Annotated in this window: 45 protein-coding genes, 1 tRNA gene, 2 pseudogenes and 1 other annotated feature; of the genes and pseudogenes, 34 read left to right on the top strand and 14 right to left on the bottom strand. The window is 46.8% G+C overall.

Going from position 1 to position 57,671, the window contains the following annotated elements; genetic code table 11:
* Positions 1-186: 186 nt before the first annotated feature.
* Positions 187-705 (top strand): acetolactate synthase small subunit, encoded by a 519-nt coding sequence (gene ilvN, locus QUA00_RS10895; RefSeq protein WP_333138820.1) that lies wholly within the window; start codon positions 187-189, stop codon positions 703-705.
* 316 nt (positions 706-1,021) lie between these two features.
* On the opposite strand, the gene QUA00_RS10890 is transcribed toward ilvN, so the two are convergent.
* Together QUA00_RS10890 and QUA00_RS10885 are read right to left on the bottom strand one after the other, a co-directional pair.
* Positions 1,022-4,567 carry an EAL domain-containing protein gene (locus QUA00_RS10890; RefSeq protein ID WP_333409604.1) on the bottom strand — a complete coding sequence of 1,182 codons (3,546 nt, stop codon included), beginning with the start codon at positions 4,565-4,567 and terminating at the stop codon, positions 1,022-1,024.
* A 155-nt stretch (positions 4,568-4,722) separates the two neighbouring features.
* Positions 4,723-5,976: a transposase gene (locus QUA00_RS10885; RefSeq protein WP_333409603.1), complete on the bottom strand. Its 1,254-nt coding sequence runs from the start codon at positions 5,974-5,976 to the stop codon at positions 4,723-4,725.
* A gap of 91 nt (positions 5,977-6,067) precedes the next feature.
* Here QUA00_RS10885 and QUA00_RS10880 point away from each other — a divergent pair, with 91 nt between their 5' ends.
* Positions 6,068-7,072, top strand: coding sequence for a zinc-dependent alcohol dehydrogenase family protein (locus QUA00_RS10880; protein ID WP_333409621.1), 1,005 nt, complete (start codon positions 6,068-6,070; stop codon positions 7,070-7,072).
* A gap of 250 nt (positions 7,073-7,322) precedes the next feature.
* Here QUA00_RS10880 and QUA00_RS10875 read toward each other — a convergent pair whose 3' ends face one another.
* The 4 genes from QUA00_RS10875 to QUA00_RS10860 all read right to left on the bottom strand — a co-directional run bounded on the left by QUA00_RS10875 (position 7,323) and on the right by QUA00_RS10860 (position 12,248).
* Positions 7,323-7,469 carry a hypothetical protein gene (locus QUA00_RS10875; protein WP_333409602.1) on the bottom strand — a complete coding sequence of 49 codons (147 nt, stop codon included), beginning with the start codon at positions 7,467-7,469 and terminating at the stop codon, positions 7,323-7,325.
* Between the two features lie 198 nt (positions 7,470-7,667).
* Complete coding sequence (locus tag QUA00_RS10870; protein WP_333409601.1) at positions 7,668-9,341, bottom strand: asparagine synthase-related protein; 1,674 nt, start codon at positions 9,339-9,341, stop codon at positions 7,668-7,670.
* A 317-nt stretch (positions 9,342-9,658) separates the two neighbouring features.
* A complete protein-coding gene (locus QUA00_RS10865) occupies positions 9,659-11,104 on the bottom strand; it encodes a serine/threonine-protein kinase (protein WP_333409600.1) in 1,446 nt (481 codons plus the stop codon).
* A 139-nt stretch (positions 11,105-11,243) separates the two neighbouring features.
* Positions 11,244-12,248 carry a LysR family transcriptional regulator gene (locus tag QUA00_RS10860; protein WP_333054398.1) on the bottom strand — a complete coding sequence of 335 codons (1,005 nt, stop codon included), beginning with the start codon at positions 12,246-12,248 and terminating at the stop codon, positions 11,244-11,246.
* A 229-nt stretch (positions 12,249-12,477) separates the two neighbouring features.
* Here QUA00_RS10860 and QUA00_RS10855 point away from each other — a divergent pair, with 229 nt between their 5' ends.
* From QUA00_RS10855 to QUA00_RS10805, 11 genes are all read left to right on the top strand, one after another.
* Positions 12,478-13,191 carry an NnrU family protein gene (locus QUA00_RS10855; RefSeq protein ID WP_333205681.1) on the top strand — a complete coding sequence of 238 codons (714 nt, stop codon included), beginning with the start codon at positions 12,478-12,480 and terminating at the stop codon, positions 13,189-13,191.
* 44 nt (positions 13,192-13,235) lie between these two features.
* A complete protein-coding gene (locus QUA00_RS10850) occupies positions 13,236-13,613 on the top strand; it encodes a thioredoxin family protein (RefSeq protein ID WP_333409599.1) in 378 nt (125 codons plus the stop codon).
* Positions 13,614-13,974: 361 nt separating this feature from the next.
* Complete coding sequence (locus tag QUA00_RS10845) at positions 13,975-16,020, top strand: NAD(P)H-quinone oxidoreductase subunit 5 (protein ID WP_333138842.1); 2,046 nt, start codon at positions 13,975-13,977, stop codon at positions 16,018-16,020.
* 521 nt (positions 16,021-16,541) lie between these two features.
* Positions 16,542-18,128 (top strand): photosynthetic/respiratory NAD(P)H-quinone oxidoreductase subunit D1, encoded by a 1,587-nt coding sequence (gene ndhD1, locus QUA00_RS10840; RefSeq protein ID WP_333409598.1) that lies wholly within the window; start codon positions 16,542-16,544, stop codon positions 18,126-18,128.
* 274 nt (positions 18,129-18,402) lie between these two features.
* A complete protein-coding gene (locus QUA00_RS10835) occupies positions 18,403-19,218 on the top strand; it encodes a DMP19 family protein (protein ID WP_333409597.1) in 816 nt (271 codons plus the stop codon).
* Positions 19,219-19,353: 135 nt separating this feature from the next.
* The gene (locus QUA00_RS10830) at positions 19,354-19,572 is read left to right on the top strand and encodes a hypothetical protein (RefSeq protein ID WP_194067340.1); all 219 of its coding nucleotides are present in this window, start codon (positions 19,354-19,356) and stop codon (positions 19,570-19,572) included.
* Positions 19,569-19,838, top strand: coding sequence for a ParE family toxin-like protein (locus QUA00_RS10825; protein WP_333409596.1), 270 nt, complete (start codon positions 19,569-19,571; stop codon positions 19,836-19,838). Before QUA00_RS10830 ends, QUA00_RS10825 begins: the two co-directional genes overlap by 4 nt.
* Positions 19,839-19,939: 101 nt before the next feature.
* Entirely contained in the window at positions 19,940-20,176 is a 237-nt protein-coding gene (locus tag QUA00_RS10820) for a type II toxin-antitoxin system Phd/YefM family antitoxin (RefSeq protein WP_333409595.1), read from the top strand.
* On the top strand, positions 20,173-20,484 hold the full coding sequence (locus tag QUA00_RS10815; protein WP_333409594.1) for a type II toxin-antitoxin system VapC family toxin: 312 nt from the start codon (positions 20,173-20,175) through the stop codon (positions 20,482-20,484). Before QUA00_RS10820 ends, QUA00_RS10815 begins: the two co-directional genes overlap by 4 nt.
* Before the next feature lie 132 nt (positions 20,485-20,616).
* Entirely contained in the window at positions 20,617-20,889 is a 273-nt protein-coding gene (locus QUA00_RS10810; RefSeq protein WP_333128278.1) for a hypothetical protein, read from the top strand.
* Positions 20,890-20,928: 39 nt separating this feature from the next.
* Complete coding sequence (locus QUA00_RS10805) at positions 20,929-21,252, top strand: clan AA aspartic protease (RefSeq protein ID WP_223300761.1); 324 nt, start codon at positions 20,929-20,931, stop codon at positions 21,250-21,252.
* A gap of 121 nt (positions 21,253-21,373) precedes the next feature.
* On the opposite strand, the gene QUA00_RS10800 is transcribed toward QUA00_RS10805, so the two are convergent.
* The gene (locus QUA00_RS10800) at positions 21,374-22,126 is read right to left on the bottom strand and encodes a LuxR C-terminal-related transcriptional regulator (RefSeq protein WP_333409593.1); all 753 of its coding nucleotides are present in this window, start codon (positions 22,124-22,126) and stop codon (positions 21,374-21,376) included.
* A 171-nt stretch (positions 22,127-22,297) separates the two neighbouring features.
* Here QUA00_RS10800 and QUA00_RS10795 point away from each other — a divergent pair, with 171 nt between their 5' ends.
* Complete coding sequence (locus QUA00_RS10795; RefSeq protein ID WP_333409592.1) at positions 22,298-22,726, top strand: DUF6220 domain-containing protein; 429 nt, start codon at positions 22,298-22,300, stop codon at positions 22,724-22,726.
* A gap of 9 nt (positions 22,727-22,735) precedes the next feature.
* The gene (locus tag QUA00_RS10790; protein WP_333409591.1) at positions 22,736-23,170 is read left to right on the top strand and encodes an MAPEG family protein; all 435 of its coding nucleotides are present in this window, start codon (positions 22,736-22,738) and stop codon (positions 23,168-23,170) included.
* Positions 23,171-23,185: 15 nt separating this feature from the next.
* On the opposite strand, the gene QUA00_RS10785 is transcribed toward QUA00_RS10790, so the two are convergent.
* Positions 23,186-23,386, bottom strand: coding sequence for a hypothetical protein (locus QUA00_RS10785; protein WP_333409590.1), 201 nt, complete (start codon positions 23,384-23,386; stop codon positions 23,186-23,188).
* Between the two features lie 355 nt (positions 23,387-23,741).
* Between QUA00_RS10785 and QUA00_RS10780 the strand changes: the two genes are divergently transcribed.
* From QUA00_RS10780 to QUA00_RS10765, 4 genes are all read left to right on the top strand, one after another.
* Positions 23,742-24,065: a hypothetical protein gene (locus QUA00_RS10780; protein WP_333305651.1), complete on the top strand. Its 324-nt coding sequence runs from the start codon at positions 23,742-23,744 to the stop codon at positions 24,063-24,065.
* 236 nt (positions 24,066-24,301) lie between these two features.
* On the top strand, positions 24,302-25,711 hold the full coding sequence (locus tag QUA00_RS10775; RefSeq protein ID WP_333138864.1) for a hypothetical protein: 1,410 nt from the start codon (positions 24,302-24,304) through the stop codon (positions 25,709-25,711).
* A complete protein-coding gene (locus tag QUA00_RS10770) occupies positions 25,711-25,863 on the top strand; it encodes a hypothetical protein (protein WP_333138866.1) in 153 nt (50 codons plus the stop codon). The genes QUA00_RS10775 and QUA00_RS10770 overlap by 1 nt, the downstream gene beginning before the upstream one ends.
* Before the next feature lie 1,146 nt (positions 25,864-27,009).
* Positions 27,010-29,004 (top strand): bifunctional serine/threonine-protein kinase/formylglycine-generating enzyme family protein, encoded by a 1,995-nt coding sequence (locus tag QUA00_RS10765; protein ID WP_333409589.1) that lies wholly within the window; start codon positions 27,010-27,012, stop codon positions 29,002-29,004.
* A gap of 163 nt (positions 29,005-29,167) precedes the next feature.
* Here QUA00_RS10765 and QUA00_RS10760 read toward each other — a convergent pair whose 3' ends face one another.
* A complete protein-coding gene (locus QUA00_RS10760) occupies positions 29,168-30,943 on the bottom strand; it encodes an EamA family transporter (RefSeq protein ID WP_333138870.1) in 1,776 nt (591 codons plus the stop codon).
* A gap of 632 nt (positions 30,944-31,575) precedes the next feature.
* On the opposite strand from QUA00_RS10760, the gene QUA00_RS10755 reads away from it, so the two are divergent.
* Positions 31,576-31,785, top strand: a complete 210-nt coding sequence (locus tag QUA00_RS10755; RefSeq protein WP_333409588.1) for a hypothetical protein — start codon at positions 31,576-31,578, stop codon at positions 31,783-31,785.
* On the top strand, positions 31,755-35,090 hold the full coding sequence (locus tag QUA00_RS10750) for an amino acid adenylation domain-containing protein (protein WP_333409587.1): 3,336 nt from the start codon (positions 31,755-31,757) through the stop codon (positions 35,088-35,090). The genes QUA00_RS10755 and QUA00_RS10750 overlap by 31 nt, the downstream gene beginning before the upstream one ends.
* Positions 35,091-35,370: 280 nt before the next feature.
* On the opposite strand, the gene QUA00_RS10745 is transcribed toward QUA00_RS10750, so the two are convergent.
* Positions 35,371-36,480, bottom strand: a complete 1,110-nt coding sequence (locus QUA00_RS10745; protein WP_333409586.1) for an alpha/beta hydrolase — start codon at positions 36,478-36,480, stop codon at positions 35,371-35,373.
* 154 nt (positions 36,481-36,634) lie between these two features.
* Here QUA00_RS10745 and QUA00_RS10740 point away from each other — a divergent pair, with 154 nt between their 5' ends.
* From QUA00_RS10740 to QUA00_RS10720, 5 genes are all read left to right on the top strand, one after another.
* The gene (locus QUA00_RS10740) at positions 36,635-42,043 is read left to right on the top strand and encodes an amino acid adenylation domain-containing protein (RefSeq protein ID WP_333409585.1); all 5,409 of its coding nucleotides are present in this window, start codon (positions 36,635-36,637) and stop codon (positions 42,041-42,043) included.
* A gap of 31 nt (positions 42,044-42,074) precedes the next feature.
* Complete coding sequence (locus tag QUA00_RS10735; RefSeq protein ID WP_333409584.1) at positions 42,075-43,109, top strand: ParA family protein; 1,035 nt, start codon at positions 42,075-42,077, stop codon at positions 43,107-43,109.
* A gap of 9 nt (positions 43,110-43,118) precedes the next feature.
* A complete protein-coding gene (locus tag QUA00_RS10730; protein WP_333409583.1) occupies positions 43,119-43,721 on the top strand; it encodes a HEPN domain-containing protein in 603 nt (200 codons plus the stop codon).
* 92 nt (positions 43,722-43,813) lie between these two features.
* The gene (locus tag QUA00_RS10725; protein ID WP_333409582.1) at positions 43,814-47,917 is read left to right on the top strand and encodes an amino acid adenylation domain-containing protein; all 4,104 of its coding nucleotides are present in this window, start codon (positions 43,814-43,816) and stop codon (positions 47,915-47,917) included.
* Between the two features lie 369 nt (positions 47,918-48,286).
* Positions 48,287-48,547, top strand: coding sequence for a hypothetical protein (locus tag QUA00_RS10720; protein WP_333409581.1), 261 nt, complete (start codon positions 48,287-48,289; stop codon positions 48,545-48,547).
* 73 nt (positions 48,548-48,620) lie between these two features.
* On the opposite strand, the gene QUA00_RS10715 is transcribed toward QUA00_RS10720, so the two are convergent.
* Entirely contained in the window at positions 48,621-50,057 is a 1,437-nt protein-coding gene (locus QUA00_RS10715) for an inorganic phosphate transporter (RefSeq protein WP_445305733.1), read from the bottom strand.
* A gap of 414 nt (positions 50,058-50,471) precedes the next feature.
* On the opposite strand from QUA00_RS10715, the gene rplS reads away from it, so the two are divergent.
* Complete coding sequence (gene rplS / locus QUA00_RS10710) at positions 50,472-50,855, top strand: 50S ribosomal protein L19 (protein WP_333054363.1); 384 nt, start codon at positions 50,472-50,474, stop codon at positions 50,853-50,855.
* Positions 50,856-50,988: 133 nt separating this feature from the next.
* A tRNA-Trp gene (locus tag QUA00_RS10705) sits at positions 50,989-51,061 on the top strand.
* A gap of 58 nt (positions 51,062-51,119) precedes the next feature.
* Here QUA00_RS10705 and QUA00_RS10700 read toward each other — a convergent pair.
* Positions 51,120-51,314, bottom strand: a complete 195-nt coding sequence (locus QUA00_RS10700) for a hypothetical protein (protein ID WP_333106669.1) — start codon at positions 51,312-51,314, stop codon at positions 51,120-51,122.
* Positions 51,315-51,392: 78 nt separating this feature from the next.
* Between QUA00_RS10700 and secE the strand changes: the two genes are divergently transcribed.
* The 6 genes and pseudogenes from secE to rplL all read left to right on the top strand — a co-directional run bounded on the left by secE (position 51,393) and on the right by rplL (position 55,159).
* A complete protein-coding gene (secE, locus tag QUA00_RS10695; RefSeq protein WP_333409579.1) occupies positions 51,393-51,626 on the top strand; it encodes a preprotein translocase subunit SecE in 234 nt (77 codons plus the stop codon).
* Complete coding sequence (gene nusG / locus QUA00_RS10690; RefSeq protein WP_242721257.1) at positions 51,623-52,261, top strand: transcription termination/antitermination protein NusG; 639 nt, start codon at positions 51,623-51,625, stop codon at positions 52,259-52,261. Before secE ends, nusG begins: the two co-directional genes overlap by 4 nt.
* A gap of 3 nt (positions 52,262-52,264) precedes the next feature.
* Positions 52,265-52,690, top strand: a complete 426-nt coding sequence (rplK, locus tag QUA00_RS10685; protein WP_006635588.1) for a 50S ribosomal protein L11 — start codon at positions 52,265-52,267, stop codon at positions 52,688-52,690.
* 219 nt (positions 52,691-52,909) lie between these two features.
* Positions 52,910-53,623 (top strand): 50S ribosomal protein L1, encoded by a 714-nt coding sequence (gene rplA, locus QUA00_RS10680; RefSeq protein ID WP_190663916.1) that lies wholly within the window; start codon positions 52,910-52,912, stop codon positions 53,621-53,623.
* A gap of 108 nt (positions 53,624-53,731) precedes the next feature.
* Positions 53,732-53,904, top strand: a sequence feature (ribosomal protein L10 leader region).
* A 29-nt stretch (positions 53,905-53,933) separates the two neighbouring features.
* Positions 53,934-54,464, top strand: a pseudogene (gene rplJ / locus QUA00_RS10675) (50S ribosomal protein L10); the annotation flags it as partial.
* Positions 54,465-54,769: 305 nt separating this feature from the next.
* Positions 54,770-55,159 carry a 50S ribosomal protein L7/L12 gene (rplL, locus tag QUA00_RS10670; protein ID WP_333106664.1) on the top strand — a complete coding sequence of 130 codons (390 nt, stop codon included), beginning with the start codon at positions 54,770-54,772 and terminating at the stop codon, positions 55,157-55,159.
* A 200-nt stretch (positions 55,160-55,359) separates the two neighbouring features.
* On the opposite strand, the gene QUA00_RS10665 is transcribed toward rplL, so the two are convergent.
* Together QUA00_RS10665 and QUA00_RS10660 are read right to left on the bottom strand one after the other, a co-directional pair.
* Complete coding sequence (locus tag QUA00_RS10665; RefSeq protein WP_333409620.1) at positions 55,360-56,988, bottom strand: FAD-dependent oxidoreductase; 1,629 nt, start codon at positions 56,986-56,988, stop codon at positions 55,360-55,362.
* A gap of 180 nt (positions 56,989-57,168) precedes the next feature.
* A pseudogene (locus QUA00_RS10660) lies at positions 57,169-57,671 on the bottom strand (CopG family transcriptional regulator); the annotation flags it as partial.

Here is a 57,671-nt window from a genome sequence, read left to right as displayed (position 1 = left end):
TCTATGACTGATATTGTCGATCGGGCGTGACTCTGGCCCCGACAGCTTAAATATATTGTTTTTTCCCGCAGATGAACGGCCAATAACTCGCGATAAAATGTCTAATGCAGGTTCAATGGGCGTGCACTTCTGCTAAAAGGCGAATTGGCGAAAGTAGAATTGCACGAAATGCGTCTTTTTGGATAAATGAAACACACTCTTTCGGTTTTAGTTGAAGATGAAGCGGGTGTCCTCACTCGAATTGCTGGTTTGTTTGCCCGTCGGGGTTTTAATATTGAAAGTCTGGCCGTTGGCCCGGCGGAACAAGGGGGAGTGTCTCGGATTACGATGGTTGTACCCGGAGATGACCAGATTATCGAGCAGTTGACAAAGCAACTGTACAAGTTGATTAACGTGCTTAAAGTTCAGGATATAACGGAAATTCCCTGTGTGGAACGGGAGTTGATGTTGCTGAAAGTTAATGCTGTTAGCGGAACGCGATCGGAGATAATTGAGTTAGCTCAAATTTTTAGAGCGCGAGTGGTGGATATTGGTGATGATACGCTGACATTGGAAGTTGTCGGAGATCCCGGTAAAATGGTGGCGATCGTCCAGGTTCTGAATAGATTTGGGATTAAGGAAATTGCTCGTACTGGGAAAATTGCCCTGACGCGGGAGTCGGGGGTAAATACTGAGTTTCTCAAGTCTTTGGAAGCGAAAGTTTAAGTCAGGAGTCAGGAGTCATTAGTCATTAGTCATTAGTCATTAGTCATCAGGGCTGTTTCATTCTCACCAAAAACATGAATTTTGTAGGGGTAGTGCCCCCGTGCCTACCCCCGACCTAGACGATTCGATCGGCTGATCAGACCAAGAGGGCCGGCACGGGGAGTAGGGGTAGCACGGCCCCTAGGTCGAATGAAACAGCCCTGTTAGTCATTAGTCAGAAAGAATGTTTTAACTTTTAACTTTCGACTTCTTATTGCCAATTATCAATTACCAATGACTGATGACTAATGACTAATGACTAATGACTCCTGACTCATTACCATTTGGGTTGACTTTCTATCAAAAGTGTGGCTGCAATGCTGTCTATCGGCTTTGAGAAAAAGTATCCTTGTCCGTATTCGCATTGCAGCGCTCGGAGTAAATTAAGCTGTTCGATGGTTTCGATGCCTTCAGCAATTACATCCATGCCTAAATGACTGGCTAAAATTAAAATAGTCTGTACAATCGCTTCGTTGCCTTCATCTTCAGTCATGCGACTGACAAAAGCTCGATCGATTTTTAAAGCATCAGTTGGAAAAGTGTGCAGGCGGCTCAAAGAAGAATAGCCAGTGCCGAAATCGTCAATATATAATTGAATTTCTAAATTTTTTAATTCCGCGAGGATAGCGACTGCTGATTCGGCATTCTCCATGATGACGCCTTCAGTAATTTCTACCTTTAAAGTGCGGGGGTCAAGCTGAGTTTCTTGTAAAATTTCACGAATGCGATCGATTAAATCCGGTTGTTTAAATTGTTGGTTAGAAAGGTTGACGCTGACAGTCAACGGCGGATTTGCTGGGAATTTTTGATGCCACTCGTGGATCTGATGACAAGCCGATCGCATCATCCACCAGCCCATAGGTATAATCAATCTAGTTTCTTCAGCTACTAAAATAAACTCGCCAGGAGATACGACACCCCGCTGCGGGTGATACCACCGTATCAGCGCTTCAAAACCGCTGATTCTACCAGTAACTAGAGAGACGATGGGCTGATAGTAAAGCTGAAATTCCTGGGAGTCTAAAGCGCGTCGCAGGTCGTTTTCCAGTTGCAAAAGGGCGACGGCGCGAGTGTGCATACTTAAGTCAAAAACTTCGTGGCGAGCTTTGCCCAATCCCTTAGCATGATACATGGCAGCATCTGCATCTCGGAGCAGTTCTTCAGGCCGATCGTACAATATGGACAACGGGGCATTGGGAACAGGAGAGTCAGAAGATAAGCAAGACAAAGAACTTTCCCGATCGATATTTCCGAGATTTTCGGGACTCGACAGTTTGCTGGTTTCCCTTTGATACGGAGGAAAACCAGAACAAACAATCCCAATGCTAGCACTGGTAAAAACTTGATATTCGTTAAGGTAAAAAGGCTCTGCCAGTTCCGCTTGCACTCGTTCGGCAATCTGGATCGCATCCTCGGTGCTTTTGATATTTTCCAGCAAAATAGCGAATTCGTCGCCGCCGAGACGGGCAACGGTATCTCCAGCGCGCAAACAGATTCCCAGGCGCTGCGCGATCGCGATCAGCAAGCGATCGCCCACTAAATGCCCCAAACTGTCGTTAACAACCTTAAAGCGATCGAGATCGATAAACAGCACCGCAAACAAAATCTCGGGGCGGCGTTTTGAAAGATCGATCGCGTGTCCCAAGCGATCCATAAATAAAGATCGGTTGGGCAAACCGGTTAGCATATCGTGCAAAGCATCGTGTACTAACTTATCTTCTGCTATTTTGCGGAGGGTAATATCTTCGACAGTGCCTTCGTAGTAAAGTAAATTTCCGTCAGGATCGCGAACTGCGCGGCCGTTCTCGGAAACCCAGATAGTAGTGCCGTCAGCGCGGTAAACTTGGGACTCGAACTCAGACACAAAACCCTGTTTTTCGATCGCGCGCAAAAACTCGACGCGGCGGATGGGATCGAGGTAAAGTTGGCGGTCTATGTCTTGGATATTCGCGATCAATTCCGCGGCCGACTCGTAGCCGTAAATTCTCGCCAAAGCAGGGTTAGCGCTGAGGTAGCGTCCGTCGGGCGTTGTCTGGAAAATGCCTTCGATCGCATTTTCAAAGATGCTGCGGTATTTCTCTTCCGCCTGTTGCAGCGCGAATTCTGCCTGCTTGCGATCGGTGATATCGGTCAACGTGCCGAGATAGCCTAGAACTTCCCCGCCTTGGGTAATTTCTGGCACTGCTTGCCAAAATACCCAGGTTGTGAAGTCACCGTTGCAAAAGCGGTACTCTAACTTACAGGGCAACTTGTCTGTGACAGCGCGATACCACTGGCTCAAAACACGCTCCCGGTCTTCGGGATGCAAACTTTGGGCCCAACCTTCGCCTAGTGCCTTTGGCGCAGTCAGTCCCGCCATCTCCAAAAATCGCTCATTGACGTACAAGCAATCTCCAGCAGCGTCGGCGCGGAAAATCCCGACAGGCAGTATTTTTGCCAAGGTGTAATAGCGGTATTCACTTTCTAGCAGCGCGCTGGCAGCTACTTTAGTCTCTGTGATATCAAACATTGCGCCTTGAAGGATGACAGACTTGCTTGCTTCATCGCGAACTGCGGTCGCTTGATCGCGGAACCAGACGACTCGGCCGTTGCGGGCGATCGCGCGGTATTCTGAAACCAGCGACCCCTCGCAGAAGATATCTTCTCCATCGCTGAATTTCTGTGTGGCGTTTTCCACTAACACGCGGTCACGGTCTTCTGGGTGAACGAGTTTCAGCCACAGGTCGGGATCGGCTCTCCATTCAGCTACAGAATAACCTAGAAAAGTCTCGATTTGCGGGCTGATGTAAAGTTTGGCAGCCTTGCGGTTGAGGGGAGAAATGTAGGTGACAGCGGGCATTTGTTCTACCAGGGCGCAGTATTTCGCTTCTACAGTAGACAGTGCGGCTTCTAGGCGCTGCCGCTCTAATTCGGCGGCTGCCCGTCCGGCAAAGATATTGAGAATTAATCGGAATTTGGCAAGATGTGCTTCCACCAGGGGTCGATCGTGGAAAATACAAATAATGCCTAAAGGTTCGCCGTAAGAGTTTTTCAGCAAGACTCCCAGGAAACTGCGCGCACCTGTAACTACCGGTCTGCGGTCTTCTGGAAAGGTTTCGCAGAGGTTGTCTGGACAGGAATACATTCCCTCCTCCAGCACCCGCGCTTCGGGAGTATTGGCGGTGTCCCACTCAAAGTTTGGCTGCTGCTGTCCGTCGCTCCAAAAACTGATAAGTTGCAATCTATCAGCACCAGCATCGGTGCGAGCCTTCGACTTAATCGATTTGGCAGCGACGGCTGTGCGAACTCCGAGTGCTGAGGCTAAGTGGCAAACTAAGGCATCAAAGAATTCTGCTCCCCCCGGCGAATCAGTACCTGCTAGGATTTCGCCCAGCAAATCTTCCTCTAATTGGGCGAAAGTAGTAACTTTGGGAGGATTCTCGGCATTCGGGCGATCGGGATTTTCCCCCATCGAACCCGAAATGCTCAGACTTAGGGTTTTGCTGGTTCCAGGCCCCACAATAGGCGAAGAATTGACACTTAGGCGCTGTTGCTTGGCAAAGAATACAGCGGGGCCCATACCTAAAACTTTACCCAAGAAGCTGTCAGTTGCCGGCAACCGATTTGAGTTGGGAAAAATCACAAAGTTTTTCCGAATTTTCAATCCGGCAGATAAATCATCTGGCTTTAATTCTGCCAACTGCCGTTGCTCTTGGGCTAGCGGTAGACTAGAAGGCCTTCGCTGCCACTTGAGATAAATCGCGGACACCACGGCTAAAGTCGCCGATAATCCCAGAAGATATGCAAGAATCTCAAAGTAAAAAAATAAATCTAGATCGAACATCGATTAGCACCGCTCGACAATTATTGTAGTTATCTGAAGCCAATCTATTTAAAAATAACTAAGTATCGTCACGGATGGGTAACGAATACAAGCTCAGCTCGCCGTGAATGCGACAAGAGAGTTAACAGTTCACAAAAAACGGGCAATACTTGACCTTACCGAACTTTTTGTGGTTCTTTTTGTACAGGAGCAACCCGTACAGGTGAAACTGCAAACACATCTCTAGGGTTGTGGCACTCCTCTAAGGGTGAGTTGACCTTTACTTTTATAATCATATTTAACGCTGCATTCACATCAGCATTAATCCGACTTTCATTCAAAGACCGAAACCACCCACGTTTACCTCTCTTACCCTGGTAAGACTCTTGCTTACCGAGCCGCTCTAAATCCAAAAATCTGCACTTATTTGTATAAGATGCTTGTGTAACTATTACCTTGATACCGACTAACTCAGCTTTGTAAGTAATAAATTTTAGGATAGGGATATGAGTAATTACTACAAAAATCTGATCCTTTTTTTTGTCTAATTTGATATTTTGTTTACCCCTCACATTCGTGCCAATAATTAACTGAATTATTTTCTCATCCACCAACCGCTTGACAATCAAACTGCTGGTTTGATGAAGGTAGTTTTCTAATCGCTTGTTTCGATTAAAGGTGATTGGCTGGATTTGGCGCGTGGTATATTTTGCCGGGTCAAGTTTTGACAGTAAAAATGCTCGGCGCTGATTGAAACTTTGATGGATTGATTTGAGATGTTTTTTATCATAGATAGTTGGAATAAATGTTGGCTTATTAGATGCCAAAGCAACGAGGTGATCGATTTCTAAATCTCTACCTGCTATGAGGTGAGAATTTAAATCCACCAACGTTACAAGCTTTTGATGGACAGCCTCAACAAAGTAGAGCGCTGTTTCAAGCTCTCTCCTTGCCTTGAGTATCTTTTGGGATTTTGTAGAAATTATTATGTCACTTTGAGATAAATGAAGTAGTCCATTATTTTTGTCCCCTCCCCTTTTTTCTATCGATTGGTTATCCTGACTTAACAAGTTACGTCGCCAGATTTTATGTTTGTATTGGGGGATGCTGCGGAGGAATAAAAATCGAGGTGTATCTCGGTCATAAGCTATTCTTGACTTTGGGCAATCCTCCCAATTGTGAACAAGTTGTTTGAGAATTTGCTTGCTAATTTTAGCCGATAATGATTTAGAGTCGTCGGTAGGTTTTAAGATGGCAGATAACAGTCTGATAATTCTGGTATCACCAACTTTAGAGCCAGAAGTAAAAAAGTGTTTCCTCATATAATATTTACCATGAGCCGATAGATTTCGGGACAGAAACGATAAGTCATCAAACTGTTTATAAAACTGATGCTGCCGATCTATGTAATGCCTTTCAACAACCCTCATAATTTTGGGGATAAACGAAAACTTTTTTGTTGCTTTGCTAAGCAATATACAATAAAGTCTAGGGATTATCTGATCTAGTGTAACACCCATGATGAAAGCGATCGTTTTTGAAACCCCCGGAAGCCCGTCCGTATTGAAAGTGCAAGATATCCCCGCCCCTACTATACAAACAGAAACAGATGTTTTGGTGCGGTTGCGAGCGGCGGGTATCAATCCGATAGATACTAAGTTGCGATCGCGCGGCACTTTTTACCCCGAGAAAACTCCTCACGTTTTGGGGTGCGACGGTGCCGGAGTCGTAGAGGCTGTCGGTGCTGGTGTGCAAAGTTTCCAAGTGGGAGACGAGGTTTTTTTCTGCAATGGCGGTTTGGGCGGGTCGATCGGTACTTATGCCGAGTTTGCCGTTGTAGACGAACGTTTTCTCGCCCTCAAGCCTGCTGCTTTAAGTTTTGCTGAGGCGGCGGCGGCACCGTTAGTTTTAATTACAGCTTGGGAATCGCTGTACGATCGAGGGCGCTTGCAAGCCGGTCAAAAAGTCCTGGTTCAAGCTGGTGCCGGCGGTGTCGGCCACGTCGCGGTACAGTTGGCGAAGTTGCAGGGTGCAGAGGTTTGCACGACTGTTAGTTTTGAGGAAAAAGCCAATTTTGTCAAGCACCTAGGTGCAGATTCAGTTATTTTATACAAAAATACCAATGTTGTCGATGAGGTTTTGACTTGGACTCAAGGACAAGGAGTTGATTTGGCTTTCGATACAGTCGGGGGAGAAACTTTTTACCAAACTATTCCGACTGTGAAAATTTATGGAGATTTGGTAACAATTTTGGAACCCGATCCGGCTTTGGGCAATTTGAAAACAGCGAGAATGCGGAATCTGCGAATTAGTCTGGAATTAATGTTAACACCAATGCTAGAAGGATTGGTGGAGGAACAGGAACAGCAGGCTCAGATTTTGCAGAAGTGTGCTCGTTTGTGCGATCGCAACTTGCTAAAAATTCACGTCAGCAAAACTTTCCCTCTCGAAGAAGCGCAAGCCGCTCACGAACTGTTAGAAACAGGCTCAGTAACCGGTAAAATAGTGCTGGAAATTGGGGATTAAAAATGCGGATGGTTAAAATTGCGGCTTGAAGAATTGCGCGCGATTTCAAGAGACTGTTGGCGAATTTAAAAAGGGTGAAACCAAACATCCCATAATCATCCCAGGAAAGCTATAGCAATCCTTGCAGGAGCCGTAAATTTTTTACCCCACCCCAACCCTCCCCGAACCCAAGGGGAGGGAGCAAGAAATTTACAAATGATGCGAGGATTTGATATACAGCGTATTCCAGGTTTATGAAATACACTGTCTATCAAATCCGTTGGCATCGGAATGATTCATCTGTCTCTTCCGTTTCTCTGTATCCTCTGCGCCCTCTGCGGTTTAATTCGGTTCTATAAACAAGAGCGAAAACCGCATAGGGAAAATGCCACTGTCGATCGACAAATTTGGGGGTCATTCGATTTTAGATTTTAGATTTTAGATTTTAGATTTTATACCAATTTTAAAAAAGAATGCAACAGTATTCTTTTTTAAAATTGGTATAAATAACTTCCACTCTTGAAAGTGGGATGGGCGTCCCGCCCGTCTTTTTGGGACGGGCGGGACGCCCATCCCACAATAACAATTTTAATTGTAAGTTATTTAATTCGCCATCCTAACGGCGATTCAATTGTAACCAAATTTCCAGCGTCACCAGCAGCCACAGCTTCAACCCATAGCGGGGAAAAACTTCGCCACGATAGTTTAGCCACTCGCGGATTAGTGTTCGATCGAGGTAAGGCGCGATCGCCGCATGACGATTCAGCAACAACGATCGCGCTTGCCGCTGCCAATCCCTCAAAAACCACTGCTGCATCGACATCACCATGCCACTTTTCGGACGGTTGACAATAACATCGGGCAGCAAATCCGCCACAGCAGCCTTGAGAACCGCTTTTTCCTGCGCGCCCGAAAGCTTATATTCTGGAGGGATTTGCAAACTCAGTGCCACCATCCGCGCATCAAACAAAGGCGATCGAGCTTTTAGTCCCGCCGCAGCCGTGAGATTATTCACCTTGGTCAAAATGTAATCGGCTCCTTTAAACTCAATGTTGAGCCGCATCAGCCGATTCAAAAACGTCGTTTCTGTCTGTTGCAATTCCTCAGCAAAGACGGAAGGCGCATTCTTCACCTTTTCCCAAACCTCCGGCTTCAGCAAACGTGGCAAATCCACATAGCATTTTTGAAACGAAGTCAAGAAAGCTGCGATCGGATCTGGTTTACCCTGAATCGAACCATACAAACTGTTGAGTAACATCGGCTTATTTTTCGGCCCGCCAAAGCACGGATCGCCGCCTTCGCCATTGAGTACCACGTCTGCGAATTGCTTTGCCGATCGCCCCAGCAGCAAATTTGGCACTGTCAAGCCTTCCCCCACCGGATCATCCATCGCCGCCAGCGTTTCCGGCAGCAACTCCCAAATTTGCTGCGGCGAAACTTCCAAAACGTGGTGCTCAGTGCCACAATGTGCCGCAACGATGTTGGCAAATTCAATCTCGCTGGGATATTGGGCGCCAAAGTGCATCGAAAAAGTGTGCACCGGACGATCGTGCAGCCTTGTGGCGATCGCGGCGACGCAACTTGAATCAATACCACCCGAAAGATATGCTGCGACTGGTTCTCCCGCTGGTAGCGCTTCCTGCACCAGTTGTTCCAAAAGCGATCGCACTTGTTGACTATGCCATTCCAAAGGGCGATCGGCGTTAGTAATTTGCTCCTGTGGCTGCCAGTATCTCTGCGCCTCAATATCCGGTAAGTACAGGTAGCTACCGGGCCGCAACTCTCGCACCGCTTCCCACAGCGTTTGTGCTCCGGGTACAAACGCACAGCACAAGTAGTCGCGCAAAGCAACTAAATCAAGTTCTCGATCGTGATACGGATTGAGCGATCGCAGTCGAGGCGCGATCCAGCGAGTCGTTCCTGCACGGGTGTAATAGAGGGTTTTGGCTCCAACGCGATCGCGCCCCAGACACAAGGTTTGCTCGTCTCTATCCCACACAGCAAGGGCAAATTGTCCTGACAGCAAGCTCAGTGTTTTAGTACCGTACTGTTCCCATAGCCGCCCGACGATCGCCAAATCGGTCAATCCATCTGTGTCAATCTGTTGTTTGAGCATTGGGGTGCGATCGAAGCTGCAGTCACCTACCAGCACAAATCGCCGATTGGGGCTGAAGGTGGGTTGAGTTCCGATTATGGCAAAACCGGAAGTTTCCCAAGTTGCAGGGTGCGATCGGGCTTCTGGGCCCCAAGCAATGACCCAATTCGGGTTAATCAACTTCTGATTTTCCATTGATTTATTAACCTTTTTATGGACGGGCAGGATGCCCATCCCACAATAAATTCACTCTTTGTGGAACAGGCCGAAAAGCCTGTTGCGGGCAGGATGCCCATCCCACAATAAATTCACTCTTTGTGGAACAGGCCGAAAAGCCTGTTGCTGACGCCAGTAATCGGAGAATTGGGATAAATCGCAAGTGCCGCCGTCTGTAAAACCGGGAAAAACAATTGATTTATTAAGCTTTTTATGGACGGGCAGGATGCCCATCCCACAATAAATTCACTCTTTGTGGAACAGGCCGAAAAGCCTGTTGCTGACAGTGGTGCAAGTTAAAAAATGTTTGAAAGCAGCTTATAAATCAAGCGAAAAATAGCAGTGCCAGCGATCGCACCCAAAGCACCCAACCATCCCACAAACAACACGCCAGTGATCGGAGAATTCGGAAAAATCGCAGGTGCCGCCGTCTGTAAAACCGGGAAAAACCACAGCAAAGCCACAGTACCTGCGCCAATAATCAACATCTCAGTTTGTTCGATCGCCCTGCGGTACTGCCCGTAAATCAAACCCGCCACAATCATCCCCAACAATCCGATACTCAAGCCAGGAGACGGCAGCAAACTCGTCAGGGCGATCGCCAGCACCCCCGCCTCAAAACCCGTAAACGCCGCCCCCGACAAAACCTCCCAAATCGAAAAAGTCGATCTCTGCGAAGGTTGCAGCCCTCCGGGAGGTGTTGCAGGAACCCGTACAGGAGGTGGCAGAGTCGGTTGAATAGGTATCGGAGGCGGCGCCACCACGACTGTAGGTGGTTGAGAAGGTTGTTGAGGCCCAGACATCAGAGCCGCTTCCACCTCACTCGCAGATTGAAAACGCTGGCTGGGAGCTGATAATAACATTCGATCGAGAACGTGAGCCAAACGCGAACTTACCTGCACGCGCGACTGCCAATTCCACTCATTTCTGTAACTATCAAAAAGCTCCGTCGGCTGCAAACCGCTCAGCAAAGTAATACAAGTCACAGCCAAAGCATACAAATCCGTTGCCGGATAAACTTCTTGCCCGCTCATCTGTTCTGGCGGCGCGTAACCCAAAGAATAAATACCAGTCGAAGCTTTTGCACTCCCAACACTTTGTGTTACTTGTTTAACAGCCCCAAAATCTAATAAATAAAGCCGACCGTTTTTACCCCGCATAATATTAGCAGGTTTAATATCCCGGTGAATCGAACCGCGAGAGTGCACAAAATCGAGAACCTTCAAAATTTCCCGCAGCACCTCCACCGTTTCCGCCTCCGAAAACCTGCCTTTAACAGCTAGTTCATCCTCCAAATTTTCACCGTCAATAAATTCTTGAACCAGATAGAAAAACTGATCGTTTTTTCCCGGCTGCAAACTCGTAACAGTCAGCTCAAAAAAAGCCAGCAAACTCGGAATTTGGGAATGTTCGTTTCCCAGTTCTTCCAGCACCGCCGCTTCCCGTTCAAACAGAGTTTGAGCGATTTTTAGCTGGGGCGGAGTCAGACTTACCGACGGCTGCAAAAGTTTAGCAACGCACTGCCGCATCGCGGGAGTATAGCGGTCTCTGGCCAAAAATGCCGCCCCAAAACCGCCTTGACCCAACAACCTTACGGGTAAATAGCGCCCGCTCAAAATCATGGGCATCCCGCAAGCGGTGCAAAACTTTTGCTGCACGGTTTTCAGCCGCGAACTGTCATCGAGGTCGGGAAAATAGTTTTGAGGGCGCGGGCAGCCCGGTCGGGTGCAGTAAACTTCCATTTTTGTTTGGTAAGAAGAAGGAAGAGGGAAGAAGGAAGAGGGAAAAAGGAAGAGGGAAGAGGGAAGAAAAAGTGATTGTTAAATCAGATTTCGATTTCTCAACTAACCGCGAACTGCTAACTGCCAGCGACCTAAGAGATTAACTTCCCGCCGAGTTGGGGGTTCCTATTTCTATGAATCCCAAATCGAGCGCCGGGGGTTCTTTCTTCTCCAGGATGGTCGAATAAGTAGCAAACTGGGGCAAAATTTCATTGCTGAAAGCCTCTGCTGCTTTAGAACGGTAGCGGTTGGGGTTGTAAATCAGCGACAAAATGCGAGTTACCAAAACTTCGTCCATTTGAGATTTGTGCAAGACGCCCATAAGCAACTCTTTTTCGATCGCCGAAACCGAGACAAAAGCAGCTCCCAGCCCCGACTGAACGGCATTTTTAATGGCTTCGATCGAATTTAGTTCCATCTCTATTTTCAAGCGGCGCGTGTCTATGCCACAGCGAGTCAGTACCTGATCGATTACTTTGCGGATCGTAGACTGCGAATCGAGGGAAATAAACTGCAATTTGTAAAGGTCTTCTTTTTGGATAGTTTCTTGTTGTACCATCGGGTGAGATGGAGGGAGAATCAGAGCCAGTTCGTCCTCAGCGTAAGGAACAATTTCTAAAGCTTCTACAAGTTCGGTAGGAATTTCTCCGCCAACAATTGCCAAATCGATTTGCCCGTTGGCCACACTCCACGCCGTGCGGCGAGTCGAGTGAACGTGAAGCTGTACTGCTACATCCGGGTACTTTTGGCGAAACATCCCAATCATCCGGGGCAGCAAATAGGTTCCCGTTGTTTGAGAAGCGCCGACGATCAAAGTACCGCCTTGGAGATTTTGCAAGTCTTCCAGAGCTCGACAAGTTTCCTGGCAAAGCGATAAAATTTTCTCGCCGTAACTCAGCAGCAGGTGTCCGGCTTCGGTCAGTTGCGCCCGCCGCCCCCCCCGGTCAAACAGCGGCACGTCCAATTGTCTCTCTAAGTTTTGCACTTGCAAGCTAACTGCGGGCTGGGATACATAGAGGCTGTCCGCGGCGCGTTTGAAGCTTCCTTCAGAGGCGATCGCCTTGAGAATGCGTAACTGGTCTAAAGTGAAAGGAAGGTCAGACATATATCTAAATTGTCAGTTGTCAGTTGTCAGTTGTCAGTTGACGGTTGACGGTTGACTGTAGGCAGCGAACAGCAAACAGCGAACAGTCAACAGCGAACAGTCAACAGCGAACAGCGAACAGTCAACAGCGAACAGTGAACAGTTAACTGACTGATAACCGCTGAATGCTCCCATAGATACTTTGTGACACAATTTGGCCGAGAATCAATAACTTTTCTTAATATTTGCAATGACGATCGACTTGGCGCTCGACTCCCACTTAGTTATTCTGGGCTTATTACTGGTTTTTGCGATCGCCCACAGCGGTTTAGCAGCCCTCCGGCCCAAAGGTGAAAAGCTGATCGGGCCGAGACTTTACCGGGTTTTGTTTGCCCTTGTCAGTTTGCCGCTAGCCGTCATTCTGATTGTCTACTTTTTCAACCACCGCTACGACGGCGTACAGCTTTGGCAAGTACAGGGCGTCCCCGGAGTTAAACCCGCAGTTTGGATACTTTCGGCAATTTCCTTTCTGTTTCTGTACCCAGCAACTTTCAACCTCCTAGAAATTGCCGCCGTCCAAAAGCCCCAAGTTCACCTCTACGAAACTGGCATCATTCGCATCACCCGTCACCCGCAAATGGTGGGACAAGTGATTTGGTGCGTGGCCCACACCCTGTGGATTGGCACTAGCTTTACCCTCGTCACTTCCATCGGTTTGGTACTTCACCACCTGTTCGGAGTGTGGCACGGCGACAGGCGGCTTCAGGCTCGTTTTGGAGAATCCTTTGAAACCATCAAATCTCGAACCTCAATCATGCCTTTTTTGGCAATCCTACAAAAGCGTCAAACCCTTGATTTGCTTGAGTTTCTGCGCCCTTCCTATCTAGGTGTAGTCATTTTTACGGGCCTGCTGTGGGAAATTCATCCTTTTTTAATGCGTGTAACTAGGAACATATACTGGTAGCATGATCCCTAGGATAGAAAAAAATTATTAAATTTTGAGGGCTCATGGTGTTGTCGGTTAGCGAACGCACTTTTGCACAAGAGGTGTTTCAAGCCTCTACCCCCGTTTTAGTTCACTTTTCCGCCCCCTGGTGCGGTTTGTGCCGCGCGATCGACCCCACGCTTAAGAGTTTTGAGGCACAGTGGGCAGAAAAAGTCAAGCTCGTAGGGGTGAATGCCGATCAATGTTTCAAGTTGGCTCACACTTATCGGCTGACAAGTCTGCCCACGCTGATTTTGTTTGAGGGCGATAAAGTTCGATTTAGATTTGAAGACTACCAAGGACGCGAGGAACTGCGGCGGACTCTGGATTCCTGGATGCTGGCGGCTCACGTAGTTTCCCCATCTCAACGGCTGCAACTTCAGGAAGTAGCCAACAGGTAACGGTTCCAAGGCATTCGGCTCTTGTTGAGAAGGTCTTCGGCTTTTATGTCGGAAGCAGAAGGCTTTCCCCATTTTTCCATCAACTATCCCACAGCAAAATAAATGTCCCCGTCTTGAAGGTACAGAACTGTGAGATTTGTCGTAGAGTTTTAGTTTGCACCTGAATAATTTTCGGCGTTTATTGCGATCGTCTCGCTTGCGATGAAAAAAGTAGTGCGATCGTCTTGCTCGCGATGGCACTCGGCTATAGCAATACTTAGAGAATTGGATCGAGTATTTTGGCCTAGTCGCGCAGGCGTGTGCCACAATTTGTAAAGAATTGTGGCACTATCTAGTAGAAACTTTAAACTACCTATCAGTCATGGAACTGCTCTATCAATACGCTTGGCTGATCCCAGTCCTGCCACTGGCAGGCGCAATGCTAGTAGGTCTAGGCTTAATCACCTTTAACCAGGCAACCAACAAACTCCGACAAGCGAATGCGATATTAATCGTCTCCACACTCGGAGGGTCAATGGTACTCTCCTTCGCATTGCTGTGGAGTCAACTACAGGGCCACGCACCCTACACCCGCAGTATTCAGTGGGCTTCTGCTGGCGACTTCTCGCTGAATATGGGCTATATCATTGACCCCCTGACGGCGGTGATGCTGGCGATCGTCACTACGGTCGCCTTTTTGGTGATGATTTACACCGACGGCTACATGGCTCACGATGATGGGTACGTGCGCTTTTACGCCTACCTGAGCATCTTCAGCGCGTCGATGTTGGGTCTCGTAGTCAGCCCGAACATCGTTCAGATTTACATTTTTTGGGAACTGGTAGGTATGTGTTCGTACCTGCTAGTCGGATTTTGGTACGATCGCAAACCCGCTGCTGACGCTTGCCAAAAAGCTTTTGTCACCAACCGCGTCGGCGACTTCGGCCTACTGCTGGGCATCCTCGGCATTTACTGGGCCACCGGCAGCTTTGAATTTGAGGTGATGGGCGAACGCCTGCACTCCTTAGTTGAATCCGGTGCTCTTTCGGCGACTCTGGCGACAATCTTCGGCGTCCTCATATTTTTGGGCCCAGCAGCCAAATCCGCTCAATTCCCCCTCCACGTCTGGCTACCAGACGCAATGGAAGGCCCGACACCGATTTCGGCCTTAATCCACGCCGCGACAATGGTAGCCGCCGGCGTATTCCTGATCGCTCGGATGTACCCGGTGTTTGAAGGGCTGCCGGCAGTCATGAATTTGATCGCCTGCACCGGCTGTTTTACGGCATTTATGGGCGCTTCGATCGCGATTACCCAAAATGACATCAAAAAAGGCTTAGCCTACTCCACCATCTCCCAACTCGGCTACATGGTGATGGCAATGGGCGTCGGCGCTTACAGTGCCGGACTTTTCCACTTGATGACTCACGCTTACTTCAAAGCAATGCTGTTCCTGTGTTCAGGTTCAGTGATTCACGGGATGGAAGCAGTTGTAGGCCACAACCCCGCACTCGCTCAAGATATGCGAGTTATGGGCGGCTTGCGGAAATATATGCCGATTACCGCTAGTTGCTTTTTAATCGGAAATTTGGCAATCTGCGGAATTCCGCCGTTTGCTGGTTTTTGGTCAAAAGACGAAATCCTCGCCAGCGCCTTCGCAGCAAATCCCGCTCTGTGGGCTGTTAGCTGGCTGACTGCCGGGATGACCGCGTTTTATATGTTCCGAATGTATTTCAGCACCTTTGAGGGCGAATTCCGGGGCAATGACAGCGCCATCAAGCAGCAACTCCTGCAACCCGGTCTTGTTTTTGGCCCCGGAGCGATGAACGTTAAGGAATTGGCATCAACTGGGGACAGTCACGATGAGCACGACCATTTGCCTCACGAATCTCCTCTGACAATGGCTCTGCCGTTAGTGTTGCTGGCAGTACCTTCTGTGTTTATCGGTTTTCTCGGTACGCCGTTTGCCAATTATTTCGAGCAGTTTGTTCGCGCGCCCGGCGAGTCTCTCGAAGAAGTTTTGGAACACGCTGCTGAGTTCAATTTGACGGAATTTTTGATTATGGGCGGAAGCTCGGTAGGTATTGCTTTGCTGGGCATTACTTTGGCTTCTCTGATGTATTTGAGCCGTAAAATTGACGCAAGTGCGATCGCCCAAAAAATCAAACCGCTTTACGAGTTCTCCCTCAACAAGTGGTATCTCGACGATATCAACGATTTTCTTTTTGTCAAAGGCAGCCGCCGTTTAGCGCGACAAGTCATGGAAGTGGATTTGCGAGTCGTCGATGGTGTCGTCAACCTGACCGGTTTGGTCACGCTGATTACGGGCGAAGGTTTGAAATACTTTGAGAGCGGTCGCGCTCAATTTTATGCCCTGATTGTGTTTGTCGCAGTTCTGGGTTTTGCGATCGTTTCTGGAGTTAGTTAAATCTTTAGGGAAACGGCATTGTCCATTAGTGTCAACAAACAGGTAAAACCGATAGTCCGACAGTCCGACAGGGAATGAATTCCCTGTCTCAAAGCTAAAGTCCTCGCTATGAGGACTGAAGAACTCCTTAAACCTCTTCTTGTGGAACAGGCATCTTGCCAGTTCAATACTGGCTTTTTGGGAGATATCTATTAGTCCTCTTGAGAGGACTTTCGCTATTAGCCAGGGGTTTCAACCCCTGGCGGACTCGCGGACTTGCAGATGATCGGCTTAAGTTGACACGCCTTGGGCAATGCCATTTCCCACCAGAAGATATTTTAATAAGGGGTATTAGCTCAATAACTCACCATTGACAATTAGCCAATAGAAATAAATCTTTCATTAAAATTCACTGTTGCGAGCGCATAATTTGTCCAAATAATAGCAAAAAAAAATGTTCCGTCTAAAGAAAGTATAAAATTTACGCCAAAATTGGCAAAATGTGTTTAAACCTAATAACTGATGGATCATTTTAAAACGCAATGGATACAGCTAACTTTCCCTGGTTAACAACAACAATTCTGTTTCCCATTGCTGCGTCCTTGCTGATTCCTTTAATTCCCGATAAGGATGGCAAGACGGTGCGGTGGTATGCCCTAATTGTGGGTTTAATCGATTTTGCCCTACTTGTTTACGCTTTTTACACTCAGTACGACTTCAGCAATCCAGATTTGCAACTGGTAGAAAGCTATACTTGGGTGCAGCAACTCGATTTGAATTGGTCGGTGGGTGCTGACGGTTTGTCGATGCCGCTGATTTTGCTGACTGGTTTTATTACTACGCTGGCTACTTTAGCAGCTTGGCCGGTCACATTTAAACCGAAGCTTTTTTACTTTTTGATGCTGACAATGTACGGCGGCCAAATCGCAGTTTTTGCCGTGCAGGATATGTTGCTGTTTTTCCTGGTTTGGGAACTGGAATTAGTCCCGATTTACCTGATTTTGTCCATCTGGGGCGGTAAGAAGCGCCTCTACGCAGCAACTAAGTTTATCCTGTACACCGCAGGCGGTTCGCTGTTTATTTTGCTTGGCGGGCTGACGATGGCGTTTTACGGCGATACGGTGACTTTTGATATGCGGGCGATCGCAGCTAAAGATTACGCCCCCAATGTAGAATTGCTCCTGTACACAGGTTTCTTAATAGCTTACGGCGTCAAACTGCCAATTTTTCCGCTGCACACTTGGCTCCCTGACGCTCACGGCGAAGCAACCGCACCCGCCCACATGTTGCTAGCAGGAATTCTGCTAAAAATGGGCGGCTATGCTTTACTGCGGATGAATGCGGGAATGCTCCCGGATGCTCACGCTACCTTCGCACCGATTTTAGTAATTTTGGGTGTGGTAAATATTGTTTACGCGGCATTAACTTCTTTTGCTCAGCGAAATTTGAAGCGAAAAATTGCTTATTCTTCGATTTCGCACATGGGGTTTGTGCTGATTGGGATAGCTTCGTTTACCGATTTGGGAATGAGCGGTGCCATGCTGCAAATGGTTTCCCACGGTTTAATCGGGGCGAGTTTGTTCTTCATGGTGGGCTGCACTTACGATCGCACTCACACGCTCATGCTGGACGAAATGGGCGGTGTGGGGCAGAAAATGCGTAAGGTTTTTGCCATGTGGACTGCTTGTTCTATGGCTTCCTTGGCTTTGCCGGGAATGAGCGGTTTTGTAGCAGAATTAATGGTGTTTGTAGGTTTTGCAACCAGCGATGCTTACAATCCTGTGTTTAAAGTTTGTGTGGTATTTCTAGCTGCTGTCGGGGTGATTTTGACTCCGATTTACCTGCTGTCTATGCTGCGTGAAATCTTCTACGGACCTGAGAATAAGGAATTGTCGGAACACGAGGAATTGGTGGATGCGGAACCGCGAGAAGTGTTTATTATTGCGGCTCTGTTAGTGCCCATTATTGGCATTGGTTTGTATCCTAAGATGTTGACTCAGGTTTACGATGCGACTACTGTACAGTTGACTGCAAAGTTGCGCGATTCTGTGCCGTCGCTTGTGGCTAAGGCTGCTACGGACAAAACTGTCTCTCTACGTGCTCCGGCGATCGAGCCGAGTAAGTTATGATTTGAACTGGATGCGAGGAAGAAAACCCCCAAACTTAATTTTTAAAAGGGTTTGGGGGTTTTCTATATACCGGCTCGAAGTAAATCGATTAGATTGGGATTTTTAAACCGCAGATTCCAGCAGATAAACACAGATGAACGCTGATGTAATTTTCAGTATTGTCGTTCCTCAAAAAGCCTAAAAGAGCATGATAGGCTATATTCGATGTTGCAACTCCAATATAATTAATAGTTGGGCAACATAAAAAGTTTTAGCCTAAGAGGGAGACGGAAAAATGAGTGACGACATACTTGGCTCGAAAGATGCGGTCGTGATCTCAGCGGAAAGCATGAATAGCGAGGATATCCGCGCGACGCTCCAATCAAATATTGACTTTGTGAATGCACTATTTGAAGAGCTTCTGAATCTCTCAGAAATTTCTCACGACGCACTCCTCAGTTACTACGTTGATTACTACCTCGGGCAGGTGAATAATGGCGGTTTTGCTCAGTTTGTCTATAACACAAGGTGGCAGCCTGCTGTCATCGCGCTAGTTAAAGAAGGCCTTGGGCAAATCGGCGCGACACAACATACCGATCTTTTTGCAAAAGCAGAGGCGCTGGTTACAGCACGAAAGACAAAGTTAGCATCGTTCTTTTCGAGTGAGTTATTCGGCGAAAATGCTGAGAGAGACAGGCTAAATGGCATAAATGAGGACTTTTATTCGATCGCACAAGAGGAGAGTCTCGAACGATTAAATGCTAACTGGTTAAAAGCGCGCCCCGGCCTGATTGTTGTAGCAGAAGATCGAATCCAACAGGAAGTCACTCGACGAGCATTGAGTATTTCCGATCGCGAGGCCCGGCTCGCCCAGGCCCGTGCTGCTGAGCCGAGATACATTAAACTGATACGAGCCTTGTGCGATGCAGCCGGCCATAAGCTTGAGCGCGTTACGGCAGGCGATACTATGAATGAGTACGGTGGCATAAGAATACTCGCTTGGCACTTTATTACTGACAATGGGCATCACTTCATGGTGGAGGCTGACGGGAAGGCAATGATGTTTTCTGGAAAGTCCAAGGAACAGATTGCGGAGCTGGTAGTCGTATAATTATGCAGCCCAATTAATAGTTAGGTTGATGCACTATCTTTTTTAGTCTTTACTCTTAAGTGTGCTTATTTCTATACTTGCTAGAATAAGCGATAATAAATAATATGCCATTTTCATTCTAAGAGAGTGCTAGCCATGACTGAGTTACTGGAGCGTGCGATCGCTAAGTTGAAAACCTTGTCTGCAAGTGAGCAAGATGCGATCGCCTCAATGATTTTGGAAGAACTTCAAGACGATCTAAGATGGGATCGAGCATTTGCGAGTTCTCCCGATGTTCTTGCTAAACTTGCCGCATCCGCAATGGCTGAGTATCACGCAGGTAAAACCCAAGAACTCGATCCAGAAACATTGTGAAGTCCCGTACTACAGCCGAATTCCGTAAATCTTTTGCGGCACTGCCAAAACAAGTTCAAGAGCAAACACGCGAGGCATATCGCCAGTTCAAGGAAAACCCAAATTATCCCAGTCTGCGTTTCAAAAAAGTGCATCCAGAGTTACCAATCTACTCTGCTAGAATCAGCAACAACTATCGAGCCGTTGGTCAGTTGGATGGAGATACTGTGATTTGGTTTTGGGTTGGTTCACACGCAGAGTACGACAGGTTGCTATCTCAGTTATAATGGTTATTTCATCTACTTTAGTTTAACTTTATCAGAACGTTCACTGCGGTTGTTGAAAAAGACCATGAAACTGCTTTTGAGCTTTATACTGAGGAATTTTTATGTTGAACGTGACAGTTGACGAAATTCAGCGCGATCCTTCAAAGTATCTGCGTCCAGTGGAGGCTGGTGCAACTTTTGTTATCCTGCAAGCAGATAAGCCGATCGCCGAACTAAGACCTATTTCTAGCAGCAAGCAATTACGACCATTCGGTTTGTGTGCAGGCGAATTTACTGTTCCAGATGATTTCAACGCTCCTTTGCCAGAAGATATCCTCACTGCATTTGAAGGTAAATGAAGATTTTGCTAGATACGCACATTTTTTTATGGTTCATCAGTGGTGACGCCCAGTTATCAACAGATGTTCGAGATGCAATTCGCGATCCAGATAATGAGGTTTATTTGAGTGCAGTTTCAGTCTGGGAAGCAATTGTCAAGTACCAGTTGGGTCAGTTACCTCTGCCGGAGCATCCCGAAACATATTTACCCAAGCAGCGCGATCAGCATCAAATTGTCAGTCTTTCTCTTGATGAAAGTAGCGTAGCTCAACTGGCTAAACTGCCACGCTTACATCGCGATCCATTTGACAGAATGCTTATCTGTTAAGCTTTAGAGAATGGTCTGACTATTGCGACAGTAGATGGGGCAATTCGTGCCTACTCGGTCAGCGTTATGTAGCAGTGTAAGTGAGCTATCATATCCATAACAAGAGTAAGAATTATAAAAAAGAGGGAATGTATGCAAACAATCCTTTTGAGTCGTGAAGAAGTCGCGCGTCGTGCGAAACATTTGTATGAGAGCACCATCCGCCAAAAAATTGAAATAGAAGAGAATATTGGCAAGATGGTCATCATTGATATAGAAACAGGTGACTACGAAGTTGATAAAACTGGGCTAAAAGCCGCACGTAGTCTGATGGCAAAGCATCCGTATGCTCGACTTTTTGGCATTCGTATTGGTTACAATGTAGCTGCTTCGTTGGGTGGTGTAATGGAGCGTGTCAACAAGTGATTTCTGGTATTGTGACCGATCGGCACGCGATCGCCCTTGTTGACGTTTCTCCTCCCAAGCGGCTCTACTTTCCCGATCGAGTTTGTCATAGATACGGGCTTCACTGACTACCTATGTTTGCCACCGGAGGCAGTTACCTTACTGGGGTTGCCGTTCCTGTACGATATGCCTGTAAACTTAGCAGATAACAGTGAAGTCCTAGTAGCAGTTCACGAAGCAATCATCCTTTGGGACGGGGAAGAACGAGAAGTTCGTGTATTTGCTACAGGGCGAAGGCCTCTGATTGGAACTGCTTTGCTGGACGAGCAAGAACTTGTGATTCAGTTCACTGAGGGGGGGTTAGTGACGATTGATGAGTTGTAGTTTCCAACGCCCGATCGCAATACCGAATACTTAAAAATTACCATTTGGTCGATCGCTCTTCAATTAAGTACGTTAGCGAAGCCCTCGAAGAGGATCGCTATCTGAGTTTCTAGCGTTAAGTTTATTGGTGGGTGTTCTGCATCAAGTTGGATGGAGACATTTTTACACTTGGCAAATTATATTTTGTCGCCGAAAGCTGTGCAACCATTTCTGCACGAGACGAAACCTCAAGCTTACGGAACATTCGCTTCAAAGCTTGCTTCACTGAATTCTCAGTAATCCAAAGTTCCCTCCCGATTGCTGCGTTGGTTCGCCCCAAAGCAACCAATTCCGCAATTTGCAATTCACGAGGCGTTAGGCGTGAGGTCTTGAAAGGTTGGTGTTGCGATTCCCTACGGGATAGCTTCGCCGCGCGTACTGTTGCAGCCCAAACAGACAAATGCAAACAGATCGCACTCAAATCCGCTAGATTTTCTGTATCGAAAGCGGGCATTGAGCGATCGCGCGTACAACCCACTACACCCATTAATTGACCACGACTGACGATCGGCCCCGCCATCACGTGCCAATGATCGGGGCGGGGACAAATTATTGTCCAAACCTTGGGTGATGATGTCACTAATGCTTCATGGACAGGAGCATGACGTTCCGCTAAATAACGCACAACAGGATTGTGTTCGATCGATAGCCCAACTTTCAGTATTTTCTGAAGATTACTATCTACCAACGACCGTTGATCGAAGAAAAAGATTCCCGATCGTTTAGCTGCAAAATACTCACCGATTTTGGGCACGACTTGCGATCGCAAATCTTGTTCGTCCTTTACCTGGTCGATCGCTTCAAATAAAAGCTGCAAGGGGCTTTCCATCGTCATGGTGTCAACCGATTTTAGATTTTAGATTTTAGATTTTAGAATTGACCCCACGGATGAATCCGGGGGCTTGTAACCAAATTGCTTGATTGTGAAAAAGAGTACCCGATCGAGGTCTAGAAGCATTGCAATACTCGAATTATATTATCCTTGTAATCTCAAAAGCAACTTGACATGACAACCTGTTTGGAAATCGAGCCCGATCGCACTCCCACACGTGGGATACTCATCAGCTTTTATGTGACTTCAATCATCTTTAATGTCTGCTTGATTGCTCAGTTATTAACGGTTGGAGTTGCCTACTTCCATAATCCTGCATGGTGGAATATTCATGTTTGGCTAGTGCGAGGGTACAGTGGGCTGTCATTAGTATTACTGGGATGGTCGTTTATCGCCCCATTCTCACGCAGGATACGACATCTCGCCGCCAGTTTGCCAATCCTGCTTGGACTACAATTTTCCAGCATTCATCTCAAAAGTCCTCTTCACCTAGAGATACTGCATCCTCTAATTGGATTTACGTTACTCTATGTTTCTTCCAGCCTTGTACATCGCATATCGTCTACTTTATCGTCCAGCAACTATCACAATAATCAAATTTGAGAGGTATAAATGACGCAAGATGCAATCTTCACTCCCTTCTTGGCCACAGTGTTTCTAACACTCCTAGTCTGGGTGTATATGTACATCCGCCGTATCAGTTTTATCACCAGTAGAAAGCTCGCCCCGAAAGAACTTGCTGTACCGGGCGCACTGGCACAAATTTCGCCACCAAGCGTATCCAATCCATCGGATAACTTAAAAAACCTGTTCGAGATTCCGGTACTTTTCTATGCGCTTGTCCTATATCTGTTCATCACAAAGCAGGTGGATACAGTGTATGTGAACGCCGCGTGGGTCTTCGTTGTATTTCGCACATTGCATAGTGCTGTCCATTGCACATTCAATCTCATCATACTTCGGTTCTACCTTTACCTATTTGCCACACTCGCGGTGTGGTTCATCGCGATACGCGCAGCACTTATTCACTTTGGCACAATCAATTAACCTCGCTCAAATGAGCTAGAAGTTATCAACAGTAGCCGAACAATGAGCGTGCAGCGGAAAGCCGGCCCTGTTTCTACGTGTGTGTTCCGGGTCTTGCGGGGCGGTCTGCAACTGAACCAAGTCGTTAGGTCGCGATCGCAATACCCAATACTTTAAAATTACCAGTAGAGCGATCGCCCTTCCATTCGGTGCGATCGCGATTTTAGTTTTTACCATTAATTCTTCTAGTTTCTATACTTGCTAGAATAAAATCGAATAAGCTGTTGTGCATCTAATTTGACAGTAAATTTTTCTACAATTATTGTGGGACGGGCATCCTGCCCGTCTCTGTATTCAATTTAGATGCGTAGCAGCTTACTAACCGGACTGCAACTCATACTAAAAACCATCAAAGACCTTTGCATCACTTGCCAAACAATCCTATGATGGTTCATCATGATCTTGATGATTGTTTCACTCTTATAAATCAGTTAATATGCGATCGCTTGTCTTGAGTCTAGGTCTCATGTGTTTAGCCACCCCCGCTGTTGCCACAACCTGCGAGGAAAGCTTTCAAAAAAAGGGGGACTTTTTGAATGGTGCTGCCTTTTCTGCACGTGTTCAGGTTGAGGGGTTATCGATAGAGAGAGCATTTTCCCAATTACGACCAATTTTGGCGCGCGAGGGCATCAAGACTCTCAGCACGGATATGAACTTAGGTGTAATGAAAGCCGAAAATCCCGCCACAGCATTTCAGCGTGCTTTGCCAATTGATGTATTTGCCTCAATGGACGGCAATCTATTAAATGTTGAAATGATCTTTACCCTTCCGAGTGGGGTGGGTGCAAGTAAGGACACGGTGAAGGGATACTTGTGTGGCGCACTAAATCAATTGTTGCCCCAAACTCCAAAGTAATATGTAATTATTCATTTGATGTGATGAATTGTAGTTTCCCACACTCGATCGCCATACCGAATATTTCAAAATTACCTGGGCGCGATCGCCAAATGAATCTCGCCGATCGCTCCAATTCGTCTTAACAATATTTAACTTTTAAAAGTATCAAGAATCGGCAGATGTAGAAGAAAATGGTTTAGTTTAAATTGATTCTGGCAATTATCTTCAGGTGTGATCGCGCGAAAAAGGAGTTTATGGACATTCAAAACCCATCGTTCAGACGGAAAAAGTGGCTCAAATTTCTGGGTGGTTCGGCTGTTGGGTTGGCGGGACTGCTGGCAGCCTGGATTGTGGGTGGCAACTATATGGCTTCTGTGCATGAAAAAGAAATCGAGCAGGATTTAGCAGCATTTGCCCAACGGTTTCCCAAAACAGAGCCGAATGATGCGGCGTTGAAGCTGAGGCCGTCCTTCGCTAAAGTGGGGTTCAATGTAGGCTGGGGAAGTTTCTTTCAAGAATTAAATCAGTACCTAGACGCTGAGATTGCCAAACCAAACGATACCATAAATCCACCTTCAGAGAAATTACAGCGCTATCTCGCCTCCCAACAAACGGCTTTAGCAGAACTTCGCCAGCAAGTTTTAAATAATGAAGTGCCGCACTGGGGAACAGATATTACCTGGATTCTGGAAGGAGATATGACGGTTAGCCTACCCCCTTATTTATGGCAGGTTAATTCCCAACGAGTTTTAGCCCTAGACATTCTAGAAAAATACCGTAAAGGTCAGACGGAAGCAGCAGCAGAAATGCTGGAAGTCTCCTGGAAAATCAACCAGCCTTTAACAGAAAACCCCCTCCTACTCCCTCAACTGGTGGGTTTGATTGTGGCTAAATATCCAGCAGGGGTGATGCGGAAAGCCGATCGCCTTCCGACCCAGTGGCAGCAGCGCTTGCTGGAACGCGATTACCGCGAATCGATATTGACATCCTTGCAGGGAGAATATTTGTCTAAGTTCAAATTTTCGCAAGACTTCGCTTGGAAATACTCGTGGTCTTCAATACTAGAAGCATCAGACCCTCTTAGTGGTCTGGGAATACTTTCACTATTTCAGACGGAAACGAACTATCCCCCAACTTTAGAAGACAAAATTTTAGACTGGACTTTATCTCATGTCCTGGTGTGGTTCAAGCCAGTAATCAAACCTTATGTTCGCTTGTGTGCGATCGATACTTATCACGCCTATAAACGATCGCTTGCAGCATCTCGCCAGCACAATTTTTGCGCTTCTGATTCAGCCCAGGCAAAGGACTTCGCGTGGTGGAATTATATAGGTAGGACATCTACAATTTTTCCTAGTCAAACCAGTAAAGCAGCTAAATCTATGCTGGATTTGGAATTGACTCAGAAAATTCTGCAAGTCAAAGCACTAGCAGCCAAAACCGGAAAATGGCCGGCATCGGTTCCCGATATGAAGTCGTCTATTTGTCCGGGGGCAAAATGGCTGTATCGCGTTGCTCCAGATGGTACGATGTCGATATCGTTTAGCGAAAAACCCAAATGGTTAATTGAGAGATTAAAGAACCACAGAGGGCTACCATTTACCTATAGCGACAAGACACCGCCGCAGCTCAAAAACCGAGTCTCTACCCGACCAAAGCGATGATGGTACATCCCCAACGACAGTTTGCGACCTTCCTCACCGTTGCCGTTCTCAGCAGCACGTTCGCGCTGGCAACCGTTGGCGAAGCCTCGGTAAAAAGCGCCTCAGATCCCGATATTTCCACCTACATCAAAAAGTTAAAAACCGATTGTTAGAGATGCTGAAAGATTCTGTTCAGGGTTGGTTTGAAGTCGCCAGTCAAAAAAATGAACTTGCGCCGGAGAAACAGTTAATTGAGTTATCTCTATGAAATATGTTGCTGGCAAAGCACTCTGCAACATCTTTAAGCAACATGATTTTAAGCTAAAAATAACCGCTTGATCTAGCTATAATGGTCTTTGGCTATCCCTCCCTAATAATTATTAAATTTTCCTGGTTGTATTTATTAATAAAAATGAAAAAATAAAATCATTTCTAGTGCTATGAAAGGGTTGATTCAATATCTTTACGAAATCAAATTAGATAAAGCTATTCTCTGGTGCTATCTCATTTGGTATGTTATAGTAGTTTGTTTTCATTTTGATCCTTCGGTTAAGATATGGCTCAATTCAATTGGTATAAGTGCTGTAATCGGTACGGGTCTGATGCTAAGTGTTTCTTCTAGTAAAGGCAAAAGAGATCATTGGCAGGCATTCAGGTTATATTTCATGCCATTTTGTGTTTCAAGTTTCTCTGCCTTGATTAAAGATCAGGGATTTATCATATTTATCTCACCAAATATCACCGAAACAATAGTGTCAGTATCATGCTGTGGTCTGTTTTTATTAGTTATTTTATTAGTCAAAATATTCAAAAATAAAGTTATTTAGCGGAACTACAAAATTGGTGAAAGCAGCAGAAATATGACATTTTAGGTTGAAATTCCCCCGATCGCCTTTAAAGACGATCGAGCTTGTAGAACTCTTACACCCCGATGAAGCGAGGGAATTGCTTATTGAAATCGCTTTCTTAGTTTCTAGTCGGATAGTTCTTTGAGTGCGATCGCTTGTTGGTTGGGCGATCGCCGAGTTGTACTATACTGGCCTCTGTAAAGAAATTACCAAGATCCCCAGACGAATATCGGCGGTAAGCGGGTTGCTAAAATCGGTCGATCGCGCTGGAATTTTTTGCCCTCAAATTGCTTTATTTGGATTAATTAGCGTTTTAAATTCTGCGTTCTACTTTCTCCCTTGGGGCTACACAAGCGGCCGGTAATGCCCTCCCTACCGTCAATTGTCAATAACCAATTATTAATTGTTAGTATTCCATAAGAGCGCCAAAAAGATATATCATAACCTTAACCGGATCATTTCTTCCCAGATATGTTCTACTGTTCTAATCCGACGTGTTCTCATCCTTTCAATCCCGACAACTCTAAATTTTGTCAAAGTTGCGGCCAGTCCGACCTCACGCCTCTCTTCAGAAACCGCTACCGCGTGATTCGACTGTTGGGCGAAGGGGGATTTGGCAGAACTTACGAAGCGGTAGATACGGATCGCATGGACGATCCCTGCGTAATTAAGCAGTTTGTACCCCAATTTCAAGGAACCTCAGCACTTGAAAAAGCCTCACAATTGTTTAAAGAAGAAGCGAAACGACTTTACGAACTTGGCGAACATCCCCAAATTCCTCGATTAATTGCTTATTTTGAACAAGACAAGCGACTTTATTTAGTACAAGAGTTGATTGAGGGGCAAACTTTACTAGCAGAATTAACTCAGCAGGGTGCTTTTAGCGAAGAAAAAATTTGGCAGTTGCTGGCAGATGTACTGCCGATTTTGAAATTTGTGCACGATCGCCAGGTCATTCACCGAGACATCAAACTTGAGAATATCATGCGGCGTCGCACCTCTGTTAACTCCTCCCTGCCAAAGGCGGGAAATTTTCGGAATTCAGCTTTCCCAAGGGGAGGCCGGGGAGAGTTAGTTTTGATAGATTTCGGCATTTCCAAACAAGTGACGGGCTCCCTGATGAGCAAAGTAGGCACGACGGTAGGAACGCCCGGATATTCGCCGGTAGAACAAATGCGCGGTCAAGTTTTCCCCGGCAGCGATTTGTACAGTTTGGGAATAACTTGCCTGAGACTGCTAACTCAATGTTTGCCAAAAATTGACGGTTCCGATGACCTTTACGACCCGATAAACGGCGGCTGGATTTGGAGAGAACGCTTGCCAGCCGGCACAAAAATCAGCAGCGAGTTGGCAAATATTTTAGACAAATTAATTCAAGATTATCTCAAAAATAGATATCAATCTGCTGATGAAGTAATCAAAGCTTTAAATCTCTATTCTTTACCTCCCCAACCCCATTGTGCCAATGGAGGACAACTTGCTCAAAATTATTTTCGGACAAAGGGAGGACAACTTGCCATCAATACCCCGCTCAATCAAACCGGGCAAATCAACAGCAATATCTCTGTCAATCCGAGGGAAAAATCCAACACCACTCCGCCATTGAACAATGCATCGCAGAGAATTCCGGCTGTCAAAAGCACTTTTGAATTTCAGGTGGTGACAGTAGACAAGCGCGGGAAGCAAATTAATGTTAACAGCGGCAAAGCGCGTTTTTTTGAAGAGCATCTTGATAGCAGTACACTGCTGGAAATGGTATCTGTTCCTGGCGGTACTTTCCTCATGGGTTCTCCAAAAGATAGAGGTGACAGCGACGAAAAACCGCAGCACCCAGTAACTTTAGGCTCTTTCTATATTAGCAAATTTCCAGTCACTCAGGCCCAGTGGACAGCAGTTGCAGCGCTGCCGGAAATTAAAATATTTCTCAATCCCGATGCTGCCCGTTTTAAAGGTGCAAATCGACCTGTAGAAAATGTATCTTGGTACGAGGCTGTGGAGTTTTGCGATCGACTTTCTCGCAAAACTGGTAAGAATTATCGCTTGCCTAGCGAAGCCCAATGGGAATATGCTTGCCGGGGGCAAACTACGGGGCCGTTTCACTTTGGGGAAACGATTACCAGCGAGTTAGCCAATTACAACGGAAATTCTAATTACGCTGACGCGCCCAAGGGAGTTTATCGCTTTCAAACGACAGATGTTGGCAGTTTTCAACCTAATGCTTTCGGGTTGTACGATTTCCACGGAAATGTTTGGGAATGGTGCGCGGATTCTTGGCACAATAATTATAACGGTGCGCCTGCTGATGGTAGCGTTTGGGAGTCTGACGGGGACTCTTCGCTGAGGTTGTTGCGGGGGGGTTCTTGGAACGATCATCCTCCGAATTGTCGCAGCGCGTGTCGCCTCAGATATCAGGCGGATTGTAAGGCTAGTATTGTGGGTTTTCGAGTGGTTGTTTCTGTTGTTTAGACTCCAATTGTAGGCATTCATTCTCCTATCTTGAAATGCCTCTGCGGTTTCCCTATCAATCAAAGATTTATGCAATAAGCCTATTGATATTGTCTCGGCATAGAGAAACCCGGTTTCTTGAAGAAACCGGGTTTGGGAATGGCCGATCGCCCAAATTCTTGCCTTAACTAGCCTTCTTCTGAGGAGCCATTATGCGTTCCACACTCATAGCAGCCACGCTTAATGTCACCACAGCCATGCCGAGAATTGCCACAGGCTGCAAATTCTCATTGATAATTATAAACGCAAAAAGTGCCGTCATCGCCGGTCCCAAAGTGCCAATTACTGACGCTAAGGCTGCCCCCGCAAAGCGGATGGCAAAATTATTCAAAAGATAGCTAAACAGGGTCAGCACCCCTAAAATAACGCCTCCGATAATCAAACCAGGCCAAACATTTTGGTCTATTTTAGGAGAAAAATTGTCCGAAAGCGGCACCCACAAACTTAGAGAGGAAAATACAAAAATTGCGGCGAAATTAACTAAACTAAAAGGAATTGGGTGCAGTTTGCCCGCGGCCATTTGCGTCAGCAATACGTAACCTGCAAAGGTAATCCCAGAAGCCAGTGCCGCAGCGACTCCCACCCCGACATTGCCGCCGCCCGGAGGTGGGGCTGCAAAACTCGGCCACCCAGCTAAAATCAGACCTGCGGTAATCCCGACTATCGCAAAAAAGCCGACTCTGCTAGGGCGAGAACCAAACAAGAGCCAAGAACCTAGTACGGTGACGATCGGGTAAATAAAGAAAATCGTAATCGCAATCCCGGCTGGAATATTGCCGATCGCCAAATAAATCAAAACCTGAGACAAAAACAGAAAAAATGCGCTTCCTAAAACCTTGCTCCACAAAGCTCGATCGCCCGACTGGAACAACCGTCTAATATCTTTCCAGACAGAAGGATACAGAAATGTGGCCAATATCGGCATCAAAGCCATCACCACAATCAGTCGCATCAACAAAATCAACAAAGAATTGCCAAAACCGGGAGTCACCACCCCCGGAAATTCAAACAAGCCAAAAACCACCCGAGGATTTCTGCCTTTAATCAGAATTCTCAAACAAACATTAAACAGCGACAATACCACCGCCGAAGACAAAGCCAGCACCAAACCTGTCTGTACAGAAGGTGCTTTAGCGGTGGCTGGAGAGGGCACTGAAGAGGGTGCCGGTACGGCTTCCCGCGGCCTTTCCACAGGTGTTGGCTGCAGAAGTTGCGGGCGGACAGAATTAACAGAATTAGTTGATTCCTCGACATAGGAATCTTGAGCATCGAAAGGATTCTCAAGATATTCTTCTTCTTCTTCGAGTTCTTCCCTGATGCGGTTTACGAGATTTTGTAACAGCTCTTCCCCTTGCCGCTCTAGGGTTTGCATATTGTTGAGCCGCACGGAAAGCTCGCTTTCATAGCTGCTCAAATCTTGTTCCAGCATCTGGAAACTGCGATCGATCCTTTCATCCAGCGCCGCCAGCAACTGCGAGGCGCGTTCGTCGTAGTTGCTCGGCGGCAGGGGTATCGGGAACTCGCCGCTGGGAATAGGGCTGCTGAGAGAATTTCCAGAGTTAGCGCTGAGTTCGTTGAACCGCTGCACCAACAAATCCTGCAAATTGTGAGCCAAAACTTGAGCCAACTGCTTCAGCCACAATTGCTGCTGCTGAATGTATCGCCCAGACAGAGATTCCATTTGCTGAGACTGCAATTTGCGATATTGCTCTCTGAGGTCTTCAATATCCTCAATCAGGTGATTTTTTTCAGTTTGCAGCCGAGTAATGTCTTGATTTAACTGGCCTTTGACATTTTGATGCAAAGCGTCCAGTTCTTGCATTACTGAGTGGAGGACTTCTTCTGCTGATTGTACTTCCTCTGGCTCGTCCTTTGACGAGTATACGTTCCGCTGCGCCATTAGCCTATAACCTCTAATTTAAACTGCACGTTCACTGTTCTTAAGTATTTTGCCAAATCAGGCCACAAGTTCTAGTGAGTTGATCTAAGAAATTGCGGACACTGTTGAATCAATAGTAGTCGCTAAGCTACAAATGTGAGAAAATTGCGTGAAGCAAAGCTATCCCGCTCTTAATCCCCCCAAGAACACTTTGTGCAATTAGAAATCATACTATAGCAATCCTCGCATCAGTTGTAAAAATATGTAGGGGTAGTGCTAAGAGTGCCTACCCCAGCCTGCATCGGGGCAACCGGGCGTGGGTTTTGCCCCTACAAGAATTACACAAATCATTGAGGATTGCTATACAGCTTGACCTCTCCACGAATTGCTCCCGGTAATTCTCCCATCTAACTCACCCGATTGCACCCGAATCACAAACTTAATGACCGAAAGCATCCAGGATACCCGCCACGTGATTCATCCGTCCAGAAATAAAAAACTTGTATCCGATGAAACTTGCCCCCCGAATTTATCCGTGGGGTCAAGGCTTCAATCTAAAATCTAAAATCTAAAATCTAAAATCGATTGACCCCTTCTGCGACTAAATGTGATTGGGGGGTGTCACTCCTAGCCCCTCAACGGATAACTTGATCTTGCGGCCAGAAACCCCGTTTCTATTCCCCGCGTCTCTCCCGCACTCCCGCACCCACATTTATTATATTAAAGGTTCCGATCTTTTGCTCGCGAAAGTTTTAAGAGGCGATCGCACCGTCAAAAAGCAAGCCCGCGCCATCAAAAAATTAACACATCCCATCCCCGAAGAGCAACAGATATGGCATCCGAATTTTATGACAATTCCTTGACAAACGATCGACAAAAACTGAATATTTCTTCAGAAGCCGAAGTGTTTGTCTTTCCGGCATCATTTGCCCAGCAGCGCTTGTGGTTTCTCGACCAATTCGCACCGGAAAACCCTTTCTATAATGTAGTAACCGCACTGCGCTTAACTGGTTCCCTCAACTTAACAGCCTTAGAGCAAACCTTCAACGAAATAGTGCAGCGACACGAAACTTTGCGAACCACTTTTGCAGCGGTATCAGGTCAACCAGTGCAGATAATCTCTGCCGCTTTCAAGACTAATTTAAAAGTATTAGACTTGCAAGATTTGCCGCCTGAAAAACGGCAAACAGAAGCAAAGAAACTCTCCGCAGCAGAATCTCTTCGCCCTTTCAATTTATCCACCGGGCCGCTGATGCGAGTCACCATCCTGCGGCTGACAGAAACCGAGCATATTCTCTTGCTAAATATGCACCACATAGCCTCCGATGATTGGTCTATCGGGGTGCTAATTAGAGAACTGGAGGCTATCTATACAGCTTTGATAAATCAACAGCCATCTCCCCTACCAGAATTATCACTTCAATATGCCGACTTTGCCGAGTGGCAGCGCGAATGGCTGCAAGGTGAAATATTAGAAACCCAGCTAGCTTATTGGCGGCAGCAATTGCACGGGATTTCTGTGTTAAATTTGCCGACGGATCGCCCTGCACCAGCTAGGCAAAATTATCGGGGAAAAACTCAATATTTAGAACTGCCTAAAAAGCTGAAGGACTCACTTTTAGCCTTCTCGCAGCGAGAAGGAGCGACTTTATTTATGACATTGCTCGCAGCATTTCAAACTTTGCTTTACCGCTACTCGCAACAAGAAGATATTGTTGTAGGTTCGCCGATCGCCAATCGCAACCGCAGCGAAATAGAAGCATTAATCGGTTTTTTTGTCAACACTTTAGTGCTGCGAACAGACTGTTCGGGAAACCCGACATTTCGAGATTTTTTGGGCCGGGTGCGGGAAGTAACTCTGGGAGCTTACGCTCACCAAGATTTGCCTTTTGAGAAGCTAGTCGAGGAATTGCACCCAGAGCGATCGTTGAATCGCCACCCCCTGTTTCAGGTGGTATTTGGTCTGCAAAATGCGCCGCTGGACGAGCTAGAATTGCCAGAATTAAAGTTGAGTTCTTTCCCTTTGGAGACTCAAACAACCCGCTTTGATTTAGAGCTGTATTTGTGGGAAGCTTCCGATAATTTTAGGAGCAGATACGGCGAACATTGGGAAGATTCGGAAGGCCTCAGAGGCTTAGCTGTGTACAATACAGATTTATTTGATGAAGTTACGATCGCCCGAATGCTGAGGCATTTTAAAACTTTGCTGGAAAGCATTGTGGCTAATCCAGAACAAGGAATTGCTAACTTACCTTTATTGAGCGAGGATGAAGTGAATCAATTATTCAAAGAATGGAACGATACTCGCACAGATTATCCTCAAAATAAGTGCATTCATCAGTTATTTGAAGAGCGAGCCCGGCAGCATCTGGAGGATGTCGCCCTAACTTTCGACAGCAAGCACCTCACTTACAGAGAACTCAACAGTCGCAGCAACCAACTGGCGCGCTACCTACAAAAAATGGGCGTGGGGGCGGAGGTTTTAGTGGGGCTTTGTGCAGAACGATCGATCGACCTAATTGTGGGGATGTTGGCTATACTGAAAGCGGGAGGGGCTTACCTACCGTTAGATCCGAGCTATCCGCGCGATCGGCTAAACTTGATGCTGGAAGATGCTCAAGTTAAAGTCTTGCTAATTCAAGATAAATTGATTGAGAATTTCCGAGACTTCTCAAACTCGGTGATTTACTTCGATCGCGACTGGGAAGACATAGCCAAAGAAAGCGCCGAAAATCCCGCCACCACCGTAACAGCAGACAACCTAGCTTACGTTATTTACACATCTGGCTCAACAGGAAAACCCAAGGGAGTTGCTGTCACCCACAAAGCAGTAAATCGCCTGGTACTCAACACCAACTATATAAAAATAGAACCTACCGATAAAATTGCCCAAGCATCAAACGCTTCATTCGATGCAGCCACATTCGAGATTTGGGGAGCCTTGCTTAACGGCGCTCAACTCGTGGGAATTAGCACCAATATTACCCTTTCGCCTCACGATTTAGCCTTAGAACTGCGCCAACAAGGCATCACCGTTTTGTTTTTAACAACTGCCTTATTTCAACAAATTGCTAGAGTTTTACCGCAAGCTTTTGATTCGCTGCGCTGCTTGCTGTTTGGCGGAGAAGCGGTCGATATGAGATGGGTTAAAAAACTTCTCAAGCAAAAGCCAACCACTAAATTAATTCACGTTTACGGGCCTACCGAAAATACCACATTTTCGGCTTATTATTGCGTGCAAGACGTACCCGAAACCGCAACATCTATCCCCATCGGCCGCCCGATCGCCAACACGCAAATTTATCTCCTCGATGCGGATTTGCAGCAGGTGGCGATCGGTGTTATAGGTCAATTGTACGTCGGCGGTGACGGACTAGCGAAAGGCTACCTCAACCAGCCCGATTTAACTGCTGCTGCTTTCATTCCTAACCCTTTTAGGAATAAATCTGGTTCTAGCCTTTATAAAACAGGTGATTTAGGTCGCTACTTAGCTGACGGCAACATTGAGTTTTTAGGCCGCGTTGATGACCAAGTAAAAATTCGCGGCTACCGCATCGAGTTGGGAGAAATTGAAGCGGCTTTGTGCCAGCATCCACAAGTGCGCGAAGCAGTAGTAATTGTGAGGGAAGACATCCCCGACGATAAACATTTGGTAGCTTATGTTGTTCCTGACGGCATCGATGAAAAATCCGAAAGTCACAATCTAAAATCAAGTGACTTGCGCCAATTTTTGAAAGAAAAGTTACCAGGATATATGGTTCCTGCAACTTATGCAGTGTTGGAGAATATGCCACTGACGCCTAATGGCAAAGTAGACCGCCGCGCTTTGCCTGATATAGATACAGACAGCGAGGATCTAACAGAAAATTATGTAGCGCCTCGGACTGATCTCGAAAACGCGATCGGGAAAATTTGGGCTAAAGTTTTGGGCAAACAGCAGGTTAGTATCTACGATAATTTCTTTGAACTAGGCGGGCATTCCCTGCTAGCAACTCAGTTGATTTCTCGCATCCGAGACGCTTTGCAAGTCGAGTTATCGGTCAGCAGTTTGTTTGAGGCTCCGACTGTGGCGAGTCTCGCAAAATACATTGAGACAATGCGCTGGGCTGCCAAAGGTTTGGATGCTCCCAGAACTGACGAAAATGAGCGCGAAGATGTGGAATTTTAAGGCCTTATATCGTTTCCGGTTGCATCGGAATGATTTAACCGCAGAGGGCGCAGAGAACGCAGAGGGAGAGAATACAGAGATGAATAATTCCGATGCTACCGGATTTGATATTACATAATTGCGGGATGATTTTGATTGTTTTGTGGGATGGGCGTCCCGCCCGTCCGGTGTATTTTCACAGCAGGCGGGACACCCGACAAGAACCATCCTCAAATTGTGCAACGCCGAATTTTAAGGTATCCCCAGCCAGAACCTACAGGATTTTAACTCACATTTTTAGTTAGGAAATTTCTGTGCAGAATGCCCTGACAGCATCTGCAAACTGCTGGTTATGCTCGATTAATGCCATGTGTCCTCCTCGCTTTATAGTAACTAGCTCTGCTTGAGGCAATTCTGCTTTCATTCGCAGGCTAGCTGGGGGGGTAGTGGCAATATCTGAATCGCCGCAGATCACCAACACTGGAATGTCAATTGATGGCAAAGTTTTTGTTTCGTCAAATTTGAGCATTCCCAGTGTGCCGCGAGCGAGAACGCCGGGAGAACCCAAGGCTGATAAGAAAGCTGAGAAATCTAATTGACCGCGCGTTTCAGTGCCTTTAAATCCCGATACTTCTACACTGATGTACAGTGAACCATTGAGATAGCTCAGCCAAGTCATTCCCCACATAATCGGTTCAAGAGCTATGGTGAGGTAGAGCATAGGTTGAAGTAGTGGCTTTTGCAAAGCGCGTAATAAACCGCTAAAAATAGCGGTTTTGAGAGGATTAGTATAAGTCGTATCTACCAGAATTAAACCAGCTACTCGACTACCGAGAAGTTCTGGAAAAAGCCGACTGAATGTTAGAGAAATCATGCCGCCCATGCTGTGTCCGAGTAGGATAACAGGTTTAGTTCCTGCTATGGCAATGACGGCTTCGAGATCGCGGGCAAATTTTTCTAGGGAGTAGTCGCTGTTTTTTGGTCGAGTGGATTTTCCCAAACCTGGAAGATCCCAAACAATCACTCGGAAGCGATCGCTTAGTTGCCGTTTCGCGTAATACCAAACCATACTGTTTGGCCCCCAACCGTGGGAGAGGATAATCGGCTGTCCGTCCTCTGGGCCGTAGAATTCTACTTGTAAAATAGTGCCATCAGGCCTCTCTACCCGCTGCACCGTACCCGTCCGCGTCGGCTTGGGTTCGTCAGCACCGGGGCGGCGAAACAGCGGCAAACTGATAAAGCGGCCGCCAACAGACCAAAGAAGCATCAAGACTCCGCTGACTAAGTAGGACATCCCTACAAGTTCGCCGATGTACCATTCGTAAATAATGTATATACCTCCGCCAAGTACCCCGATCGACAGCAGTCCCACCAGCCATAGGAACAAGAAATTGAAGGGCATGAACGGCATAAGCTGAAACCTTTGGTAGGATTTTGGTTGCGGATTCAAACAGAATCATACTCAGGTTAGGCCACAGTCGGCAAGGGGTAAGTTAAGCTCTTAGCTTGTGCGCTGGTCGAATTTCTTTTATTGATTTGCCCAAGTAATGACAGGATGACTCAAAATGCCCGATCCAAAAATATCGAGTTCATCGCCAAATGCCAGAGATTCTGTCAGGGTGGAGCTAGTTGAGTTTTTATCTTACCTTCGCAGTCTAGATATTAATATTTTTGTTGAGGGCGAGATCCTGCGCTGCAATGCTCCTGAAGGAATTCTTACACCCGAACTGCGCGCCGAAATTTCTCAGAAAAAAGCCGAAATTATTTCATTTTTAAAAGCAGCTAATCGTACTTCTAGTTTTACTTCTACACCGATTGTTCCTATGGGGCGGGACGGAAATCTACCGCTTTCCTTTGCACAGCAGCGCTTGTGGTTTCTCGACCAATTAGTACCGAACAATCCTTTTTATAATGTTCCCGCAGCATTGCGTTTGACAGGTTCGCTCAATTTTTCGGCGCTGCAACAAACCTTCAATGAAATTGTGCGCCGCCACGAAGCTTTACGCACGACTTTAGCAGTAGTTTCGGGGCAACCTGTTCAGAGAATAGCTGCTGCTTTCCACCTCCCGATTAATGTAGTGGACTTGCGAAACTTGCCAAAGGAATCTCGACAAACTGAAGCAAACAGGCTCACCGCCCAGGAAGCTCAACGCTCTTTCAATTTGTCCAATGACTTGTTGCTGCGAGTCACATTATTGCAGTTAGATGATGCCGAATATTTACTAATGCTGAATATGCACCACATTGTCTCCGATGGTTGGTCTATCGGAGTGCTTATTCAGGAATTAGGCGCACTTTACACGGCCTTTGCTAGCGAAAGACCTTCGCCTTTACCGGCTTTGTCGATCCAGTACGCGGATTTTGCAAAATGGCAGCGCGAATGGCTGCAAGGGGAAGTTTTAGAAACGCAACTTGCTTACTGGCGGCAGCAGTTAAACGGCATTTCTATGTTAAATTTGCCTGCGGATAGACCCAGGCCAGCAATTCAAAGTTACCGAGGCAAAAGGCAATTTTTGCAACTGCCAAAACAACTGAGCGAGGCTTTAGAAACGTTGAGCCAGCGCGAAGGAGTGACGCTGTTTATGACAATGCTGGCAGCTTTTAAAACGTTGCTTTACCATTACGCGCAGCAAGAAGATATTGTAGTAGGTTCGCCGATCGCCAATCGCAACCGCAGTGAAATTGAAGCATTAATCGGGTTTTTTGTCAACAGTTTGGTGCTGCGTACAGATTTGTCGGGAAATCCAACTTTTCGGGAACTTTTAAACCGAGTCAAAGAGGTAGCATTAGGAGCTTACGCTCACCAAGATTTGCCGTTTGAGAAGTTAGTAGAAGAACTGCACCCCGATCGCGCTTTGAACCAAAATCCATTATTTCAGGTGGCGTTTGCGCTGCAAAACGCGCCGGGGAATCGGTTAGAATTCCCAGAATTAACACTCAGGCCGCAGCAGTTAGATGTGGGTACAGCGCGGTTTGATTTGGAGTTTCATTTGTGGGAGCGATCGCCCAACAGTTCGGGAAGCAAGCAATCGCCCAGCAATAAGCTGTGGGTTGATAGCTCAGAGGGCATCAGCGGCATGGTTATTTACAGCGCCGATTTATTTGATGAAGCTACGATTACCCGCCTGATCGGGCATTTTCAAGCCTTGTTAGAAAGGATTGTGACAAATCCCGAACAGCGAATTGCCAACTTGCAATATTTGAGCGCCCAAGAGCGCTATCATTTGTTAGTTGAATGCAACAATACTCAGGCGGATTATCCGCAAGATTTGTGCATCCATCAGCTATTTGAAATGCAGGCCGATCGGGCACCGGATGCGGTGGCGCTGGTATTTGGAGATGAGCGAGTCACCTATCGAGAGCTAAATCTCCGCAGCAACCAACTAGCACGTTATCTGCAAAAAATTGGGGTTGGGGCGGAAGTTTTAGTCGGGCTTGGCTGCGGGCGATCGCTCGATCTGATCGTGGGGATGTTGGGTATCCTGAAAGCGGGAGGAGCTTACCTAATTTTAGATCCGAGCTATCCTGCTGAGCGATCGAGCTTTATGCTAAAAGATGCTCAAGTGTCAGTATTGCTTACCCGCCAGGGAATAAATTCCCTGTCTAATAGCGAAAGTCGTCTAAAGACGACTGAAGGAGGACAAGTTTCCAGTCGGCTTCAGCCGACTTCAGCTATGAGCCAGGGAATAAATTCCCTGGTGGATGATGGCGAAGTGCAAAATTTAGAAACACAGTCAGTATTGCTTACCCGCCAGGGAATAAATTCCCTGTCTAATAGCGAAAGTCGTCTAAAGACGACTGAAGGAGGACAAGTTTCCAGTCGGCTTCAGCCGACTTCAGCTATGAGCCAGGGAATAAATTCCCTGGTGGATGATGGCGAAGTGCAAAATTTAGAAACACAGTCAGATGATAAAATTAACCATCCAAGGGTTGTTTTTCTAGACACAGACTGGGAGATGATTTCCCAAGAAATCGCCGACAATCCCACCAGCGCAGCCACAGCCGAAAATCGGGCTTACGCGATTTACACCTCCGGTTCCACGGGAAAGCCGAAAGGAGTGGAAATTGAGCACGGGAGCTTGTTAAATCTCGTTTTTTGGCATCAAAGAGAGTTTGGGGTGTCAGCGGGCGATCGAGCAACCCAAATTGCAGCGATCGGCTTTGATGCTTGCGGGTGGGAAATTTGGCCTTATCTCGCCGCCGGAGCTAGCATCTACTTTCCCGAAGATGACATCAGGCGAGATCCTGAAAAACTGCAAAACTGGTTAGTATCAAAAGCAATTACAATGAGCTTTTTGCCAACACCTTTAGCCGAGAAACTTTTGCTATTAGATTGGCCTCAAACAACAGCGCTGCGAATCTTGCTCGCAGGCGGCGAAAAACTGCAACAACATCCTTTAAAATCCCATCCATTTAAGCTAGTAAATAATTACGGCCCAACCGAAAACACCGTCGTCACAACTTCCGGTTATATTCCTGTAACAGAGCAAACAGACATCGCCCCGACAATTGGCCACCCCATTGCTAACACTCAAATCTACATATTAGACAAATATTTGCAGCCAGTGGCGATCGGCGTTGTTGGCGAATTGTACATCGGCGGAAACGGACTCGCTCGCGGCTACCTCAACCGCCCAGATTTAACCGCACAAAGCTTTATTGTCAATCCTTTTAAACCAAATTCAGACACCATTCTCAATGACTTGTTTAGGAACAGGCAAGATGCCTGTTCCACAAGGGATGAATTTTCTTGTGGAACAGGCATCTTGCCTGTTCTCGATAATGGTGCAACATCTCAGTTTAAACCAAATTCAGCAGAGCGAATTTACAAAACCGGCGACTTAGTGCGCTACAGAGGCGATCGCAACCTGGAATTTTTGGGACGTATTGACGAACAAGTAAAAATTCGCGGTTTCCGCATCGAATTAGGAGAAATCGAGACACTATTAGCTCAACATCCCGCCGTGCAGCAAACTGTAGCAATAGCTTCGGAAGATGGACAGGGAGATAAACGTTTAGTAGCTTATATTGCCCTGAATGCAGAATATAGCGTTGCCCGCGAAAAAAACCAAATAATGCAATTGCAGGACGAACAGGTTTTGCAGTGGCAAATGCTCTACAATGAAACTTACAATCAACCTGCTGTTGACTCAGATCCAACATTTAATATTGTCGGCTGGAATAGCAGCTATACTAATCAACCAATCCCAGCAGAACAGATGCGCGACTGGGCGAACAATCAAGCCGCCCAAATTTTAGCTTTGCAGCCTAGCCGAGTGTTAGAAATTGGCTGCGGCACAGGTTTGTTGCTGTTCCAAATTGCCCCTCGCTGCACCCAATATTGCGGAACAGACTTTTCACCTATTTCGCTAAACTATATTCGGCAGCACTTGGCAAATCAAGAGTTAGCTAATGTAACGCTGCTTCAGAAAATGGCGACTGATTTTGAAGGAGTAGAGACAGCAGCTTTTGACGCAGTAATTCTCAACTCTGTCGTGCAATATTTCCCGAATATCGACTATCTCGTGCAGGTGCTAGAAGGTGCGGTGAAAGCAACTACTCCCGGCGGCTTTATATTCATCGGAGATGTTCGCAGCTTGCCGTTGCTGGAAGCTTTCCACGCTTCGGTACAACTGTATCAAGCCGAACCTTCTCTCGCGGGCGAACAGTTGCAGCAGAGAGTACAAATGCAAATTTTTCAAGAAACAGAGTTAGTTATTGAACCAGATTTTTTTAGCGCATTAAAACACCGCTTTCCACAGATTTGCGGCGTAGAGATTCAATTAATTCGCGGTAGTTATCACAATGAGTTAACTGATTTTCGGTACAATGCTATTCTGCATATTGCGTCGGAAACAGATCCCCCCCAATCCCCAGGGCGGTTTCATTCTCACGAAAATCAGGCTTTTGTAGGGGCGGTGCCCCCGTGCCCGCCCCCACCCACAGACGATTTCACAGGCGTTTGGGACATGGGGACAACCACAGGGGGATTGCCCCTACCGAGAATGAAACCGCCCTGCCCCCAATCCCCCGCACAAGGGGAGTTGGGGGGATCGAAACGGCTGGATTGGTTGGATGAAAATCAGAATCTGACTGTTACCAAGGTGCAACAAATATTATTGCAAAATCAACTCGATGTTTTAAGAATTGCTAATGTGCCTAATGCGCGGGTAACGGCAGCAGTTAAGGCGACAGAGTTGCTGTCTGTTGTCGATAAATTTTCAACGGCAGGTCAGTTGCAGAAAGCCGTGGAAAAAGTCGAGGATTTAGGAGTCGATCCCGAAGCGTGGTATGCTTTGGAAGTTCCGTATAATGTTAATATTAGTTGGTCTAATTCCGACAGTCAAGGGCGCTACGATGTAGTGTTTGCACGGGGCGAAACTAGAGATTTTGTGCCAGAAACCAGAAGCGATAACTTGCGTCCTTGGCGCTCTTATGCTAACAATCCCTTACAAGCTAAAGCAGCGCGTAAATTAGTGCCACAGTTGCAGGCTTATCTAGCAGAAAAACTGCCGGAATATATGGTTCCGTCGGCTTTTGTGGTGCTGGAGTCGCTACCTGTGACGGCTAACGGAAAGGTCGATCGCCTCGCTTTGCCTGCACCGCAGCCGATTAAGTTAGAATGGGCTGGCGGTTATGTTGCGCCTCATACTTCTATTGAGGAAGTTTTAGTGAAAATTTGGGCTGAGGTTTTGGGGATAAAGCGAGTGGGTATCCGGGACAATTTCTTTGAATTGGGAGGCCATTCTCTGCTGGCGACTCAGCTTGTTTCTAGAGTGCGAGATGCTTTCGCGGTAGAGTTACCTTTGCGCCGGGTTTTTGAAGCACCGACAATTGCAGAATTATCTAAGATTGTTGAGAGTTTGAAAGAGAGCGATGCTAAAATTAAAGCTCCTGCTTTAGTGCCTGTTTCTCGCGAGAGCCGCAGGTTCAAATTATCATCTCTCAACCAAGAAAGCAAAGAGAAATCATGAAAATTATATTATTTTTAAAGAAATTATACCCATGAGTTCATACGCTTTCTGGAACAATAAAGGCGGCGTCGGCAAAAGCTTCCTTTGCTTTGCAGCAGCTTCCGAATATGCTTACCGTTACCCCGATACAGATGTCTATGTAATTGATTTATGTCCGCAGGCGAATGTGTCAGAAATGCTACTTGGCGGATATTTCACTAGCCCAGATGCGCTGCATTTTTTAATGAGCAAAACTCCGCGCGCAACAGTAGCAGGCTATCTAGAAGCGCGTCTGAATTCTCCATTTCGGATGGTTGCAGACGTATCCCCATATCTATGCGAACCGAGAGAATTCAATCAGAATATACCAGAGAATCTAAGACTTGTATGCGGGGACAATTACCTGGAAATAATTTCTGAAGCAATCCGACAAACATCCCAGTTGGAAATACCTTATGACTCGTGGAAACAGGTGCTAACTTGGGGACGAGACCTGACGGTTGCCCTGCGTTCATATAGCGGCGATCGCGATACCATATTCTTCATAGACTGTAGTCCTACTTTTGCTATTTCTACACAGCTTGCTCTTGTGGCTGCCGAAAACTTGATTGTACCATTTATAGCGGACTATACTTCACGTCTTGCGATCGAGAATGTCCTCGCAATTCTCTATGCCATAACCGACCCCCATACTGCGCCATACGCACGAATTGCTTTTGCAAAACGCGCTAAGGAAGAAGGTGTACCTGTACCAAAATTACATACATTCGTGAGCCTAAATTTGACTTTGTACAAAGGGAGAGCGAGCAAGGCATCCGAAGCTGTAAACCAGAGAATTATGCAGATGATGGATGATATACACAAGAAGCACCGTCATATTTTTGCTAACTCCAAAGACAAGCCGAGTAACACCTTCATTGAAATCCCAGATTTTACCAGCGGTTCTGTACTCGCTGCTACGACTGGCACGCCCTTGCACAAACTCACACCAGCAGCCAAAAACATCGCGGGCGAGCAGGTGCAATTGAATGCAGAGTCATTGCAAAGGTACCGAGATGCACTTGAAAAGTTCGTGAACTGTATTTAGGAAATCGCCGTGCCGTCACCAGCAGCATTGAAGTACAAAACAGCGTCCAACACGGCTAGAACACTTCGCGAAACAGCTACAGATCCCCGCTTGCAACCAATATCGCGCAGTAAAACTCAAGTCTACTATCACTCCGCTCTAGCTGCATTTGTTGCTGTATGGGATGCTTACATAAACGAACTCGTTCGCAACTTTTTCGCTGCAACTGCAAATCCTTTAGATCCCAAATTTCATGCCGTACATTCTATTGCTAGAGATGCGGCGGAACGCGCACTTGAAAGATTTAATACACCAAACGCGGAGAACACGCGAAACCTTCTGATTCAAAACACTGGTTACGATCCTATTGGCGATTGGATTTGGTCTGCAAGAAGCCTGAGCGGATTAGCCGTTCGGCAGAAGCTAAATGAGATTTTAAGAGTGCGGCACAGTTTTGCACATGGTTTTGCTATTCCCGCGCTTTCTTGGACTCAAACAGCAACCGGAAAAGTTCGGCTTACGGCTAAAGCGATAGACGATGTTGATGTGTTTTTTACACATCTTGTGAATGTTACCGACCTCGGCATGAAGCAGCATATCGAAACGAGTTATAGTCTAGTATTGCCTTGGTAAAGATTTTAATCAAAGAGATGAAATCTTATCTATGTAATATTTGTAGGCTACTTTGTACGCGCTTTCCTTTGAGGCTTGCCTGATAATTTGATATGACTCAGTATCTTTCCGACAATTCCCTCCCGGCTGGTGAAGAAAAGCTTAATCTTCCCGAAGAAACAGAAGTTTTCGTCTTCCCGGCATCCTTTGCCCAGCAGCGGCTTTGGTTCCTCAATCAATTAGCACCGGGCAATCCTTTCTACAATGTCTCAACAGCGCTCCGCTTAACAGGTTCCCTCAACTTAAGATCCTTAGAGCAAACCTTCAATGAAATTGTGCAGCGGCACGAAACTTTACGCACAACTTTTACGCTTTTGGAAGGGGAACTCGTACAAATTATTGCTCCCATTCTAACCGTATCCCTCCCCACAATCGACTTACAAAATCTCTCGCCAACTCAGCAGGAAACCGCAGCGCTGCAACTCGCAACCGATGCAGCGCAATGCCCTTTCGATTTAGCCGCCGGGCCGTTATTCAAAGTAACGCTGTTACAACTCAGTGAAACAGAACATATATTGTTGCTGAATTTACATCATATTGTGGCTGATGGTTGGTCGATTGGAGTGCTAATTCGAGAGCTGGGAACGCTCTACACAGCATTTGTAAAAAATGGCATCTCGCACTTACCAGCACTGCCCGTGCAGTACGCCGACTTTGCAGAGTGGCAGCACCAATGGTTGCAGGGCGAAGTATTAGAAACCCAGTTAGCTTATTGGCGGCAGCAGTTAAATGGAATTACCACACTCAATCTACCAACAGACAGGCAAAGACCAGCCGTTCCATCCTACCGCGGCGCTAAACAATTTATAACACTATCACCTGCTTTGAGCGAGGCGCTAAAGTCATTGAGCCAGCAAGAAAGCGCGACTTTATTTATCACTCTACTAGCTGCTTTTCAAACTTTGCTGTACCGCTATACAGGACAAGTAAATATTGCAGTAGGAACGCCGATCGCCAATCGCAACCTGAGCGAAATAGAAGCATTAATCGGTTTTTTTGTCAACAGTTTGGTGCTGCGTGCAGATTTATCAGGAAATCCAACTTTTCGGGAACTATTGCATCGGGTAAAAAACGTCGCAATGGCAGCCTACGCCCACCAAGATTTGCCCTTCGAGAAGTTGGTTGAGGAAATGCACCCCGATCGCGAGTTGAGCCGCAACCCCCTATTTCAAGTTAGTTTTAGCCTGCAAAACACTCCTGTAGCAGCGCTGGAATTGCCGGGAATCGTTGGAGAGGCGATCGACTTTGATGCGGGAACCGCCAAGCTAGATTTAGAGTGCCACTTGTGGGAAGATGCAGGAAGTATTCAAGGGCAATTTGTCTACAGCACAGATTTATTTGATAGCACCACAATTGCGCGCATGGCGGGACATTTCCAAACGCTGCTTGAAGCCATTGTTGCCAATCCCAAACAGCACCTCAGCGACTTGGCTTTGCTGACAGCGCCAGAATACCAGCAATTATTAATCGATTGGAATGACACTCAGAGAGATTATCCGCAAAACCAGTGTTTCCATCAGCTATTTGAAGAGCAAGTCGAGCTAACGCCCGATGCTGTCGCCGCCGTCTTTGAAAACCAGCAGTTAACCTACCGCCAACTCAACAGCCGAGCCAACCAACTTGCACATTACTTGCAGAAATTGGGAGCAGCACCAGAAGTTTTAGTGGGCCTTTGTGTAGAACGTTCCTTAGATGCGATCGTCGGATTGCTAGGCATTATCAAAGCAGGCGCAGCCTACCTGCCTTTAGATCCAACTTATCCTCAAGAGCGCCTTAACTTCATGTTAGAAGATGCTCAGGTGTCGATTTTGGTAACTCAGCAGCACTTAGCCCAAAACTTGACGCAGCCGGAAAATTACGGAGTTTTTTCAGTAGTGTGTTTGGACTCCGACAGAGAAATTATCGCCCAACAAAGCCGAGAAAATCCAACTACAAATATCCTACCAGAAAACCTAGCCTACGTCATTTACACATCTGGTTCAACCGGAAAACCCAAAGGCGTTTTAATCGAACATCGGGGACTATACAACTTAGCCCTAGCTCAAATAGAAGCTTTTAACTTAAACTCAAATCACCGCATTTTGCAATTCGCATCCCTGAGTTTTGATGCCTCAATCTTTGAGATTGTCATGGCCTTGGGAACCGGAGCAACACTTTACTGTGCCAAGAAAGAATCTTTGTTGCCCGGACAAACATTAATCGAATTTTTGCAGGACAATGCTATTACCCACGCTACCCTCCCGCCCTCGCTGCTAGCAGTCCTTGCAAACGCCGAAATTCCCGCACTGCAAACAATCATCTGTGCTGGCGAATCCTGTTCCCCGGAGATTGTTAAACGCTGGGCTTCCCGGCGCAGATTTTTTAACGCTTACGGCCCTACAGAAGCGACAGTCTGGTCAAGTTTGGCCGAAATTGGCGAGCCCAAAAAACCGCCAATCGGCCGCCCAATAGCTAACACTCAACTCTATATTTTAGATAAAAATTTACAGCCTGTACCCGTTGGAATTCCCGGTGAATTGTACATCGGCGGCAGCGGATTGGCGCGAGGCTACCTGAACCGCCCCGAATTAACCACCCAGCGATTTATTGCTAATCCGTTTAGCCAGAAAGCAGGAGAACGAATTTATAAAACTGGTGACTTAGCTCGCTATTTTCCAGACGGCAATCTTGAGTTTTTAGGCCGCACTGACGAACAGGTAAAAATTCGCGGTTATCGAATAGAATTGGGAGAAATTGAAGCACTGCTGGTTCAGCATCCAGCAGTCAAAGAAACAGCGGCGGTTGCTGTGGATGATTTGTCGGGCAACAAACGCCTAGTTGCTTATGTCGTTCCCAATCAAAATCAGACGCTTAATTCCGGGGAAATACGCAATTTGCTCAAACAACAACTGCCCAATTACATGATTCCCAGTGCTTTTGTGGCGATGGATTTTCTGCCCCTAACTCCCAATGGCAAAATCGACCGCCTGCGCCTACCTGTACCGGGAAATCTAACTAGCAATTCAATAGATCAAAGCTGCCTTGCACCTCGCACACCAACCGAGTCAACCCTCGCCCAAATTTGGGCCACAATCCTCAACGCAGAGTGCGTTGGCATTCGCGATAACTTCTTCGATTTGGGTGGAGATTCCCTGCTGGCAATCCGCCTCATCAATGAGATTAACCAGCAATTTCAGCGCGAATTGCCGCTGTCATATCTTTTTTTAAATCCGACAATTGAAGGTTTAGCAGATTCGCTATCTTCAGAAACAAATTCTCTGGAATGGTCGCCTTTAGTTGCAATTAAGCCTCGCGGTAAAAATCCCCCGTTCTTCTGCGTTCATCCCATCTTTGGCGTCGTATTTCCTTATGTCGAGTTAGCATTTGGGCTAGGAGAAAATCAACCGTTTTACGGGCTGCAACCAAAGGGTATTGACGGCGAAAGCTCTCCGTTAACTAGCATTGAAGACATGGCGGCTGACTATATCGCAGCCTTGCGTACCGTTCAACCAAAAGGACCTTATTTTTTAGGAGGCTGGTCTTTTGGAGGTTTGGTCGCTTTTGAGATGGCTCAACAGTTGCTCGCAGCGGGGGATGAAGTGGCTTTACTTGCTGTGCTGGATACTTTAGCGCCGGTTTCTGCTAACAAACCTTCTTTTTGGGACGGTTGCAAGTTTATTCTGACTACTGTTTCGCGCTCTATCTGGCCTTTTGTAGTAGATTATTTTCGCTTGGTGGCTGCTGCGGAAAATGTTCAAAGTGGCGGTATTGCGGTCAAATTTCCGAAATTAAATAAGATGCTTAATCTAGTAGCTAATTTTTGGTCTCGCTGGAATTGGAAACAGGCCGTTATGGTTAGCATCCTATCTCAGGAGTCAAAAGAACGGAGCTGGCGCGAGCTGGCAATTCCCTCAATGTTTACTGTATTTCAGGCTAATAGTCAAGCAACTCTCAGCTATGTACCGAAAATTTATCCGCAGCGAATTACTCTGTTTAGATCGAGGGAAAAGCTAAGCATGAATCATCAAGATCCGACTCTTGGCTGGAGCGAATTAACGACCCAAAAAGTAGACGTGATTAGAGTTCCTGGGAATCACCTGACTATGCTGAGAAAGCCCTGCGTCGAGGTGCTGGCTCAACAGCTAAGGCATTGCTTGGAGAAGGAATTAAGTGATTGAGGAACCCGCGTGCTTGTGTGTCGAATAAAATAATCTTTATCACGTTTGTAGTGAGGACTTTAGTCCGAGTGAGTTTTATGAGACTAAAGGGACACTCCAAAAGCCCATAGGTGTCCACTTAAGCCTGAAAGCCTTGATAAATCTCGTTTTTCCCTAAGTCTAGATCCCCCTAAATCCCCCTTAAGAAGGGGGACTTTGAAAAAAACTCCTGTCCCCCCCTTCTTAAGGGGGGCTAGGGGGGATCTGGCCTCAATCGTCAAACAGTAGTCTGTGACTGGGTTTGACGTTAAATTGACACTAATGGGCATTGCCGTGTCCCTACTGTACTGGAATACGCTTGATCACGTTTGTAGTTAGGATGTCAAAAAATTGCGATCGCCCGAAGAACACTTTTTGCAACTAGAAATCATCATGCAGCGCCACGCCGCAGCACTCGAAGCTGAAGTCAGAGCTTTGCAAGCCGCTGACGAAACCGCCCAGTGGCCTCCTGAATGGAAGCGTTGCTATAATTGGCGTTTCGCTAAAATTTTCGCTTCAGTGAAGATTTTTTGTAACTGGGGTGCAGATGCTGCGGCTTGGAAGCTTTTGCCTTCGCGAGTTTATCCCAACCGAGGCAATCAGAAGGATTAGTTAACTGTTGACTGTTGACTGTTGACGGTTGACTGTTCTGAAATGCCTCAATCTAAAATCTAAAATCTAAAATCTAAAATTGCCCAATGGATTGGGCGATGCTGAAGATGATAGCAGCCAAACCTGCTGCGATCGGAATTGTCACCAGCCAAGCCGAACCAATTGACAGCAAAGTTTGCAAGCGTACTGTTTTCCAAGCTTTGATCAGCCCGACTCCGACGACTGCACCGACTAAAGCGTGGGATGTGGAAACTGGCAAACCGAAGCGGGATGCTAGCAAGACTGTGGTGGCTGTGGCTAATTCCGCACAAAATCCGCCGCTTGGCTGGAGTTCGATGATCTTTTCGCCGACTGTGGCTATTACATTTTTGCCCCAGATGGTTAAACCGATGACTATTCCTGCGCCTCCGAGGACTAAAATCCACAGGGGAACGCTGAAATCCTCTGAGGGAAAGGAACCTGTGCGCCGGATGTAGGCGATCGCAGCTAGGGGAGCAACTGCATTTCCTACGTCGTTGGAACCGTGGGAAAATGCTACAAAACAGGCGCTCAAGACTTGAAATCTCGCCATTTGTTGCTCGATGGGAGAGTGGCGGGGAGGGGGAGAGGGGGAGAGGGGGAGAGTGGGAGATTGGGAAAATATTCCCTCTTTCTTATTCCTTGCATCCGTTACATCCGTTACATCCGTTACAAAATCCGCTGCCGAACCTTCTTCCTTCTCAACTGATTCTAATTTTTTCCAGCTATTGAGTGTCAAGGCGATCGCCCCCATACTCCCGATGCCAATGACAATATCGTGAATTGGAAGATTCCAGCCAAATCGATCGTGCGCGGCAGCGATCGCCCCTGTCTGCACCAAAGCAACATCCACAACAGACGGCAGTACAATTATCCCAAATACGCTCAGCATAGCTGCACTCAGCCAAGGTATCCACTCGCGCATTTGAGATAGAGGATCTGGTCGATCGAGAATCGAATACTTCACCACACTGTAAAATAGTGCGGCTAAAGCACCGCTGGCAACAGGTGTCGCCACCCAAGTTAGGGAGATGGTGCCGATGGTTCGCCAATCAACTGCATTAATTCCGGCTGCAACACAGCTAAAACCCGCGATCGCGCCCACGACTGCATGGGATGAAGAAACCGGCAAACCTCGACTGGTAGCGATTTGCAGCCATATCCCGCAAGCTATCAGCACTGACACCATCCCGATCAAAAATACTTGCGGTTTGGCCGCGAACACTTCTGCATTCACAACTCCTGTTGCGAGAGTTTCGGAAACTCCTTGTCCGAACAGCACTGCGCCGGAAAACTCCAGTATGCCTGCAACAATTATTGCCTGCCGCAGCGTTAGCGCCTTCGAGCCTACGGATGTTCCCATCGAGTTAGCGACATCGTTGGCCCCCAAGTTGGCGGCGACGTACAAGGCGAGCGCGGCCATTGCCCCCAATTGCAGAAATACGACCCCAGAGGTATCTAACATAGAATTTTTTTGACATAAAACGGGCATTTCGATATATGATAATGGATTGTGAGTTTTGGTAAATCCGGTCAGTAACCCAGGTCTAAAAGACACTGGGCTTGCAAGAGCAATTCCCGCAAGCCGTACTGACCAGCTTAAGTCTTCATTGACTACGTTTTTTGAGTCACGACACCTGGAAATGCGTAGCTAGTTTCCTGCTCTGTCATTTGCAATTAAACAGTCTTAAGGTCACTGAGACAGTGTTGCAAGTCTAAAAAGCTCTTAAAACATTGGCGAAGCTAACATTACTGGAATGGCAAGGCGCTCCCGGCAATACAGGGATTCAGACAAGTACCATTCCTCTACTTGTCTAGCCCCGAAAGGGGTAGGCGGTTTAAACCGCTCGTGTCGTTTCCCTCTCTTGGCTCAAGCCACTGAGTGTCCCACTTACCGAGTTTTTTTATGAAAGGCGCAGAAATAATCCGTTCGATCGAAACGGCAGAAATAGATAGAGTCAAGCAAGAACTCAATAAACAAGTTCCCGAAATTTACGTGGGCGACACAGTGCGAGTCGGCGTAAGAATTAAAGAGGGTAACAAAGAACGGGTTCAGCCCTACGAAGGGACTGTGATTGCTATGCGTAACGGTGGGATTAATGAAACAATCACCGTTCGCCGCGTGTTTCAGGGCGTCGGCGTGGAACGGGTGTTTTTGATTCACTCGCCCCGCATCGCGACGATCCAAGTGATGCGCCGCGGGAAAGTCCGCAGAGCAAAACTTTACTACCTGCGCGATCGGGTGGGCAAAGCTACTCGCGTCAAACAGCGGTTCGATCGCTCCCTGTAGGAATGCACCCAGCTTCCCCTTGGTTCATGGTTCATGGGAAATTGAGAAATTTTAAAAAAAAGTTTCCCATTTAGAGCGCACTGTGTTAAAATAGAAATCTAGAGGTTAAGCGAATTTCAGCAACCTCACCTGTGCGCTCTTAGTTCAGTTGGTAGAACGCAGGTCTCCAAAACCTGATGTCGGGGGTTCAAGTCCTCCAGGGCGCGCTGAATCACCAAACTTTAAATTCTGCCCGAAAGCGCCCGGATTATTGGCTGGCAACAGTCAAAACCGCAAACTTTCGGGTAGAATTAATTTTTGTGGGCGGTTCGCAAAAAATGCCATCAACAAATCCTCGGTGTCGCTTCTCGATCGTCGGTTTCGGCGATCGGCATTTACGCCGTTGATTGGTTGGGCTTGTAAAAAAGTCGTGGCTTTAGATTTGAGATTTGGGACTTGGGCGTAAGTGGTTAGTGTCACAAAATCTGAGAGCCGCGGGCCACTCACACCATCTAAAATCTAAAATCTAAAATCTAAAATCGCAAGGGGGATTGAATCGTGGCGAAAAAAGACGAAGCTCAAGAAACTCAAGAAATAACGGCGCCTGGGTTTAATCCTACGGGTTTTTTAAAGGAAACTAGAGAAGAACTCGACAAAGTGGTTTGGCCCAGCAGGCAGCAGCTAATCAGCGAGTCTTTGGCGGTGCTTTTGATGGTCATCCTCTCAGCAAGCCTGATCTATTTGGTGGATAACTTCTTTAACTGGGGCGCGGGAAAGGTGTTTGGGCCATGACTTTTGCATCAGAAGAATCTGAGTATTCCACAGAAGCGACGGGACAGGCAGCATCGCCAGATGTGCCGGAGATTGATGCTCGCTGGTATGCTGTTCAAGTTGCCTCTGGCTGCGAAAAGCGGGTGAAGGCAAACTTGGATCAGCGGATTCAAACTTTGGATGTTGCCGATCGCATCGTTCAAGTAGAAATTCCGCAAACTCCGGCAATCAAAGTCGGCAAAGACGGTTCCAGGCGGCAGTCAGATGAAAAAATCTTTCCCGGCTACGTACTCATCCGTATGTTTATGGACGAGGATACGTGGCAGGTGATCAAGAATACCCCGAATGTAATTAATTTTGTCGGGGCAGAGCAGAAACGCCGCTACGGGCGCGGCAGGGGTCACGTCAAACCGCTACCTCTGAGTCATTCGGAAGTAGAACGGATCTTCAGAAACGCTCAGGAATCAGAACCAGTTGTCAAAGTATCGATGTCTACTGGAGACCACGTTGTGGTACTTTCCGGGCCATTTAAAGATTTTGAAGGTGATGTGATTGAAGTTAGCCCGGAACGAAACAAGCTCAAAGTTTTACTCTCGATTTTTGGGCGCGATACGCCTGTAGAATTGGAGTTCAATCAGGTTCAGAAACAGAACTAACTAATGGCAAAGAAAGTTGTTGCAGTAATTAAGTTGGCGATTACGGCGGGAAAAGCCAACCCAGCTCCTCCGATCGGCCCAGCTCTGGGTCAGCACGGCGTCAATATTATGATGTTTTGCAAGGAGTACAATGCTAGAACCGCAGACCAAGCGGGTCTGGTGGTTCCGGTAGAAATTTCGGTTTTTGAAGACCGCAGTTTTACATTTATTCTCAAAACCCCGCCGGCGTCGGTTTTGATTCAAAAAGCCGCTGGCATTGCTAAGGGTTCGGGAGAACCTAATCGCAAGCAAGTAGGGACGATTACACAGGCTCAGTTACGAGAAATCGCTGAAACCAAAATGCCTGACCTCAATGCTAATGATGTTGAGGCTGCTATGAAAATTGTGGCAGGAACGGCTAAAAATATGGGCGTGGCGATCGCTGATTAAAGTCAGTTGTCAGTTGTCAGTTGACAGTTGGCAGTTGTCAGTAATTCAGGATTTTGAAGCTAAAATCTTCAAGCTCAAATCGCAAATCCTAAGTCGGTTCAGGGGGAGAAGCAAAGCTTCGCTAGTAACCGAAAACTGGTAGATTTTAAGATTGTCCGATAGGTTCAATCTAAAATCTAAAATCTAAAATCTAAAATCGACTGACCCCAGGAGATAACAATGGCAAAGAAAGTATCGCGAAGACTGCAAGAACTTCAAAAGAAAGTTGAAGACAGACCTTATCTACCGCTGGAAGCTCTGCAACTTTTGAAAGAAACAGCAACCGCTAAGTTTGGCGAAGCTGCTGAAGCTCACATCCGTTTGGGAATTGACCCGAAATATACTGACCAACAGTTGCGGACAACTGTATCGCTACCAAAAGGAACTGGTCAAGTAGTCAGAATTGCGGTGATTGCTAAGGGCGAAAAAGTTAAAGAAGCTCTGAATGCCGGCGCGGATATTGCTGGTTCTGAAGAGTTAATCGATGAAATTCAGAAGGGCATGATGGACTTCGATTGCCTGATTGCTACCCCAGACGTGATGCCGTTGGTGGCAAAATTGGGTCGGTTGTTGGGCCCGCGCGGTTTGATGCCTTCTCCCAAAGGTGGCACGGTGACGACTGACATTGCTCAGGCGATCAACGAGTTTAAAGGTGGTAAACTAGAATTCCGTGCCGATCGAACTGGCATCGTTCATGTTATGTTTGGCAAGGCAGCTTTCTCAGCGGAAGATTTGCTCGTCAACCTTCATGCTTTGCAAGAAACTGTTGACCGCAACCGTCCTTCTGGTGCTAAAGGTCGCTACTGGCGCAGTTTGTACGTATCCGCAACAATGGGCCCGTCGATCGAGGTCGATATCAGTGCTCTGCGCGATACCAAACTTGATGCTGCGTAGAAAGAATTAAGCAGAAGGCAGAAGGTAAAAGACAGCTTCGGCTGTCTGTGTAAATCTCTCACAGGATTTGCGTCATAGCCTTGCTATGTCTGCCTTCTAGTGATAGCCTAATCAAAAATCAATAAGCTGAAGACCGCAGGTGCCGATCGCTTAATTTCCTGCCGAGGCTGAAGAAATAAAAACTCAAGACTCAAAGATTAGAAATTTTCTATTTTTAATTCTGACTTGTTAATTTTTAATTCTCTGCCCCGGCTCGAAGGTCGGGGTTTTTGACGGGCAGTTTTCGATCCTAAAAGGAGGTGAAATAAGTATGGGCAAAACTTTAGCGGTAAAAAATGAGATTATTGCAGACCTCAAGCAAACCTTGAGCGAATCTCAATTGGCGATCGTGATTGACTACACGGGCTTAACTGTTGCTGAAATCACAGATTTGCGTCGGCGTTTGCGTCCGAAAGGCAGCAGTTGCCAAGTGGCAAAAAACACGCTAATGCGAATTGCTGTTGAAGGTAACGAAACCTGGCAGCCGATACAAGAATTGCTGACAGGTACGTCGGCGTTTCTGTTCGTGCAAGAAGATATTGGCGGCGCGATTAAAGCTTACCAAGAATTCCAAAAAGTCTCTAAGAAGACAGAACTTCGCGGCGGCGTGATGGAAGGACGGGTACTGAAAGAAGCTGATGTTAAAGCATTAGCCGATCTGCCGTCGAAAGAACAACTCATGGCTCAAATTGCTGGCGCTATCAACGGTGTCGCAACCAAGTTGGCTGTGGGTATCAATCAAGTTCCTACTTCGATCGCTCGCGGTCTTAAGGCTTATGCTGAAAAAGACGGCGATTTAGCAGAAGTAGAAGCAGAAGCAGCAGCACAACCTGAAGCAGAAGCAGCAGCACAACCTGAAGCAGAAGCAGCAGCACAACCTGAAGCAGAAGCAGCAGCGCAACCTGAAGCAGAAGCAGCAGCACAACCTGAAGCAGAAGCACCAGCAGAAGCAGACAGCACATCTGCGTAAGTCATTAGTAATTAGTCACGAGTCAAGAGTCGTTAGTTTTGAGAAACAAACTGATCACTGGAGACGAGAAACTAATAATTAATGAGCAATCGAAAGTCTCAAATTCCAAATCTACAATCGAACTAGGAGTTCAAAAAATGTCTACAGCAACTGATGAAATCTTGGATAAACTTAAGTCTCTGACTTTGCTCGAAGCTTCTGAATTGGTCAAGCAAATTGAAGAAGCTTTCGGCGTCAGCGCTGCTGCTCCTGTAGGCGGCATGATGATGATGGGCGGCCCTGCTGCTGCCGCTGCTGAACCCGAAGAAGTACAAACTGAGTTCAGCGTGATTCTTGAAGAAGTTCCTGCTGACAAGAAAATCGCAATTCTGAAAGAAGTCCGCGCTATTACCGGTCTGGGTCTGAAGGAAGCGAAAGACTTGGTAGAAGCCGCACCGAAGGCAGTTAAGGAAGCTATTGCTAAGGAAGCTGCTGAAGAAATGAAGAAACAGCTTGAAGCTGTGGGCGCAAAGATTGCTATCAAGTAGTCAGAGAATGTAGTTGATATCAATTCGGGTGACACCGGAATGATTGTTGACTGTTGACTGTTAACTGTTAACTGTTGACTGTTGACTGTTAACTGTTAACTATTAACTGTTAACTATTCCTTAAAATTAATCGCGCGATAGTTACATCTCTCGCGCGATTAATTATTGTTGGCGTAGGGAAACGGCATGGCCGTTTCCTCTTAGATTTTAGAGGTGGCTTCCATTTGTCGCACTACTGTTAAAGCAGAATAGGAAACACCGGCAGTACCTTCTCCGGGATGGGTGGAGTCGCCCACTAACCACAAATTTTTAATTGGTGTGCGGTTGGCAAATCCGAAGGGGCCGAAAGTTGGTATTCGCTGCCCAATGCCACCCACAACGCCTCTATCTCTCGCTGTGTAGCGGGCAAAGGTGCGGGGTGTGGCGGCTTCTTGGTGTACGATCGACTCTGGCGTCAAATTGAAATATTCGCTCAAACGGGCGATCGCCCCTGCGGTATATTTTTGCTTTAATCCTTCATAATCAACCGAATTCCACCACATTCGAGTATCAGTAAATGAGGAAGCGATAATTGTCGCCATTCCCTTCGGTGCTCGGCCATCTCCCGGATGGCTGACAGAAACAAATAATGAATTATTCTCCCCAATCTCGCCGTCGTAATCGTAGAGAAACTGAAGGTGCGGCGGACAATTGGTCGGAATTGCGCTTTCATGCACTCCTAAATATATGACAAATGCACCGGATGCGGGCGGCAATTTATCTACTCGATATTTGTAGCCTGCCATTTGATTTGGCAGTTGGTTTGTTGTGTGTGAAGTCTCTGACTTAACCGATAAATTATCTGTTAAATTATCTGTTGAACTTCCGACAATCGGCTCGCTTGACAACAATTTTACTAGATTTTGCGCGGTCACGTTGGCAACAATGCGATCGGCTGTTTCTGTCCAAACTTCGCCTGTTTTTTGATTGCGAATCACTGTACCGGTGGCTTTGCCGTTGGCGGTGACAATACTTTCAACTGTATGCCGCAACAGGACTTTGCCGCCGTCTCGTTCGATCGCCTCTACAAGTCGATCGCTCAACACCTGCATACTTCCTTGTAGATGATACAATCCCTGTGGCTCTTGCGACACTCCTAAAGCCGTCGCCGCGTAAAGTAGCGCCGTTTCTTCAGTATCGACTTGAGAATACAATTTTAACTGCAAATCGAGAAAAGTTTTCAACCGCAAATTGTCGCCCAACCCACAAAGTCGCAAAGCATCTCCCACTGTCATAAAAGTGAAAGGCAAAGTAATTAGAGTATCGGGGCGAACTGCTTGAATTAATTGCCAGAAATCCCAGAAGTTTCTGGGCGGTAAAACTGGATCGCGCCCTTGAAAGTTCCAGCTAGCTTTGAACAATGCAGACAATAATTGCCAAAAAGGTTCGCTTCCGGGAAACTGCCGCTGCCTTTCTTGCTGCCACTTTTGCGGATCTCGCCACACGCTAATCGGTGCGGTTTCTCCCGGCAAAAACACCGCACAAGCGGGATCGCAGGGTGTGGCGGGGGGAAGTTCTATGTCTAATTCTGAGAAAATTCGGTGGTGAATGCCTCCGGGTTCCAATCCTGCAACCTGCGTGGCGCCGACATCGAAGGTAAAGCCTTTGCGTTTGAAGGTGGAAGCGCATCCGCCGGGGACGATCGCCTGGTCTAAGACTAGCACTTTGTATCCTCTGCGGGCTAGCAGGGCGGCTGCTGTTAGCCCGCCGATGCCGCCTCCAATTACCGTGACGCGGCCCTTAGTGTCTGTGGGACTGGATTTGCCAAAAGGGGTGCGATCGCCTGTCATAAATTTATTTATTGTAATATTTCTTAATAGTATGCTCATATTTTGCAATAAAAAGCTCTTGTAGCGACAGGTTGAAATCTATCGCTACAAGAGGAAGGAGGCCGAGTTTAGAGGACGTTTTAGGGGTAAAGTGCTCCGGGCGCACCCGGAGCGTTAGACAGTGCCGTGCTGATGAGAGAATCAGGGACGGCGCCACTTGTTGAGATAAGCTTCGCCAATCCCAGCCACAGCCTGCATTTGACCTAGCTTTTCCCGTAAAGCTTTGATGGTTTTTAGCTGTTCTTGAGACTGTTGCTGCAAAGCGTCGTAATTTCGCTGTATTGCCGCACTCTGGCTCAATTGATTTTCTAGAGATTGCAACTTGCTTCGTTGAACTTGGAAGTCGCCGATCGCACTTGACTTTTCTGCTAACTCGTGCTGCAAAGATTCGTAACTCGACTTCGACACGGTTTGCTGCAATTGGCTTTCGAGATTTTGCTTTTCGGTGGCGAATTGCTGCTGCAAAGATTCCAAAGCACTGGATTTTTCAGCGATTTGGTGCTGCAAAGATTCCAGAGCACTGGATTTTTCGGCTAGCTGTTGCACAAAGTCGTGTTCCCGGTGTTCTTTTTCAGCGATTTGGTGCTGCAAAGATTCCAGAGCACTGGATTTTTCGGCTAGCTGTTGCACAAAGTCGTGTTCCC

The organism is Microcoleus sp. T2B6, from assembly GCF_036700475.1.
Classification (GTDB): Bacteria; Cyanobacteriota; Cyanobacteriia; order Cyanobacteriales; family Microcoleaceae; genus Microcoleus.
The sequence above is the reverse complement of the archived record's forward strand: the minus strand, read 5'-3'. Positions and strand labels throughout refer to the sequence as shown.

Coding starts and splice junctions, on each gene's coding strand:
- ilvN (WP_333138820.1), top strand. CDS start 187: ATGAAACACACTCTTTCGGTTTTAGTTGAAGATGAAGCGGGTGTCCTC.
- QUA00_RS10890 (WP_333409604.1), bottom strand. CDS start 4,567: ATGTTCGATCTAGATTTATTTTTTTACTTTGAGATTCTTGCATATCTT.
- QUA00_RS10885 (WP_333409603.1), bottom strand. CDS start 5,976: ATGAGGGTTGTTGAAAGGCATTACATAGATCGGCAGCATCAGTTTTAT.
- QUA00_RS10880 (WP_333409621.1), top strand. CDS start 6,068: ATGAAAGCGATCGTTTTTGAAACCCCCGGAAGCCCGTCCGTATTGAAA.
- QUA00_RS10875 (WP_333409602.1), bottom strand. CDS start 7,469: ATGACCCCCAAATTTGTCGATCGACAGTGGCATTTTCCCTATGCGGTT.
- QUA00_RS10870 (WP_333409601.1), bottom strand. CDS start 9,341: ATGGAAAATCAGAAGTTGATTAACCCGAATTGGGTCATTGCTTGGGGC.
- QUA00_RS10865 (WP_333409600.1), bottom strand. CDS start 11,104: ATGGAAGTTTACTGCACCCGACCGGGCTGCCCGCGCCCTCAAAACTAT.
- QUA00_RS10860 (WP_333054398.1), bottom strand. CDS start 12,248: ATGTCTGACCTTCCTTTCACTTTAGACCAGTTACGCATTCTCAAGGCG.
- QUA00_RS10855 (WP_333205681.1), top strand. CDS start 12,478: ATGACGATCGACTTGGCGCTCGACTCCCACTTAGTTATTCTGGGCTTA.
- QUA00_RS10850 (WP_333409599.1), top strand. CDS start 13,236: ATGGTGTTGTCGGTTAGCGAACGCACTTTTGCACAAGAGGTGTTTCAA.
- QUA00_RS10845 (WP_333138842.1), top strand. CDS start 13,975: ATGGAACTGCTCTATCAATACGCTTGGCTGATCCCAGTCCTGCCACTG.
- ndhD1 (WP_333409598.1), top strand. CDS start 16,542: ATGGATACAGCTAACTTTCCCTGGTTAACAACAACAATTCTGTTTCCC.
- QUA00_RS10835 (WP_333409597.1), top strand. CDS start 18,403: ATGAGTGACGACATACTTGGCTCGAAAGATGCGGTCGTGATCTCAGCG.
- QUA00_RS10830 (WP_194067340.1), top strand. CDS start 19,354: ATGACTGAGTTACTGGAGCGTGCGATCGCTAAGTTGAAAACCTTGTCT.
- QUA00_RS10820 (WP_333409595.1), top strand. CDS start 19,940: ATGTTGAACGTGACAGTTGACGAAATTCAGCGCGATCCTTCAAAGTAT.
- QUA00_RS10815 (WP_333409594.1), top strand. CDS start 20,173: ATGAAGATTTTGCTAGATACGCACATTTTTTTATGGTTCATCAGTGGT.
- QUA00_RS10810 (WP_333128278.1), top strand. CDS start 20,617: ATGCAAACAATCCTTTTGAGTCGTGAAGAAGTCGCGCGTCGTGCGAAA.
- QUA00_RS10800 (WP_333409593.1), bottom strand. CDS start 22,126: ATGACGATGGAAAGCCCCTTGCAGCTTTTATTTGAAGCGATCGACCAG.
- QUA00_RS10795 (WP_333409592.1), top strand. CDS start 22,298: ATGACAACCTGTTTGGAAATCGAGCCCGATCGCACTCCCACACGTGGG.
- QUA00_RS10790 (WP_333409591.1), top strand. CDS start 22,736: ATGACGCAAGATGCAATCTTCACTCCCTTCTTGGCCACAGTGTTTCTA.
- QUA00_RS10785 (WP_333409590.1), bottom strand. CDS start 23,386: ATGGTAAAAACTAAAATCGCGATCGCACCGAATGGAAGGGCGATCGCT.
- QUA00_RS10775 (WP_333138864.1), top strand. CDS start 24,302: ATGGACATTCAAAACCCATCGTTCAGACGGAAAAAGTGGCTCAAATTT.
- QUA00_RS10770 (WP_333138866.1), top strand. CDS start 25,711: ATGGTACATCCCCAACGACAGTTTGCGACCTTCCTCACCGTTGCCGTT.
- QUA00_RS10765 (WP_333409589.1), top strand. CDS start 27,010: ATGTTCTACTGTTCTAATCCGACGTGTTCTCATCCTTTCAATCCCGAC.
- QUA00_RS10760 (WP_333138870.1), bottom strand. CDS start 30,943: ATGGCGCAGCGGAACGTATACTCGTCAAAGGACGAGCCAGAGGAAGTA.
- QUA00_RS10750 (WP_333409587.1), top strand. CDS start 31,755: ATGGCATCCGAATTTTATGACAATTCCTTGACAAACGATCGACAAAAA.
- QUA00_RS10745 (WP_333409586.1), bottom strand. CDS start 36,480: ATGCCGTTCATGCCCTTCAATTTCTTGTTCCTATGGCTGGTGGGACTG.
- QUA00_RS10740 (WP_333409585.1), top strand. CDS start 36,635: ATGCCCGATCCAAAAATATCGAGTTCATCGCCAAATGCCAGAGATTCT.
- QUA00_RS10735 (WP_333409584.1), top strand. CDS start 42,075: ATGAGTTCATACGCTTTCTGGAACAATAAAGGCGGCGTCGGCAAAAGC.
- QUA00_RS10725 (WP_333409582.1), top strand. CDS start 43,814: ATGACTCAGTATCTTTCCGACAATTCCCTCCCGGCTGGTGAAGAAAAG.
- QUA00_RS10715 (WP_445305733.1), bottom strand. CDS start 50,057: ATGCCCGTTTTATGTCAAAAAAATTCTATGTTAGATACCTCTGGGGTC.
- rplS (WP_333054363.1), top strand. CDS start 50,472: ATGAAAGGCGCAGAAATAATCCGTTCGATCGAAACGGCAGAAATAGAT.
- nusG (WP_242721257.1), top strand. CDS start 51,623: ATGACTTTTGCATCAGAAGAATCTGAGTATTCCACAGAAGCGACGGGA.
- rplK (WP_006635588.1), top strand. CDS start 52,265: ATGGCAAAGAAAGTTGTTGCAGTAATTAAGTTGGCGATTACGGCGGGA.
- rplA (WP_190663916.1), top strand. CDS start 52,910: ATGGCAAAGAAAGTATCGCGAAGACTGCAAGAACTTCAAAAGAAAGTT.
- rplL (WP_333106664.1), top strand. CDS start 54,770: ATGTCTACAGCAACTGATGAAATCTTGGATAAACTTAAGTCTCTGACT.
- QUA00_RS10665 (WP_333409620.1), bottom strand. CDS start 56,988: ATGACAGGCGATCGCACCCCTTTTGGCAAATCCAGTCCCACAGACACT.